At 62.1% G+C, this 54,741-nt stretch carries 59 protein-coding genes and 2 riboswitches (1 of these 61 only partly in view); of the genes, 38 read left to right on the top strand and 21 right to left on the bottom strand.

All coding sequences use genetic code 11. The features are described 5' to 3' along the window. From dgcB to etfB, 3 genes are all read left to right on the top strand, one after another. Positions 1 to 1,194, top strand: the 3' portion of a protein-coding gene (gene dgcB, locus ABWY06_RS13270; RefSeq protein WP_353926031.1) for a dimethylglycine demethylation protein DgcB. Its footprint begins 768 nt before the window's first position; 1,194 of the gene's 1,962 nt are visible here — the last part of the coding sequence; its start codon lies beyond the left edge, outside the window; it ends in the stop codon at positions 1,192 to 1,194. Next, a complete protein-coding gene (gene etfA, locus ABWY06_RS13265; protein WP_353926030.1) occupies positions 1,191 to 2,429 on the top strand; it encodes an electron transfer flavoprotein subunit alpha in 1,239 nt (412 codons plus the stop codon). Before dgcB ends, etfA begins: the two co-directional genes overlap by 4 nt. A gap of 89 nt (positions 2,430 to 2,518) precedes the next feature. After that, positions 2,519 to 3,292, top strand: a complete 774-nt coding sequence (gene etfB, locus ABWY06_RS13260) for an electron transfer flavoprotein subunit beta (protein ID WP_353926029.1) — start codon at positions 2,519 to 2,521, stop codon at positions 3,290 to 3,292. Positions 3,293 to 3,631: 339 nt separating this feature from the next. Here the strand turns inward: etfB and ABWY06_RS13255 are convergent, their stop codons facing one another. From ABWY06_RS13255 to ABWY06_RS13240, 4 genes are all read right to left on the bottom strand, one after another. Next, the gene (locus ABWY06_RS13255) at positions 3,632 to 4,156 is read right to left on the bottom strand and encodes a DUF3299 domain-containing protein (protein WP_353926028.1); all 525 of its coding nucleotides are present in this window, start codon (positions 4,154 to 4,156) and stop codon (positions 3,632 to 3,634) included. Positions 4,157 to 4,167: 11 nt separating this feature from the next. Further along, entirely contained in the window at positions 4,168 to 5,433 is a 1,266-nt protein-coding gene (locus ABWY06_RS13250; RefSeq protein WP_353926027.1) for an ABC transporter permease, read from the bottom strand. A 1-nt stretch (position 5,434) separates the two neighbouring features. Further along, positions 5,435 to 6,142 (bottom strand): ABC transporter ATP-binding protein, encoded by a 708-nt coding sequence (locus tag ABWY06_RS13245; RefSeq protein WP_353926026.1) that lies wholly within the window; start codon positions 6,140 to 6,142, stop codon positions 5,435 to 5,437. Between the two features lie 177 nt (positions 6,143 to 6,319). Further along, positions 6,320 to 6,940: a DUF2796 domain-containing protein gene (locus tag ABWY06_RS13240; protein WP_353926025.1), complete on the bottom strand. Its 621-nt coding sequence runs from the start codon at positions 6,938 to 6,940 to the stop codon at positions 6,320 to 6,322. Between the two features lie 127 nt (positions 6,941 to 7,067). On the opposite strand from ABWY06_RS13240, the gene ABWY06_RS13235 reads away from it, so the two are divergent. Then, on the top strand, positions 7,068 to 7,421 hold the full coding sequence (locus ABWY06_RS13235) for a hypothetical protein (RefSeq protein ID WP_353926024.1): 354 nt from the start codon (positions 7,068 to 7,070) through the stop codon (positions 7,419 to 7,421). A 28-nt stretch (positions 7,422 to 7,449) separates the two neighbouring features. On the opposite strand, the gene trxA is transcribed toward ABWY06_RS13235, so the two are convergent. The 3 genes from trxA to ABWY06_RS13220 form a co-directional block, all read right to left on the bottom strand. Further along, a complete protein-coding gene (trxA, locus tag ABWY06_RS13230; protein WP_353926023.1) occupies positions 7,450 to 8,322 on the bottom strand; it encodes a thioredoxin in 873 nt (290 codons plus the stop codon). Positions 8,323 to 8,418: 96 nt separating this feature from the next. Then, a complete protein-coding gene (locus ABWY06_RS13225) occupies positions 8,419 to 9,075 on the bottom strand; it encodes a class I SAM-dependent methyltransferase (RefSeq protein ID WP_353926022.1) in 657 nt (218 codons plus the stop codon). After that, entirely contained in the window at positions 9,072 to 9,509 is a 438-nt protein-coding gene (locus tag ABWY06_RS13220) for a YbaY family lipoprotein (RefSeq protein ID WP_353926021.1), read from the bottom strand. The genes ABWY06_RS13225 and ABWY06_RS13220 overlap by 4 nt, the downstream gene beginning before the upstream one ends. A 117-nt stretch (positions 9,510 to 9,626) precedes the next feature. On the opposite strand from ABWY06_RS13220, the gene nrdR reads away from it, so the two are divergent. From nrdR to ABWY06_RS13150, 14 genes are all read left to right on the top strand, one after another. After that, on the top strand, positions 9,627 to 10,091 hold the full coding sequence (gene nrdR / locus ABWY06_RS13215; RefSeq protein ID WP_353926068.1) for a transcriptional regulator NrdR: 465 nt from the start codon (positions 9,627 to 9,629) through the stop codon (positions 10,089 to 10,091). A 32-nt stretch (positions 10,092 to 10,123) separates the two neighbouring features. Then, complete coding sequence (gene ribD, locus ABWY06_RS13210; RefSeq protein WP_353926067.1) at positions 10,124 to 11,218, top strand: bifunctional diaminohydroxyphosphoribosylaminopyrimidine deaminase/5-amino-6-(5-phosphoribosylamino)uracil reductase RibD; 1,095 nt, start codon at positions 10,124 to 10,126, stop codon at positions 11,216 to 11,218. Between the two features lie 56 nt (positions 11,219 to 11,274). Further along, on the top strand, positions 11,275 to 11,652 hold the full coding sequence (locus ABWY06_RS13205) for a hypothetical protein (RefSeq protein WP_353926020.1): 378 nt from the start codon (positions 11,275 to 11,277) through the stop codon (positions 11,650 to 11,652). Between the two features lie 119 nt (positions 11,653 to 11,771). Beyond that, entirely contained in the window at positions 11,772 to 12,107 is a 336-nt protein-coding gene (locus tag ABWY06_RS13200) for a hypothetical protein (protein WP_353926019.1), read from the top strand. Positions 12,108 to 12,194: 87 nt separating this feature from the next. After that, positions 12,195 to 12,365, top strand: a riboswitch (FMN riboswitch). A gap of 165 nt (positions 12,366 to 12,530) precedes the next feature. After that, complete coding sequence (locus tag ABWY06_RS13195) at positions 12,531 to 13,196, top strand: riboflavin synthase (protein WP_353926018.1); 666 nt, start codon at positions 12,531 to 12,533, stop codon at positions 13,194 to 13,196. Between the two features lie 13 nt (positions 13,197 to 13,209). Then, positions 13,210 to 14,304 (top strand): bifunctional 3,4-dihydroxy-2-butanone-4-phosphate synthase/GTP cyclohydrolase II, encoded by a 1,095-nt coding sequence (ribBA, locus tag ABWY06_RS13190; protein WP_353926017.1) that lies wholly within the window; start codon positions 13,210 to 13,212, stop codon positions 14,302 to 14,304. Between the two features lie 184 nt (positions 14,305 to 14,488). After that, positions 14,489 to 14,965, top strand: coding sequence for a 6,7-dimethyl-8-ribityllumazine synthase (gene ribH, locus ABWY06_RS13185; protein WP_353926016.1), 477 nt, complete (start codon positions 14,489 to 14,491; stop codon positions 14,963 to 14,965). Beyond that, complete coding sequence (nusB, locus tag ABWY06_RS13180; protein WP_502948197.1) at positions 14,962 to 15,459, top strand: transcription antitermination factor NusB; 498 nt, start codon at positions 14,962 to 14,964, stop codon at positions 15,457 to 15,459. The genes ribH and nusB overlap by 4 nt, the downstream gene beginning before the upstream one ends. 5 nt (positions 15,460 to 15,464) lie before the next feature. Beyond that, complete coding sequence (gene thiL / locus ABWY06_RS13175; protein WP_353926015.1) at positions 15,465 to 16,463, top strand: thiamine-phosphate kinase; 999 nt, start codon at positions 15,465 to 15,467, stop codon at positions 16,461 to 16,463. 74 nt (positions 16,464 to 16,537) lie between these two features. Then, the gene (locus ABWY06_RS13170) at positions 16,538 to 17,269 is read left to right on the top strand and encodes a transporter substrate-binding domain-containing protein (RefSeq protein ID WP_353926014.1); all 732 of its coding nucleotides are present in this window, start codon (positions 16,538 to 16,540) and stop codon (positions 17,267 to 17,269) included. A gap of 15 nt (positions 17,270 to 17,284) precedes the next feature. Then, complete coding sequence (locus tag ABWY06_RS13165; protein WP_353926013.1) at positions 17,285 to 17,932, top strand: retropepsin-like aspartic protease family protein; 648 nt, start codon at positions 17,285 to 17,287, stop codon at positions 17,930 to 17,932. A gap of 123 nt (positions 17,933 to 18,055) precedes the next feature. Beyond that, a complete protein-coding gene (ribA, locus tag ABWY06_RS13160; protein WP_353926012.1) occupies positions 18,056 to 18,676 on the top strand; it encodes a GTP cyclohydrolase II in 621 nt (206 codons plus the stop codon). Then, the gene (locus tag ABWY06_RS13155) at positions 18,673 to 19,092 is read left to right on the top strand and encodes an MFS transporter (RefSeq protein ID WP_353926011.1); all 420 of its coding nucleotides are present in this window, start codon (positions 18,673 to 18,675) and stop codon (positions 19,090 to 19,092) included. Before ribA ends, ABWY06_RS13155 begins: the two co-directional genes overlap by 4 nt. Further along, entirely contained in the window at positions 19,092 to 19,898 is an 807-nt protein-coding gene (locus ABWY06_RS13150; RefSeq protein WP_353926010.1) for a helical backbone metal receptor, read from the top strand. Before ABWY06_RS13155 ends, ABWY06_RS13150 begins: the two co-directional genes overlap by 1 nt. A gap of 84 nt (positions 19,899 to 19,982) precedes the next feature. Here ABWY06_RS13150 and ABWY06_RS13145 read toward each other — a convergent pair whose 3' ends face one another. From ABWY06_RS13145 to serA, 5 genes are all read right to left on the bottom strand, one after another. After that, positions 19,983 to 21,881 carry a TonB-dependent receptor domain-containing protein gene (locus tag ABWY06_RS13145; protein WP_353926009.1) on the bottom strand — a complete coding sequence of 633 codons (1,899 nt, stop codon included), beginning with the start codon at positions 21,879 to 21,881 and terminating at the stop codon, positions 19,983 to 19,985. Positions 21,882 to 21,976: 95 nt separating this feature from the next. Further along, positions 21,977 to 22,193, bottom strand: a riboswitch (cobalamin riboswitch). A 69-nt stretch (positions 22,194 to 22,262) separates the two neighbouring features. Further along, the gene (gene dxs / locus ABWY06_RS13140) at positions 22,263 to 24,185 is read right to left on the bottom strand and encodes a 1-deoxy-D-xylulose-5-phosphate synthase (RefSeq protein ID WP_353926008.1); all 1,923 of its coding nucleotides are present in this window, start codon (positions 24,183 to 24,185) and stop codon (positions 22,263 to 22,265) included. 274 nt (positions 24,186 to 24,459) lie between these two features. Next, complete coding sequence (gene ispA / locus ABWY06_RS13135) at positions 24,460 to 25,341, bottom strand: (2E,6E)-farnesyl diphosphate synthase (protein WP_353926007.1); 882 nt, start codon at positions 25,339 to 25,341, stop codon at positions 24,460 to 24,462. Further along, complete coding sequence (locus tag ABWY06_RS13130) at positions 25,338 to 25,580, bottom strand: exodeoxyribonuclease VII small subunit (protein WP_353926006.1); 243 nt, start codon at positions 25,578 to 25,580, stop codon at positions 25,338 to 25,340. Before ABWY06_RS13130 ends, ispA begins: the two co-directional genes overlap by 4 nt. 130 nt (positions 25,581 to 25,710) lie before the next feature. Continuing rightward, positions 25,711 to 26,940 (bottom strand): phosphoglycerate dehydrogenase, encoded by a 1,230-nt coding sequence (gene serA / locus ABWY06_RS13125; RefSeq protein WP_353926005.1) that lies wholly within the window; start codon positions 26,938 to 26,940, stop codon positions 25,711 to 25,713. A gap of 200 nt (positions 26,941 to 27,140) precedes the next feature. Between serA and ABWY06_RS13120 the strand changes: the two genes are divergently transcribed. The 5 genes from ABWY06_RS13120 (at position 27,141) to ABWY06_RS13100 (ending at position 31,977) form a co-directional block, all read left to right on the top strand. After that, positions 27,141 to 28,535, top strand: a complete 1,395-nt coding sequence (locus tag ABWY06_RS13120) for a D-2-hydroxyglutarate dehydrogenase (protein WP_353926004.1) — start codon at positions 27,141 to 27,143, stop codon at positions 28,533 to 28,535. Between the two features lie 166 nt (positions 28,536 to 28,701). Further along, a complete protein-coding gene (locus ABWY06_RS13115) occupies positions 28,702 to 29,367 on the top strand; it encodes a fumarylacetoacetate hydrolase family protein (RefSeq protein ID WP_353926003.1) in 666 nt (221 codons plus the stop codon). A 126-nt stretch (positions 29,368 to 29,493) separates the two neighbouring features. After that, the gene (locus ABWY06_RS13110; RefSeq protein ID WP_353926002.1) at positions 29,494 to 30,453 is read left to right on the top strand and encodes an SdiA-regulated domain-containing protein; all 960 of its coding nucleotides are present in this window, start codon (positions 29,494 to 29,496) and stop codon (positions 30,451 to 30,453) included. A gap of 89 nt (positions 30,454 to 30,542) precedes the next feature. Further along, entirely contained in the window at positions 30,543 to 31,463 is a 921-nt protein-coding gene (locus ABWY06_RS13105; protein WP_353926001.1) for an SdiA-regulated domain-containing protein, read from the top strand. An 88-nt stretch (positions 31,464 to 31,551) separates the two neighbouring features. Continuing rightward, positions 31,552 to 31,977, top strand: a complete 426-nt coding sequence (locus ABWY06_RS13100) for a GNAT family N-acetyltransferase (RefSeq protein ID WP_353926000.1) — start codon at positions 31,552 to 31,554, stop codon at positions 31,975 to 31,977. 270 nt (positions 31,978 to 32,247) lie between these two features. On the opposite strand, the gene ABWY06_RS13095 is transcribed toward ABWY06_RS13100, so the two are convergent. The 4 genes from ABWY06_RS13095 to ampC form a co-directional block, all read right to left on the bottom strand. Continuing rightward, positions 32,248 to 34,203, bottom strand: a complete 1,956-nt coding sequence (locus ABWY06_RS13095) for an autotransporter domain-containing protein (protein ID WP_353925999.1) — start codon at positions 34,201 to 34,203, stop codon at positions 32,248 to 32,250. Between the two features lie 351 nt (positions 34,204 to 34,554). After that, positions 34,555 to 35,169: a hypothetical protein gene (locus ABWY06_RS13090; RefSeq protein ID WP_353925998.1), complete on the bottom strand. Its 615-nt coding sequence runs from the start codon at positions 35,167 to 35,169 to the stop codon at positions 34,555 to 34,557. 56 nt (positions 35,170 to 35,225) lie between these two features. After that, complete coding sequence (locus ABWY06_RS13085; protein WP_353925997.1) at positions 35,226 to 35,558, bottom strand: hypothetical protein; 333 nt, start codon at positions 35,556 to 35,558, stop codon at positions 35,226 to 35,228. A gap of 168 nt (positions 35,559 to 35,726) precedes the next feature. Then, positions 35,727 to 36,905, bottom strand: a complete 1,179-nt coding sequence (gene ampC, locus ABWY06_RS13080) for a class C beta-lactamase (RefSeq protein WP_502948198.1) — start codon at positions 36,903 to 36,905, stop codon at positions 35,727 to 35,729. A 203-nt stretch (positions 36,906 to 37,108) separates the two neighbouring features. On the opposite strand from ampC, the gene ABWY06_RS13075 reads away from it, so the two are divergent. The 6 genes from ABWY06_RS13075 (at position 37,109) to ABWY06_RS13050 (ending at position 44,029) form a co-directional block, all read left to right on the top strand. Continuing rightward, positions 37,109 to 37,984, top strand: coding sequence for a LysR family transcriptional regulator (locus ABWY06_RS13075; protein ID WP_353925995.1), 876 nt, complete (start codon positions 37,109 to 37,111; stop codon positions 37,982 to 37,984). 562 nt (positions 37,985 to 38,546) lie between these two features. Then, the gene (locus tag ABWY06_RS13070) at positions 38,547 to 40,736 is read left to right on the top strand and encodes a hypothetical protein (RefSeq protein WP_353925994.1); all 2,190 of its coding nucleotides are present in this window, start codon (positions 38,547 to 38,549) and stop codon (positions 40,734 to 40,736) included. A 1-nt stretch (position 40,737) separates the two neighbouring features. Continuing rightward, the gene (locus ABWY06_RS13065) at positions 40,738 to 41,673 is read left to right on the top strand and encodes an NAD-dependent epimerase/dehydratase family protein (protein WP_353925993.1); all 936 of its coding nucleotides are present in this window, start codon (positions 40,738 to 40,740) and stop codon (positions 41,671 to 41,673) included. Between the two features lie 2 nt (positions 41,674 to 41,675). Beyond that, positions 41,676 to 42,962, top strand: a complete 1,287-nt coding sequence (locus tag ABWY06_RS13060; protein ID WP_353925992.1) for an NAD(P)/FAD-dependent oxidoreductase — start codon at positions 41,676 to 41,678, stop codon at positions 42,960 to 42,962. Positions 42,963 to 42,973: 11 nt separating this feature from the next. After that, entirely contained in the window at positions 42,974 to 43,639 is a 666-nt protein-coding gene (locus ABWY06_RS13055) for a class I SAM-dependent methyltransferase (protein WP_353925991.1), read from the top strand. Beyond that, a complete protein-coding gene (locus ABWY06_RS13050) occupies positions 43,640 to 44,029 on the top strand; it encodes a GtrA family protein (RefSeq protein ID WP_353925990.1) in 390 nt (129 codons plus the stop codon). It abuts the gene before it with no gap. Positions 44,030 to 44,581: 552 nt separating this feature from the next. Here ABWY06_RS13050 and ABWY06_RS13045 read toward each other — a convergent pair. Further along, positions 44,582 to 44,983, bottom strand: a complete 402-nt coding sequence (locus ABWY06_RS13045) for an Imm1 family immunity protein (RefSeq protein WP_353925989.1) — start codon at positions 44,981 to 44,983, stop codon at positions 44,582 to 44,584. 363 nt (positions 44,984 to 45,346) lie between these two features. On the opposite strand from ABWY06_RS13045, the gene dapF reads away from it, so the two are divergent. Next, complete coding sequence (gene dapF, locus ABWY06_RS13040; RefSeq protein ID WP_353925988.1) at positions 45,347 to 46,177, top strand: diaminopimelate epimerase; 831 nt, start codon at positions 45,347 to 45,349, stop codon at positions 46,175 to 46,177. An 18-nt stretch (positions 46,178 to 46,195) separates the two neighbouring features. Here the strand turns inward: dapF and ABWY06_RS13035 are convergent, their stop codons facing one another. From ABWY06_RS13035 to ABWY06_RS13020, 4 genes are all read right to left on the bottom strand, one after another. Next, positions 46,196 to 46,672 (bottom strand): hypothetical protein, encoded by a 477-nt coding sequence (locus ABWY06_RS13035; RefSeq protein WP_353925987.1) that lies wholly within the window; start codon positions 46,670 to 46,672, stop codon positions 46,196 to 46,198. A gap of 233 nt (positions 46,673 to 46,905) precedes the next feature. Beyond that, the gene (locus ABWY06_RS13030) at positions 46,906 to 47,268 is read right to left on the bottom strand and encodes a hypothetical protein (RefSeq protein ID WP_353925986.1); all 363 of its coding nucleotides are present in this window, start codon (positions 47,266 to 47,268) and stop codon (positions 46,906 to 46,908) included. Positions 47,269 to 47,450: 182 nt separating this feature from the next. Then, positions 47,451 to 48,017 (bottom strand): SMI1/KNR4 family protein, encoded by a 567-nt coding sequence (locus ABWY06_RS13025; protein ID WP_353925985.1) that lies wholly within the window; start codon positions 48,015 to 48,017, stop codon positions 47,451 to 47,453. Between the two features lie 323 nt (positions 48,018 to 48,340). Then, positions 48,341 to 48,814: a phage integrase N-terminal SAM-like domain-containing protein gene (locus tag ABWY06_RS13020; RefSeq protein ID WP_353925984.1), complete on the bottom strand. Its 474-nt coding sequence runs from the start codon at positions 48,812 to 48,814 to the stop codon at positions 48,341 to 48,343. Positions 48,815 to 49,420: 606 nt separating this feature from the next. On the opposite strand from ABWY06_RS13020, the gene ABWY06_RS13015 reads away from it, so the two are divergent. The 8 genes from ABWY06_RS13015 (at position 49,421) to ABWY06_RS12980 (ending at position 54,505) form a co-directional block, all read left to right on the top strand. Continuing rightward, positions 49,421 to 49,855, top strand: a complete 435-nt coding sequence (locus ABWY06_RS13015; protein WP_353925983.1) for a hypothetical protein — start codon at positions 49,421 to 49,423, stop codon at positions 49,853 to 49,855. 617 nt (positions 49,856 to 50,472) lie between these two features. Further along, on the top strand, positions 50,473 to 50,829 hold the full coding sequence (locus ABWY06_RS13010; RefSeq protein WP_353925982.1) for a hypothetical protein: 357 nt from the start codon (positions 50,473 to 50,475) through the stop codon (positions 50,827 to 50,829). 368 nt (positions 50,830 to 51,197) lie between these two features. After that, positions 51,198 to 51,665 carry a hypothetical protein gene (locus ABWY06_RS13005; protein ID WP_353925981.1) on the top strand — a complete coding sequence of 156 codons (468 nt, stop codon included), beginning with the start codon at positions 51,198 to 51,200 and terminating at the stop codon, positions 51,663 to 51,665. Between the two features lie 72 nt (positions 51,666 to 51,737). Next, complete coding sequence (locus ABWY06_RS13000) at positions 51,738 to 52,148, top strand: hypothetical protein (protein WP_353925980.1); 411 nt, start codon at positions 51,738 to 51,740, stop codon at positions 52,146 to 52,148. Positions 52,149 to 52,177: 29 nt separating this feature from the next. Beyond that, on the top strand, positions 52,178 to 52,501 hold the full coding sequence (locus ABWY06_RS12995) for a hypothetical protein (protein ID WP_353925979.1): 324 nt from the start codon (positions 52,178 to 52,180) through the stop codon (positions 52,499 to 52,501). Between the two features lie 402 nt (positions 52,502 to 52,903). Beyond that, positions 52,904 to 53,341 carry a hypothetical protein gene (locus ABWY06_RS12990; RefSeq protein ID WP_353925978.1) on the top strand — a complete coding sequence of 146 codons (438 nt, stop codon included), beginning with the start codon at positions 52,904 to 52,906 and terminating at the stop codon, positions 53,339 to 53,341. Between the two features lie 482 nt (positions 53,342 to 53,823). Beyond that, positions 53,824 to 54,168 carry a DUF4288 domain-containing protein gene (locus tag ABWY06_RS12985; RefSeq protein WP_353925977.1) on the top strand — a complete coding sequence of 115 codons (345 nt, stop codon included), beginning with the start codon at positions 53,824 to 53,826 and terminating at the stop codon, positions 54,166 to 54,168. A 55-nt stretch (positions 54,169 to 54,223) separates the two neighbouring features. Continuing rightward, on the top strand, positions 54,224 to 54,505 hold the full coding sequence (locus tag ABWY06_RS12980) for a cytoplasmic protein (RefSeq protein WP_353925976.1): 282 nt from the start codon (positions 54,224 to 54,226) through the stop codon (positions 54,503 to 54,505). The last annotated feature ends 236 nt before the right edge of the window (positions 54,506 to 54,741 follow it).

Raw genomic sequence — 54,741 nt, 5'->3', positions numbered from 1 at the left:
GCCTTCGCCGCCGGCCAGCCGCTGAACCCGAAGAAGCTGATCCAGGACATGGTGGTCGGTCTGGCCGGTGGCAGCGACAAGGGTTATTTCGGCAGCCCCTACCCCGGTATCCCGGTCGGCGAGCATATTGGCGACCCGCACCAACCGATCGTCTTCCTCGAGGGCAAGGGCCTGCTGGAGCCCGAGACCCTGTGGTCCTGCACCACCTGCCGGGCCTGTGTCGAAGAGTGCCCGATGATGATCGAGCACGTCGACGCCATCGTCGACATGCGTCGCCACCTGACCCTGGAAAAAGGCGCGACACCGAACAAGGGTGCCGAGGTGCTGGACAACCTGATCGCCACCGACAACCCCGGCGGTTTCGCCCCGGGCGGGCGGATGAACTGGGCGGCGGACCTGAACCTGCCGCTGATGGCCGAACGCAAGGCGGTCGAGGTGTTGTTCTGGGTCGGCGACGGTGCCTTCGACATGCGCAACCAGCGGACCCTGCGCGCCTTCGTCAAGGTGCTCAACGCAGCCGGCGTCGACTTCGCCGTGCTGGGCCTGGAAGAGCGCGACAGCGGCGACCTGGCCCGGCGCCTGGGCGACGAGGCGACCTTTCAGCTGCTGGCCAAACGTAATATCGCCACCCTGGCGCAGTACCAGTTCCAACGCATCGTTAGCTGCGATCCGCACAGTTTCCATGTGCTGAAAAACGAATACGGCGCCCTGGGCGGCGACTACCAGGTGCTGCACCACAGCACCTTTATCGCCGAGCTGATCGCCAGCCAGCGGCTGGACCTCGACCGCCATCCGCTGGCGGGCCAGGCCGAGGGCATTACCTACCATGATCCCTGCTACCTGGGCCGCTACAACGGCGAATACGAGGCGCCGCGCGCGGTGTTGAAGGCGCTGGGCCTGGAGGTGAAGGAGATGGAACGCTCGGGCTTCCGGTCCCGCTGCTGCGGCGGTGGCGGCGGGGCACCGATCACCGACATTCCGGGCAAGCAACGGATTCCCGACATGCGCATGCTCGATATCAAGGAAACCGGCGCGGCCCTGGTGGCGGTCGGTTGCCCGCAGTGCACGGCGATGCTCGAGGGCGTGGTCGAACCCCGTCCGCAGATCAAGGACATCGCCGAACTGGTGGCCGAGGCCGTGCGCGAGGCGCCCGCGACCCGTGCCCCTGCCGCGCGTCAGGAGGTACCGACATGAGCGACTTGATCCGCCGTGACCCCCGTGCCGAATGGATCGCCCGTAACCGCCTGCACCCGCTGCACGCGGCCCTGCAGGAGTCGCCGAGCAGTTGGATGGGGCCCAATGGGGTGGTGCGCAAGAACCCCCATGGCCAGGGTTTTATCGGGCCCAGCGGGCTCAAGCGTATTGACCGCAGCGGCGCCAGCGGCGGCGCGCCGGGACGCGAAACCAGCCGGGGCCGCGCTCAGGCCGCGGCGGAGGTGGTGCTGCCCCTGTTCACCCTGGCCGAGCCGGCCTTTTATATCCTGGTGGTCCCCGATATGGTCGGCGGCCGCCTGAGCAGCCATGACCGTGACCTGCTCGGCCTGGCCCGCAGCCTGGCGGGCGAGAGCGGCGCGGTGCTGGCGGTGGTCTTCGGTGAGCACAAGGAAAGCGCCTTCGACCTCAATGGCGTCGATCGCCTGTTGCAACTGGACGGCGGCGAATACGCCGGGTACGCCCCCGAGCAACAGGTGCAAGCCCTGGCCGCGGTGGAGCGGGAATTCAACCCGCGGCACTGGTTGTTGCCCGACAGCCGCAGTGGCGGCGGCGAACTGGGCCGGCGCCTGGCGGCGCTGCTGGGCGAACGCCCGGCGACCCGGGTCTGGCAGGTCAAGGACGGTCAGTGCATCGGTCGCGCCGGGGCCGGTCGCCAGGACCTGGCCCGGCCGACGCCGCGGCTGATCCTGGCCGCCGCCGAATGCGCCGAGCCGGTCACCGATCGGCGCCATGAAGTGCGCGCCGTCACGCTGCAGCACGCGGTGCCGCGCGGCTTGCCGCGGATCGAGGACCTGGGCGCGGTGACGGTCGACCCGGCGGCGATTCCCATGGCCGAGGCCGAATTTATCCTTTCCGGCGGCAACGGGGTCAAGGACTGGGCATTGTTCCACCGTGCCGCCGCCGCCCTCGGTGCCACCGAGGGGGCCTCGCGGGTGGCGGTGGACGACGGTTTTATGGGCCGCGATCGTCAGGTCGGCGCCAGCGGCACCTGGGTTACCGCACGGGTGTACCTGGCGGTGGGGATTTCCGGGGCGATCCAGCACCTGCAGGGCATCGGTGCCTGCGACAAGGTGCTGGCGATCAACCTGGACCCGGGCTGCGACATGATCAAACGCGCCGATCTGGCGGTGATCGGCGATGGCGCCGCGATCCTCGAGGCGCTGATCGCGCGTATCGCCGCCCATCGTCAGGGCGGTGCACGGGATGTCGCCTAGGGCCTTACGGTGGGGGCCGTTTTTGGCCGCCACCGCGATCACACCACGCTGGATCGATAACGCGCGATCCAGCCTACGGGAGCCTCTCCATGGTTGAGCTGAATATCGTCGCCCTGGTCTCCATCGGCGCCCACCCGAGTTCCGGCCGCCCACGGCGCGCCGAGCAGGATGCGCGGGCGGTCGAACTGGGCTTGCGCCTGGGCGCCAAGCAACTGCGCGTGCTGCATGCCGGCAGCGCCGAGCAGGAGGCCTTGCGTGCCTACCTGGGTATGGGCCTGGACGAGCTGGTGGTGCTGGAGCAGCCGGCCGGCGCCGATGTGTTGCCGGCCCTGGCCGAGCACCTGGGCGGTTGCGGTGCGCAGCTGGTGCTGACCGGCAGCCAGGCGGAAACCGGCGAGGGCTCCGGCCTGCTGCCCTTTTTGCTGGCCCAGCGGCTGGGCTGGCCGATGGTAGTGGGCCTGGTCGAGGTGGAGCAGGTCGAAGGGGGTGTGGCGCAGGTGCTGCAGGCCTTGCCGCGCGGCCAGCGCCGGCGCCTGAAGGTGCGCCTGCCGTTTCTCGCCAGCGTCGACAATGCCGCGCCGATCGCCCGGCAAAGCGCCTTCGGCCCGGCCCGGCGCGGGCAATTGAATGCCGAGCCGGTACCGATCGCCGAGGACCCCTTGCTGCTCGGCGAGCCGTTCCAGGCGGCACGGCCACGGCCCAAGCGACTCAAGGTGATCAAGGCCAAGACCGGCGCCGAACGGATGAAGGCCGCCACCGCCAAGGCCGCGGGCGGCGGCGGGCAGGTGCTCAAGGACCTCAGCCCCGAGGCGGGTGCCGAGGCGATCTTTAAGCTGCTGCTGGAAGAAGGGGTGGTGCGCTAGCCATTCTGACGCGACACGGTGGTGGGGCTCGGCGCCTCTACAGGTGCATTCAGCCCATACCGTCTGCTTCGCAAGGCATAAATCCCGCGAAGCACTGTCGGACCCTCCTGGATACCCGCCTGCGCGGGTATGCCGGTTTAATGAGTGCGCGGAGGTATCCTCGAACTCGCGGGAACAGGTGCTGATCAAGGCAGGTGGCTCGCCCCGTGAGCAAGTCTCGCTGGGGCTGATCCCTGGCGGTTACTCAGGCACCAAGCTTCCCGTCATCGTCATTCCCGCGCAGGCGGGAATTCCGCCACGGGGTAGCAGAGGTCGACTCAGCCCGTGCCGGTCGAGGCCCTAGCCTTCCGGCGCCTCGTAGGCGTAGATCTTGTCGGCTGCCATGCGGTAACCCGCCTCGGCGATTTCGCTGCTGCTGGCCTCGACCTTCAGTGGCCCCTCGACCCAGAAGGGTTGGTAGAGGGCATCGAGCAGCACGCCCAGCTCGCTGGTCACGTGCACGATCTGGTTGGACGGCGGTGGCGGCACATGGATGCAGGCGCCGAAATAGGGCACCAGCAGGAATTCGACCACCCGCCCTTCCTCCGTCACGTTCAGCGGCACGATATAACCGGGCAGTTTCACCGCCTTGCCGTCCAGCGCCTTGACCACCGGCGCGGCCGGCGATTGCTGGACCATGCCGGGGCCGGTCTCGGCGGCCAGGGCGTCGGCCAGCTGGGACAGGTCATGCACCGTCGGCGGAGGGGCCGGCGGGGTGGCGTCGGCGGGCATCAGTTCGGACCAGGTCAGCTCGGTCACGGCATCCGCCCAGGCCGGTACGGCGGCCAGCAGCAGGGCGATCAGAAGGGCGCTAAAACGCGGCATCGGGCAAGTCCTTATAAACGGATCGACAGGCCATCGGCCAGGGACTGTCGGTAGGCGCGCCAAGCCGGCAAGGCGCCGATCAGCAGGGCGGCGAGCAGGATAACGCCCAACAGCGTCCACTCATAGGCGCTCGGTGCCACCAGCGGCAGGTACAGGCCATAGTGGGCCTGCACCGGTCCCTGGGCCAGGGCGATGCCCAGGTACAGCAGCGCCAGGCCGGACAGCACGCCGGCCAGGGCCAGGGCCAGTGCTTCCAGCAGCAGCAGGCTGGCGACGTGCCAGGGACGGGCACCCACCGATCGCAGAATCGCCATTTCCCGGCGCCGTTCGTTGAGGCTGGTCAGGATCGCGGTCAGCATGCCGATCAGGCCGGTCAGCACCACGAACAGCGAGACCACGAACAGCGCCTGTTCGGCGGTGCCCATCAGGCTCCACAGCTCCTGCAGGGCGACCCCGGGCAGAATCGCCAGCAGCGGTTCGCCGCGGAACTCATTGAGGCTGCGCTGCAGGGCAAAGGTGGCGATCTTGTTGTTCAGACCGAGCAGTACGGCAGTGATGGCGCTGGGCGTCAGGTCCAGTGCGCGTGCCTGCTCGGCACTGACCCGCGCCGCGCCGCGGGCCGGCACTCCGTTTTGCCAATCGACGTGCAGCGCCTCCATGCCGGCCAGGGAGATATGCAGGGTGCGGTCCACCGGCGTGCCGGTACGGGCCAGGATGCCGACCACGCGGAACGGCTTGTCGTCGTGTTTGACCAGGCTGAGGGTGGCCACGCCGTGGGCCAGTACCAGTTCCTGGTCCAGTCGATAGTCCAGCGCGTCCGCCACTTCGGCGCCGAGCACCACCTCGAAGGGGTCGTCGGCGAAGGCGCGCCCCTCCGCCAGCACCAGGGGCTGGCCGCGGCCGTAGCGATAGTGGGCGAAGTAGGCGCCGCTGGTGCCCATGACCCGGTAGCCGCGGTGGGAGTCGCCGAGGGAAATCGGGATGGCCCATTTCACCTGGGGTTGCTGGGCGATCTGCTGAAAACTGTCCCAGCGGATATTGTTGGTCGCGTTGCCGATGCGAAATACCGAGTACAGCAGCAGGTTCACCGAACCGGAGCGGGCACCGACGATCAGGTCGGTACCGCTGATGGTGCTGGCGAAGCTGGCGCGGGCTTCATGACGTACCCGCTCGACGGCCAGCAGCAGGGTCACGGACAGGGCGATGGCGAATACCGTTAGCAGCGCGGTGAAACGGCGGTTGGCCAGGCTGGCCAGGGCCAGGCGTATCAGGTACATGTCAAAGCTCCTGGAGCCGGGTGGCGCGGTTCAGATCGGCCAGCGACAGGCTGCGGTCGAACAGCGGTGCCAGGCTCTGGTCATGGCTGACGAACAGCAGGCTGGCGCTGGCGGCGCGGCACTCCTCGAACAGCAGTTGCAGGAATGCGGCGCGGGCGTCGCTGTCCAGGGCCGAAGTGGGTTCGTCGGCGATCACCAGTTCAGGTTGGCCGATCAGCGCACGAGCCGCGGCGACCCGCTGTTGCTGGCCGATCGACAGGCTGTCGGCGCGACGTTCCAGCAGGGTCCGCTCCTTGAGCCCCAACTGCGCCAGCAGTGCACTGGCCGCCTGGGTCACGCTGCCATGGCGTTGGCGGGCTCGCTCGCTGCGCAATTTGGAAAAGTGGCAGGGCAGCTCCACGTTCTCGCGCACCGAGAGGAAGGGCAGCAGGTTGAATTGCTGGAAGATATAGCCGGTGTGGTCCACGCGAAAATGGTCGCGGGCGCTGGCGCTCAGCTCGGACAACGCCACGCCCAACAGGCGTACGCTGCCACGGGCAGGCGTCTGCACCCCGCCCAGCAGGCCGAGCAAGGTGGTCTTGCCACTGCCGCTGGGCCCCTTGAGAAACAGCGTCTCGCCCGCCATCAGGTGGAAGCGCGGAATGTCCAGCAACTCGGCCTGGCCGGGCCAGGCGAAACCGAGGTCGGCAAGTTCGATCAGAGGGTTCATAGGTCTGCGTGGATTGAAATGGATAAAGGGCGCCAGGACCTGCCGAGCAGCGGCGTCGTACCCGCCTGCGACCTACGCCGCCGCGCTTCTGTAGGGCGGGTGAAACCCGCGAGTCGGTTGTGCATAGTCACGATGCGAAAGCGCCAAGCTCAGGCTGCGCGCAGCCCAACCGAAGCATCAGAACGCCAGGCGGCTATTGCCTGGGCTCAACTCGGTACCCTGCTGGCCGCTGGGGCCGATCAGTTGTACCTGAATTTTCTGGGTGGCGGGGAAGCGCGTGAACAGGTTGGTCAAGTCCAGCTGTTCCAGGGCTGCAGGCTCCTTGCAGGTGAACTGGTAGTGGGCGTGGACCTCGCTATGGTGCCCTTCATGTTTTTCATTGTCTTCGTGCTGTTCATGTTCCTTATGTTCGGCGGTTTGCGCCTCGTCATGGGCACTGTCGCCGAACAGCGGGCTTTCCAGGTCCTGCCGCGTCACGGTGCAGGTCGCCGCCTCCGCCAGGGCAAAGAGGGTCAGGGGTTGTGCGAGCAAGGCGCGAGCGGCACTCACCTTGGCCTTGTCGGCATCGCTGTGGGCGACATGTTCAAAACCCACCAGGTTTATCGCCGGGCTCTCCAGCTCCAGTTCCAGGGTCGTGCCGTCCAGCACGGCATTCAGGCGCGCCACGCCGTGCTCGTGGGCCTCCAGACTGCCGTTTGCTTCACCATGGGCGTGGTCATGGTCATGAACCGTTTCGGCGGCCTGGGCAACGGCCAGCGTCAGCAGGGCAAATGGCAGGGCAAGCAGCAAACGGCGCATGACAGGGCTCTCGTCGGTGAGTGGATTTAGTTATGTTATAACAGTTTTAATTGTGCTTTGGCCAGCCTGACTTGGCCTCATCGGCGCCGCGTGGGAGCATGCAGCGTGCAGAGGAGGATTTTCGAGCATGCGGATTCGCGGAACGATCGGCGCCTGGCCGGTGGATTTGACGCTTGAGCTGGACGGGCAGGACTGGGCTTCGCTGCGCGCGGCATTGGCTGCTGGCACACCTATGGCGCCGGGGCCCGAGGCGGTGCCGGAACAGGTGTCATCCGGCGAAAATACCGATGCACTGTGGCAGGGCTGTCTGCAGGTGCTACGCGAGGCCGGTCAGCTCGAAGGCACGGCACTGCTGGCGACACTGACGGCCTTGGCGGGCAGTGCCGCGGCCGGTAAACGCCTGCTGGTGCGGCTGCGGCATGACAGCCGGGTCAGGGTCCAGCACGCCGGCGATACGCCGGTCTTTCACTGGCTCGGTTGACACCGCTACCGACCCGGCATCGAAGGTCTCAGTAGATCGCCTGGTACAGCTTGCGCCGGTAGCCGGTGACCAGCGAATGGTCGTTGCCGAGCAGGTCGAATACCTGCAGCAGGGTCTTGTGCGCCAGGCCGTCGGCATAGCCGCGGTTGCGCATAAAGAGCTTGAGCAGCGCCTCCAGGGCCGGCTCATGGAGCTGGCGCGCCAGCTGCTGGACAGCCAGTTGATAGAGGGCTTCGTCGTCATCGGCGTTCTGCGCCAGGCGGGTTTTCAGCTCCGCCACCTCAGGCAGGTCTGCGGCCTGGCGCAGAAAGGTCAATTGCGCGCGCGCTGCCGCCAGCGCGGACTTGTGCTCGTCACCCTTGACCGCGTCCAGCGTGCGCTGGGCATCGTCCAGTGCGCCGCGCTCGGCCAGGCAGCGGGCATAGAGGATCAGTGCGGCGGGGGCCGGTTCGGCTTCCTCGGCGAACAGCTGGGCCAGCAGCGCTTCGGCTTCGCCGATACGCCCTTCGCTGAACAGCGCCTGAGCCGTTTCCAGGGGCGCGACCTCTTCGGCGGGCGGCGTCTGGACATGGGGCGCGAGCATGGCGCGAATCGCCGATTCCGGCTGGGCACCGGCGAAACCGTCAACCGGCTGGCCATCCTTGAACAGCACCACGGTGGGCAGGCTGCGAATGCCGAAACGGGCCACCACATCCGGCTCCAGGTCGCAGTTGACCTTGGCCAGCAGCAGCTCGCCGCGGTACTCCTCGGCGACCTTGGCCAGCAGCGGCATCAATGCCTTGCAGGGCGCGCACCAGTCGGCCCAGAAATCCACCAGCACCGGCTTGTGGAACGAGTTCTGGATCACCGACTGGTCGAAGTCGAGGGTGCTGGCATCGAAGATATAGGGCGTGGCGCTCATGGCAGGGCTCGGCAAGGCAAAAATAAAGGCGCTAGCTTCCCGCGTCGGCGGCAAAGCTTCAAGCCTGCGCCGTGTGCCGCACCGCCAGGGACGTTGTCAGCCGCGTTGCGCGTGGTACAGGCTGACATGGCGAAACTCCGCGGGTTCGGCCAGGTCCGGCCAGGTGCAGGCCTCGAACAAGCCCAGGCGCTGGTACAGCGGGTGCTGGAAGTCGCGGACCCGCGAGTCGGCCACCAGTGCCTGCTGGCCACGGCTGAGAAACTGGTCAAGCAGGGGCAGGTTGGCCCGGTCGTAAAGCACGTCGGCCACCAGGATCAGGTCGAAGCGGTCGGCCTCCTGGAAAAAATCGCTGGAGTAACTCAGTTCCACCCCATTCAGCCGGGCGTTGGCCCGACAGGCCTCGAGCGCCAGCGGATCCAGGTCGCAGGCCACCACTTCGGCCGCGCCCGCCTTGGCCGCGGCGATGGCCGCCACGCCGGAACCCGCGCCGAAATCCAGCACCGTCTTGCCATAAACCCATTCCGGCTGTTCGCTCAACCAGCGCGCCAGCACCAGGCCGCTGGCCCAGCAGAAACTCCAGTAGGGCGGTTCGGCGAGGATGCGCCGGGTTTCGTCCGGGTTGAAGGCGCGGTCCATATTGGCTGCACCGACCAGCCAGAGTTTCAGGTCGGTGCCGGGCAGGCTCTGTGCCAGCAGCTGGGCATCGCCGAGCAGCTCACCGAGGGCGGTCTGCAGCGCCGCGGGCTTGTTCACGGCGCAGGCTCCAGGTCCAGCTCGCCCAGCGCCTGGCTGTCGGCGCTGCGGATGGGCAGGGAGGGCAGTCGCAGGATCAACGCGCCGGCCTGGGTGACCCGGCCGCGCAGTTCGACCCGGCCCTGGGGCGGGAAGGCCTCGGGGTTGAAGGTCAGGCGAAAGGGCAGCAGCGCGCCGTTACCCTTGAGGGTCGCGCTGGTCAACAGACGACCGGGATGGTCCTGGCCATCGAGCAACAGCAGGGCCAATTCGACTTCGGCCCCGGCGGGCACGCCCCGCAGGGCGCCGCTCAGTTCGCGCTCCAGCATCGGAGGGGCGGCGTTGGGGATCGCACTTTCCACCTTGGCAGGCGGCGCGGGGGGAGGAGGGGGCGTGCTGGCGCAGGCGGTCAGCAGGCTGATGGCGGCGAGCAGGGCGGCGGAGCGCAGCGACATGGACATTCCCTGGCAATAACAAAGTGTGCGGCGGCCTGTATACCGCAAAGCCTGCAGCTTGTCTTGCCAGTCGGATGCGCTACCATGGACCTCCTTTCCCCGCTGGCCTGGCTTTGTATGCACTGTCCCTTTTGCGGCGCCAATGACACCAAGGTGATCGACTCGCGTCTGGTCGCCGAAGGCGAGCAGGTGCGTCGTCGGCGCGAGTGCCTGGCCTGCGAGGAGCGTTTCACCACCTTCGAGACCGCCGAGCTGGTGATGCCGCGCCTGATCAAACAGGATGGCAGCCGCCAGCCGTTTGACGAAGACAAGCTGCGGGCCGGTATGCAGCGGGCGCTGGAAAAGCGTCCGGTGAGCATCGAGCGCCTGGAAGCGGCCATTGCCCACATCAAGCACAAGCTGCGCGCCACCGGTGAGCGCGAGATCAAGTCGCGGGTACTGGGCGAGCTGGTGATGGTCGAGCTGCAAAAGCTCGACGAGGTCGCCTATATCCGCTTCGCCTCGGTGTACCGGCGCTTCCAGGACCTCAACGAGTTTCGCGAGGAAATCGACCGGCTGTCCCGGGAGCCCTCCAAAGAGTGAGTGGCGACAGTGCGGTGTTCGACGCCCGGTTTATGGCCCGTGCCCTGGAGCTGGCGCGCAAGGGGCTGTATTCCACCCATCCCAATCCACGGGTCGGCTGCGTCATCGTGCGCGATGGGCGGATTGTTGGCGAAGGCTGGCACGCCCGCGCCGGCGAGCCCCACGCGGAAGTGCACGCCCTGCGCCAGGCCGGCGACAAGGCGGCTGGCGCGACGGCCTACGTGACGCTGGAGCCCTGCAGCCACCACGGGCGCACACCGCCCTGCGCCGATGCCCTGATCGCCGCGCGCGTTTCCCGGGTGGTGGTGGCGATGCAGGACCCCAACCCCCAGGTGGCCGGTCGCGGCCTGCTGCGGTTGATGGAGAATGGCATCGCCGTGCACTGCGGGGTGCTGGAGGGCGAGGCGCGTAGCCTGAATGCCGGTTTTATCAAACGCATGGAGCTGGGCCTGCCCTTTGTCCGGGTCAAGCTGGCCATGAGCCTGGACGGGCGCACGGCCATGGCCAGTGGCGAGAGCCAGTGGATCACCGGGCCCGCCGCGCGCGCGGCGGTGCAACGCCTGCGGGCGCGGGCCAGCGTGGTACTGACTGGCGCCGATACTGTGCTGGCCGACGGTGCCCGCCTGACCGTGCGGCCCGACGAGCTGGGCCTGAACGCCGAATTGACCGCCCTGGCCATGACCCGCCCGCCGGTGCGTGTGCTGGTCGATGGCCGCTTGCGGGTGCCCTTGTCCGCACCCTTCTATCAGGCCGGCGCCGCCTTGGTGGCGACCTGCGCCGCCGCCTCGGCCCGTGACCGTTTTCTCGAGGAAGGCCACGAGTTGCTGGCGGTGCCTGGCAGCAAGGGCCATGTCGACCTGCGCAAGCTGCTCGCTGAGCTGGCCGGCCGCGGCTGCAACGAGGTGCTGGTCGAGGCCGGCCCGCGCCTGGCGGGTGCCTTCGCCAGGGCCGGGCTGGTGGACGAGTACCAGTTGTTTATGGCCGCCAAGTTTCTCGGCTCCAGTGCCCGGCCTCTGCTGGACTGGCCATTGGCGCGCATGGCCGAGGCACCGGCGCTGAAGATCGTCGACATGCGCGCGGTCGGTGACGACTGGCGCATCACTGCGGTGCCGGTGCCCAACGCTTAAGGGCGCCGCCCCGCGGGTCGGCGACACCTTGGCTCTTCCCTAGGAGAACGAATCGGATGCAATGCTTCGAACACCGCGCAAATGCGGCGGTTGGCCTGTGCAGGGCCTGTGGTCGTGGTGTTTGCCCGGAATGCGCGATTGCCTTTCCCAAGGGGCTGGCGTGCTGTTCGGCTTGTGAGGCGGATGCCAAGGAGCTCATTGAAATGAATGAGCGTGCCAAAAAGCTGTATGGCATTGGCCAGTACCACAGCAACAAACTGGCAAGCGGCGTTATCGTCTGGCTGCTGCTCTCGGCGGTAATGTGCTCGACCGCGGGGTATGTCTATGTTGCCAAGGGTCGCTTGGACTATGTCACCACGGCCATGGCCGTAGTCTTTTTAATCATCACCTTCATCGTCTATCGAGCGAGCAAGAAAACCGGCATACAGTGCTGAGCGCCAGTCCAGGGCCTCAAGTGGCGCGTTGTATGCCTCGGCACCTCCTGCCGGCGGCCGTTCGCTCCGTCCCCAGGCGTCCTGCCCCGTCCCTTCGCCACGCCCGCGTACTGTTTGCGTTGACCCTGTGGAGTGCGCCGCTGCTCGCCTCCGATGTGCCTGGCGCCGGCGTCGAGCAATTCTTGCGGCTGGTAGCGCTGGTATTTGGAGGGCTTGGCCTGGCGGGGCTGGTCACGGGTGTGGCCAGTGTTTATACCCGCAGCAGCATTTTTTTATTCGTCGTGCCACCTTTGCTCGCCCTGGTGTGGATGTACCTTGCCAGCCATGAATATGCCAGGCACGGCAATCTGGGCTTGGTGCTGCTGGGCATGCTGCCCTATGGGCTGTGTTACGGGCTGGCACGCGTAGTGGTCAAGGTGATTCGCCGGAACATGCAGTCGGGCCGAGGCGGGTAACGTACCGTGCGCGGGCTCCACGCGGGCCCTAACCCATGCAAAACCGCTGCGGATGTGATAAAAACCTCGCCAGCCATGCAGATGGCGAAACGTTCTCAGGGCGGGGTGCAACTCCCCACCGGCGGTAATGGCGCGCAATGCGCCTAGCCCGCGAGCGCTTGTTTGCACCCAGCGGCCATCCGTTGGACCGAACGAGGTCAGCAGACCCGGTGTGATTCCGGGGCCGACGGTCATAGTCCGGATAAAGAGAGAGCGGGATTGCCTGTCCGGGTGCGTGGCAACGCGCGCCCGCACCATCCCTTTCGATCCGTGCGCCCTGTTTTTCATAAACAGGAGTCTTACCATGTCATTGTTTTTTACCTTTCGTCTGAATCCGCCCAGCTGTCCGTGGCGGACCGGGTCGCGCGTTGCGCGGGAGGCCGCATGTTCACCGGCATAATCGAAGCGATAGGCACCATCCGCGCCTTGAGCCCCAAGGGCGGCGATGTGCGGGTCTATGTCGGCACCGGCAAGCTGGACCTGGGCGACGTCAAGCTGGGCGACAGTATCGCCGTCAACGGTGTGTGCCTGACCGCCGTGGCCCTGCCGGGTGACGGGTTCTGGGCCGATGTCAGCCGGGAAACCCTGGCCTGCAGTGCCTTTATCGATCTCAAGGTCGGCAGCCCGGTCAACCTGGAAAAGGCCCTGACCCCCAGCAGTCGCCTGGGTGGCCATCTGGTCAGCGGCCACGTCGACGGCGTCGGCGAGGTGCTGCACCGCCAGGACAATGCCCGTGCTGTGCAGTTTCGCATCCGCGCCCCGCGTGAACTGGCCAAGTACATCGCCCTGAAGGGCTCAATCACGGTGGATGGCACCAGCCTGACGGTCAATGCGGTGGACGGCGCCGAATTCGAGTTGACCATAGTGCCGCACACCCTGGGCGAAACCATCATGGCCGGCTACCAGGCCGGTCGCCAGGTCAATCTCGAAGTGGACCTGTTGGCGCGTTACCTGGAGCGTCTGCTGCTGGGTGACAAGGCCGCCGAACCGCAAAAGGCTTCCGGGCTGAGCGCAAGTTTTTTGGCCGAACACGGCTACCTGAACAATTGAAGGAATCGCCCGCATGGCACTGAACAGCATCGAAGAACTGGTCGAGGACATCCGCCAAGGCAAGATGGTCATCCTGATGGATGACGAGGACCGCGAGAACGAGGGCGACCTGATCATCGCGTCCGAGTGCGTGACCGCCGAACATATCAATTTCATGGCCAAGCATGCCCGCGGCCTGATCTGCATGCCCATGACCCGCGAGCGCTGCGAGTTGCTCAAGCTGCCGCTGATGGCGCCGCGCAACGGTTCGGGTTTTGGCACCAAGTTCACCGTCTCCATCGAGGCGGCCGAAGGGGTCACCACCGGCATCTCCGCCGCTGACCGGGCGCGCACCGTGCAAGCCGCGGCCGCCCGTGGCGCCAAGGCCGACGATATCGTCAGCCCCGGGCATATCTTTCCGCTGATGGCCCAGCCCGGCGGCGTGCTGGCGCGGGCCGGCCACACCGAGGCGGCCTGCGACCTGGCGCGTATGGGCGGCTTCGAGGCCTCCGGGGTGATCTGCGAGATCATGAACGACGACGGCAGCATGTCGCGACGGGCGGAGCTGGAAACCTTCGCCGCCCTGCACGGCCTGAAAATCGGCACCATCGCCGATCTGATCCACTACCGGCTGATCCACGAGCACACGGTCGAGCGCATCGCCGAGCAGCCGCTGGACACCGAACTGGGGCACTTCACACTGGTGACCTACCGGGATTCGGTGGAAAGCGACGTCCATATGGCGCTGACCCTGGGCAAGATCTGCCCGGAGGAGCCGACCCTGGTGCGGGTGCACAACATGGAGCCGCTGCGCGACCTGTTGATGGTCAACCAACCCGGGCGTTGGAGCCTGCGCGCGGCCATGGCCCAGGTGGCCCAGGCCGGCAGCGGCGTGGTGCTGCTGTTGGGCAATCCGCTGACCGGCCCGGACCTGCTGGCCCACCTGGAACGGCAACTGGGCAGCGAGGGCAAGGTCGCCAGCCCCGCCACCTACAGCACCGTCGGCGCCGGTTCGCAGATCCTGCGCGACCTCGGGGTGCGCAAGATGCGCCTGATGAGTTCGCCGATGAAGTTCAATGCGATATCCGGGTTCGACCTGGAGGTTGTAGAATACCTGCCCGCTGAATAACGACCGCCGTGCGATTGCGCGTGGACGTACGGCGTTGGAAACAGGCACGGCGTGCTTACTTACCCCGGTAAACGCCACCGCTTTGCTTGTTTTCGCCTGGTCTGTCCTGCGCGCACGACGTGCTGTCCCGTTGGGCCATCATTTTTTGCCCCCTGGCTCTTTAACGCTATATGAGAATTGTTCCATGACCCTGAAGACCATCGAAGGTACCTTCATCGCCCCCAAAGGCCGCTTCGCCCTGGTGGTCGGCCGTTTCAACAGCTTTGTCGTGGAAAGCCTGGTCAGCGGCGCGGTCGACGCCCTGGTTCGCCACGGTGTGAGCGAAAGCGACATCACCCTGATTCGTGCCCCCGGTGCGTTCGAAATTCCCCTGGTGGCGCAAAAAGTCGCGCAGCGCAGCGAATACGCGGCCATCATTGCCCTGGGCGCCGTGATTCGTGGTGGCACCCCGCATTTTGAATACGTCGCCGGCGAATGCACCAAGGGTCTGGCCCAGGTGTCCATGGAGTTCGGCGTGCCGGTGGCCTTTGGCGTGCTGACTGTCGACTCCATTGAACAGGCCATCGAACGCTCGGGCACCAAGGCCGGCAACAAGGGCGCCGAAGCGGCGCTGTCCGCCCTGGAAATGGTCAGTCTGCTGGCGCAGTTGGAGGCCAAGTGATTAGCGACGAGCACGATACGTTCAACACCCCGCCGGAGCAGGGGCCGAACGCCCCCACCGGACGAATCGCCGCACGCCGTCAGGCGCGTACCCTGGCCATGCAGGCGCTGTATCAATGGCAGCTGGCGGCCCAGCCGATCAATGAAATCGAGGCGCAGTTTCGCGTCGACAACGATTTCAGTACCGTGGATTCCGCCTACTTCCGCGAGATCCTGCACGGCGTTCCGGCCAACAAGAGCGAAATCGACGACGCTTTCGCTGGCTTGCTCGATCGTCCCCTGGACGAATTGGATCCGGTGGAGTTGTCGATCCTGCGCCTGTCGACCTTCGAGCTGCTCAAGCGGGTCGATGTGCCGTACCGCGTGGTGATCAACGAAGGTATCGAGCTGGCCAAGGTGTTCGGCGCCACTGATGGACACAAGTTCGTCAACGGTGTGCTGGACAAGCTGGCGCCCCTGCTGCGTGCGGCTGAAGTTCAAGCCAACAAGCGTTAAGCCCGGTGGGTGAGTTCGAGCTGATTCGCCAGTACTTCGCCGCGGCGCCCTGTGCCCAGGGCGGCGCGGGGGTGGTGCTGGGGATCGGCGACGACTGCGCCCTGCTCGAAGTGGCGGCCGACGAGCACTTGGCCGTTTCCACCGACACCTTGGTGGCGGGTGTGCATTTCCCCGATCCCTGCGATGCCTTTCTGCTCGGCCAGCGCGCCCTGGCCGTGGCGGCCAGCGACCTGGCGGCCATGGGGGCCGCGCCCCTGGGGTTTACCCTGGCGTTGACCCTGCCCCAGGCCGATCCGCTCTGGCTGCAGGCCTTTGCCCACGGCCTGGGTGTCATGGCGCAGGCCTGTCGTCTGGTGCTGGTCGGCGGCGATACCACCCGGGGGCCCCTCAGTTTGACCCTGACGGTGTTTGGCCGGGTGCCGCGTGGCCAGGCGCTGCGCCGCTGCGGCGCGCGCCCCGGAGACGTGCTCTGCGTGGGCGGTGCCCTGGGCGATGCGGCGGCGGCCTTGCCGCTGGTGCTGGGGCAGCGGCCAGTGGCGGCTACACTGGCCGATCCGCTGCTGGCGCGCTACTGGTCGCCGCAGCCGCAACTGGACCTGGGTATCGCCCTGCGTGGACGCGCCACGGCGGCCCTGGATATCTCCGATGGCCTGCTCGGCGATTGCGGCCATATCGCCGCGGCGTCGGCTGTGGCCCTGTATATCGAACAGGAACGAGTGCCGCTGTCGGCCGCCCTGCGCGCGCTGCTGCCGATGCCGGAGGCAAGGCAGTGCGCATTGAGTGGCGGCGACGATTATGTGCTGGCATTCACCCTCCCCGCGGGGCATGTGCCCGCGTTGCAGGCGGCGGGCTGGCCGGTGGCGGTGATCGGCCGGGTCGAGGCCGGGCAGGGCGTTCATCTGCTGGATGCCGAAGGGCGAGTGCTGAATGTGCCGGCCCAGGGCTACCAGCATTTTCCGGCGACTGCGCCGGTCTCGGAGCGGTCGTCTGGCCCACAGGATTGAGCGAGGCCCGCAGCTGCTAGGCTTCAGCCTGACGAGGCACTGCCGTAGCCCCGCGCGGCTGGAGAGGGGATCGAATGCGCATCTCTGGGTGGGTACTGCTGGGGTGGCTGGCTGGGTGTTCTGCGAGTGCGGCCGAGCCGCCCCTGCCGGCTGAAATCCATGTGGTCAGCGAGGCGTGGGAAGGGCACAGCGAGGCCAATGGTCGTGGTCTGGCCTGGGACCTCCTGCGTCAGGTGTTCGAGCCCGTGGGCGTCACCTTGCGCCTGTCCAGCATGCCGTACACGCGTTCCGTCGGGCTGGTCAAACGTGGCGCGGCGGATGCTTGGGTCGGTTCCTACCTCAACGAGGTCAAGGTCGGGGTGGTCTATCCGCGCTGGCATTACGATACCGACCAGATCAGTGCGTTGGGCCTGGCCAGCCAGGCCGCTCCTAGCCTGGCTTCGCTGGGCGAGTATCGGCTGGTCTGGATGCGCGGCTACCAATATCAGCTGTATCTGCCGAACTTGATCCATTACCGGGAAATCGAGCGCAGAAGCGGTATTCTGTCGATGCTGGCCCAGGGACATGCCGACCTCTACCTGGATGCCCGTACCGAGATCGACCAGCTGGCCGGTGACGTGCTGCAAGGGTCGGTGTACCGCGTGACCGATCTGCTGCGGTTGCCGTTGTACTTCGGTTTTTCCGCTTCGGCCACGGGTCGCTCGTTGGCCCAGTTATACGATCGGCGCATGGACATCCTGATCAAAAACGGTAGCCTGCGGCCCATCTTCACCCGCTGGCAGCAGCCTTATCCCTTCGACAAGTGATCGAGTAATTATCTGATGCGTCGTTTAAATCTATATTGTCTGGGGCTTTTGCTGATCGGTGCCGTTCACGCGCAAGCGGCCTCTTCCGTTCAGGTGGTCGGTTTGTTCCCGGGGGCGGCGGTACTCAACGTCGATGGCCAGCGCAAGCTGGTAAAAGTCGGCCAGACCGGGCCTGGCGGTGTGCAAGTGCTCAGCGTGGACAAGCAGGGTGCGCTGCTGAGGGTCGACGGCGCGGAGCGCAACTATCCCATGAGCCGTGAATACAGCGACGGATTCGCCACGCCGGAAAAACTCCAGCTGAGTATCGCCAAAGGTGTTGGCGGTCACTACTGGGTGGCCGGTTCGGTCAATGGCAGCTCCGTTCAATTCCTGGTGGACACCGGGGCGACCGCCATTGCCATGAATGAGAGCCAGGCCGCGCGCTTGAATATCGACTATCGGGTCAGTGGCGTGCCCACCTCCGTGAGCACCGCCAGTGGCACGGCCAGGGCTTGGCAGATCAGGCTCGACCGGGTGAAGGTGGGGGCTATCCAGGTGCTGGGGGTCGATGCTGTTGTGCTGGAAGGCGAGTCGCCGACCGAGGCGTTGCTGGGCATGAGTTTTCTCAACCGTGTCGGTTGGCGCCAGGACCAAGGCATGTTGATTATCGAGTCCAAGCTCTAGCCGTAGCATTCCCCCTGAGCGGGCTCGTTTCGATCTTTATCATCGGTTATTCAGCCTGACCTGCCGGGCGGCGCTGCTGGTACAATGCTGGCCTGATAAATTTCCCCTATTCAGGAGCACCCGGTGCCCGTCGTCTTTGTCGCCGCCTCCCAACTGCCCACTCCCTTCGCGGTGTTTACCATGCACGGCTTTCGTGAGGAGGCTACGGGGCGTGAGCATGTCGCCCTGACCCTGGGCGATTTCAGCGATGGCGCGCCTGTGCTGGGCCGCCTGCATTCCGAGTGCCTGACCGGTGATGCGCTGTTCAGCTTGCGCTGCGATTGTGGCTTCCAGCTGGAGGCCGCCTTGCGGGCGATCGCCCTTGAGGGCCGTGGCGTGCTGCTGTACTTGCGGCAGGAAGGCCGCGGCATTGGCTTGCTCAATAAGATCCGTGCCTATGAACTGCAGGATGGCGGCGCCGATACGGTGGAGGCCAATGAGCGTCTGGGTTTTGGCGCCGATCAGCGCGAGTACGATATCTGCCTGCCGATGCTCGATCACCTGGGTATCAGTTCGCTGAACCTGATGACCAATAATCCGCGCAAGGTCAAGGCGCTGGTCGAGATGGGCATTCCCGTGGCTCGGCGCATGCCGCTGCAAATCCAGCACAATCCTCATAACCAGCACTACCTGGCGACCAAGGCCGGCAAGCTCGGTCACCTGCTGGGCAACCAGCACCAGGGCGAGGTCGAGGAGCCGGTGTGACCCGCCTGGCGCTGCGCCGCCGCCTGGCGCTGGCCTGGTGGGCGCAGCTGGGCCTGACGTTGGCGCCGCTTTTTTTAATCAACCTTTTGCTGGGGACTGCGCCGCCGTTGCTGCCCGTGCTGGCGATGCCGCTGTTTATCGCTGCGCTGACCTCGATGTTTGTCAGCCTGCCGTTGTTTCGCCGATTCAAGCAGGCGTTGATCGCCACCGAAAAGGCGCTGGACAGCGCAGACGAACCGGCCGCCTGGATGCAGCTTGCGCGTGTTCGGCGCCAGGCGTTTCTCGCTGCTGGCTTGCCGGCCTGGATCGCGGCGGGAGCGGTACTGGTGGGTTTGAATGCCATTGCCCAGGTGCTGCTGGCGCTGTCCAGCCTGGTGTTGCTGACTCTCTACCGCATTCCACGTCAGCTCGGCTGATGCGCTGCCTGCTGCTGGTTGGGCTGCTGTGGATAAGCGGGTTGGCCGCGGCAGGCGAGCCGGCGCGCCGGGTGGTCAGTCTGGCGCCCTCGCTCAGCGAGATTATGCTGGAGCTGGGGGCCGCGGCCTTACTGGTCGGGGTCCTGGACGGCGGCGAGCGTCCGGCGGCCTTGGCGCACCTGCCCTCGGTGGGGCGGTATGCTCAGCTCGAGCTGGAGCGCCTGCTGGCCCTGCGCCCGGACCTGGTATTGCTCTGGCCCGACAGCATCAGCGCCGGCCAACAGCAACAGCTGCGTCAGCTGGGGCTCACCCTGCAGGTCGTCGAGCCACGGGATCTCGCGCAGCTGGCCGGGGTATTCACCGAGATCGGCGAACGGGTCGGTCGGGGCGAGGCGGGGCGTCGTCTCAGCCGCGATTTCGTGCAGGGCATGGCGGCGCTGCGCCGCGACTACCATCGTGAGCCACCGCTGCGGGTCTTTTACCAGGTCTGGGATGTACCGCTCTATACCTTGGGCGGAGCGCAGATCGTCAGCGACGCGCTGCGGGTGTGCGGCGCGCGCAATGTCTTCGATGAATTGGCCCAACCCGCGCCGCAGGTCAGCCTGGAGGCGGTGCTGCACGCCGACCCGGCGGTGATCCTGGTCAGCGCCCCGGGCCTGCTGGCCGGCTGGCAAGCCTGGCCAACGTTGCAGGCGGTGCGCCGCAAGCAAGTCTGGGTGGTCCCGGACACCGGCCTGGAGCGTCCCAGCTTTCAAATGCTGGCGGCCACCGAAAAGCTCTGCCAACTGCTGGCCCAGGCGCGTTAGCGCCGTTCTATGGCGGACTGTTCGCTGCGCTCCTGAGTCCGTCCTACGTTTGCCGTGCCGATAATGCCTGCGTCGAGCCTGGGGTTACAGCGCCGGCGTCCAGGTCAGGCCCAGCATCAGGCTGCGCGGGGTTTCCTCGTAGCCGAAATAGGCGTAATTGTCCGGGGTCGAGCTGTACAGGGCGCGGCTGTAGTCCTTGTCCAACGCATTGGTCAGGGTCAGGTCCAGGGCCAGCGTCGGGCTGGCCTGCCAGCTGCCGCGCAGGTCCAGCAGGCCATAGCCGCCCAGGGTGCGGCGATTGCCGGCGTCGTCGAAGCTGGCACTGACCAGTTGCCAGCTGGCGCCGGCACCCCAGGCGCCGAATTGGCGGTCCAGGTCCAAGTTCAGGGTGCGCTTGGCCCGACGGGCCAGGGTGTGGCCGCTGTCGCGATCCCGCGGATTGATCAGGCTCAGTCCCAGGTTGGCTTGCCAGCCGAACAGCTGCTGCTCGAGGCTGGCTTCGAAGCCATCGATACGCGCGCTGCTGACGTTCTGGTTGGTATTGGCATTGGCGTCGTAGACGATCAGGTCGCGAATCTCGGTGCGGTAGAGCGAGGCCTCGAAGCGTGTGAGTTCGCCAAGACGGCTGCGCCATTGCAACTCGTAGCTGTCCGATTGCTCGGGTGCCAGGTCGGGGTTACTGCTGTCGCCGAAAACCGGGCTGGCCGGGTAGTAGAGCTGATTGAAGGTCGGCGCGCGAAACCCCTCGGCATAGGACAGCACCAGGCTGTTGTCCGGGTTCAGCGGCAGGGTCAGGGCCGCATTCCAGGTGTTGCTGCTGCCGTACTGCTGATTGCGGTCGTGGCGCAGGCCAATCTCGCTGCTGAACTGCTCGCCGCGGTAGTGGTGCTGAATAAAGGCCGCCTGGTTCCAGCGTTCGGTCTGGTCGTAGGCCGTGCTGCTGCGCAGATTGTCCTCCAGGTAATCGGCGCCCAGCAACAGTTCGTGCCGCTCGTCGAGCTGCACGCGGTTGAGCCAGGCCAGCGAATCGCGGTAGCTGTTGAACGTCTCGCGGCCGGCGAACAGCTTGTCGTAGCTGTCCACCTTGTCCTCGGCATGGCCCAGTTCCAGGCGGCTGTTCCAGCGCTCGTTGAACTGGGCATCGAGGTAGCCGGCGACGCTGCTCTGGACGAAATCGCTGGAGGGGATTTGTGGAAAGCTGTTGAAGGCCTCGTCGTCGCGACCAAAGGGGTTGTCGAACTCACTTTTACCCTTTTGTTCGAGGGCACTGAGTCCCACCTCCAGGCGCTCGTCGAAGCGATGGCTGGCACTGAGGCTCAGGGCGCGATTGCGGTAAGCATCATGGTCCTGGTCGGAGGCGAAGGAACGGTCGGTGCGGTCGATGCCCTGGGTGTCCTCGAGGCTGCCAGCCAGGCTGAAACGGCTCCGCTCATCGCCGCCGGACAGCCCCAGGCTGCGCTCCCAGGTACCCTGGCTACCGCCGGCCAGACGCAGGCGCGGCTGCAAGCCCTCGCCACTGCTGCGGCGGGTGAATATCTGCACCACCCCGCCAATGGCGTCCGCGCCATAGAGCGCCGAGCGCGAGCCGCGCAGCACTTCGACCCGTTCGATCTGCTCGATGCTGAGGGCCTGCAGGCTGGCGTAGCCAGCGGATACCGAGCCGATGCGCTGGCCGTCGATCAGCACCAGGGTCTGGCCATTGTTGGTGCCGCGCAGGAACAGCCCGGTGTTGCTGCCGCGTCCGCCGTTCTGCACCACCTGCACACCGGGCACCCGTTCGAGCAACTCCGCCACGCTGCTCGGGCGCAGCCGCTCGATGTCGGCGCGGGTGAACAGGCTGACCGCCGCTGTGCTCTCGTCGCGTGGTTGGGCACCGCGATTGGCGGTGATCAGGGTGTCGGTCAGGGTCAGCGGCTCGGCATTGCCGGCATGGGCTGCGGCCGGCAGCAGTACGGCGGCCAGGGTCAGGGTGGACAGTTTCATCGGGTTTCCTCAAAAGATCGGACTGCTTTCGAGAAGGGCAAGGACAGGCGGCGCCTGGATGCCAGGCGGCACGTGCCGGTGCTGCCCTCCGCAACACCAGTGGATCCGTTCTGGCCGGTCTCCGGACTCTCGAGCCAGGGCGTCGCGCCTTCCCGGGTCGACCCAGTGGCGTGTGCGGCGGCCTGCAGCCGGCGGGCTGCGCTCGATTACCGTTGCGGGGGCAGTGCCGGGCTGGCGTGCGGAGCACGCTCACCGGCTTCCCGTTTAATGCCGCTCGTGACAAGACGGCACACCTGGACGGATACAGCAGCGGGTAAAGATTTAAGCCGCCGCGCACCTTACGGGCGCGGGCGGGCGCATTCAAGCGACCTGTCGGCGGGTTCAGCCTGAACGCTGTTCATCCAGGGCCAGACGGCAGCGCACGGCGCGCTCGATGCCCGCGGCGTCCAGGCCGCACTCGGCGAGCATCTGTGCCGGTTTGGCGTGCTCGACATAGGCATCGGGCAGGCCCAGGTGAAGAATCGGCACTTGGCGATTCTCCTCGGCCAGAAACTCGCTGACCGCGCTGCCGGCGCCGCCCATGATGCTGTTTTCCTCGATCGTGACCAGCAGTCGGTGGCTGGCGGCGACCTGTCGCAGCAGGGCTTCGTCCAGCGGCTTGACGAAGCGCATGTCGACCACGGTCGCATCCAGGCGCTCGGCCACTTCCAGGGCCTCGGTCAGCTGCACGCCGAACACCAGCAGGGCGACGTCGCGGCCCTCGCGGCGCAACTGGGCCTTGCCGATTTCCAGGGGCAACAGGCCCTTGTCGATCGGCGCGTTCGGGCCGCTGCCACGGGGGTAACGGACCGCCGCGGGGCCGTCGAACAGGTAGCCGGTGGTGAGCATCCGGCGCAGTTCGTTCTCGTCGCTCGGCGCCATGATCAGCATGCCGGGGATGCAGCGCAGGTAGGACAGGTCGAAGCTGCCGGCATGGGTCGGCCCGTCCTCGCCGACCAGGCCGGCGCGGTCGATGGCGAACAGCACGTCCAGGTGTTGCACCGCCACATCGTGGATCAACTGGTCGTAGGCGCGTTGCAGAAAGGTCGAGTAGATTGCCACCACGGGCTTGGCGCCTTCGCACGCCATCCCGGCCGCCAGCGTCACCGCATGTTGCTCGGCGATCGCCACGTCGAAATAACGCTGGGGGAAACGCTCGCTGAAGGCCACCAGGTCGGAGCCTTCCTTCATCGCCGGGGTGATGCCGGCCAGGCGCGGATCGGCCTCGGCCATGTCGCACAGCCACTGGCCGAACACGCTGGAATATTTGGGGCCGCTAGGTTTTTTCGCCTGGGGCAGGTTTGCCAGGTCGCTGGCGCTGGCCAGGGGTTCGAGCTTGGTGATGGCGTGGTAGCCGATCGGGTCCAGCTCGGCGGGTGCGAATCCCTTGCCCTTGGTGGTGATGACGTGCAGGAACTGCGGTCCTTCCAGGTCGCGCATATTGCGCAGCGTGGTGATCAGGGTCGGCAGGTCGTGGCCGTCGATCGGGCCAATGTAGTTCCAGCCCAGCTCTTCGAACAGGGTGCCCGGCACCAGCATGCCCTTGGCGTGCTCCTCGGTCTTGCGCGCAATTTCCCAGGCGCCGGGCAGGCGCGACAGCACCTTCTTGCTGCCCTCGCGCATGCTCGCGTAGGTGCGGCTGGAGAGAATCTTGGCCAGGTAGTTGGACAGGCCGCCGACATTGCGCGAGATCGACATGTCGTTGTCGTTGAGCACCACCAGCATATTGGCGCCGACATCGGAGGCATGGTTCAGCGCTTCGAAGGCCATGCCAGCGGTCAGTGCACCATCGCCGATCACCGCCACCGATTTGCGCTTGCTGCCCTGCATGCGGGCGGCGATCGCCATGCCTAGCGCCGCGCTGATCGAGGTGCTGGAATGGCCGACGCCAAAGGTGTCGTATTCACTTTCGCTGCGCCGTGGAAAGGCGGCGATGCCGTCCTTCTGCCGCAGGCTGGCCATGCGCTGGCGGCGGCCGGTGAGGATCTTGTGCGGGTAGGCCTGGTGACCCACGTCCCACACCAGGCGGTCGTCCGGGGTGTCGAAGACATAGTGCAGGGCAATGGTCAGCTCGACCACGCCGAGGCCCGCGCCAAAGTGCCCGCCGGTCTGCCCCACGGTGTACAGCAGGTCCTGGCGCAGTTCGTCGGCCAGGGTTTCCAGCTCCGCTTCGCCCAGCCGACGCAAGCCGGCCGGCGTTTCGGCGCGGTCGAGCAGGGGCGTGGCGGGGCGCTGGCGGGGAATCTCGTGGAAGGTCGTCGGCATCAGGCAGATCGTTATAGGTATAAAAGATGCGGCAGTTTACCCGAGTCCGGGCCGAATCAATAAGCTTGATAGGGGACCGCTTGCCGCAGGGCCTGCGGGCAGGGGATTCGCATCGAGTGGTAGGTCGGCAGGGGGGGATTGGTGGTGTATGGGCGTTGGATGGGTGGCGGACTGTTCGCTGCGCTCCTGAGTCCGCCCTACCGCTGCGCTTCTTAAAACTGCCCTACCGCTGCGTTCCTGAACCTGCCCGCTGCTGCGCGCCCCGTGGCGTGGACTAGTTGCGTCGTTCGACGATATAGCGGGTCAAGGCGCGCAACGGCTCAGCGGCCGGGCCAAGTCCCTCTACCGCCTGCAGGGCCTGGTCGCGCAGTTCCAAGGCATAGGCCTTGGCCGGTTCCAGGCCGAGCAGCGCCGGGTAGGTGGGTTTGTCGCGGGCGATATCGGCGCCCTGGCGTTTGCCCAGGGTCTGGGTATCGCTTACCACGTCGAGGATATCGTCCTGCACCTGGAAGGCCAGGCCCACGGCTTGCGCATACCGCTGCAGCGCCTCCAGGCTGGCATTGTTGGCACGTCCGCTGGCCAGAGCGCCGAGGCGCACGCTGGCTTCGATCAGGGCGCCGGTCTTGTGCCGGTGCATGACTTCCAGCGCCCGGCGGTCGAGTTTCAGGCCCACCGAACCGAGGTCGATGGCCTGGCCGCCGACCATGCCGGCCGGGCCGGCGGCGCGGCCCAGGCACTGGATCATTTGCAGGCGCAGTTCGGCATCCTGGCCCGGGGAATCGGCCAGCACCTCGAAGGCCAGGCTCTGCAGGCCATCGCCGGCGAGGATTGCGCTGGCTTCGTCGAAGGCTTTGTGGGTGGTGGGTTGGCCGCGGCGCAGGTCGTCATCGTCCATGGCCGGCAGGTCGTCGTGCACCAATGAATAAGCGTGGATCAGTTCCACCGCGCACGCGGCAGCATCGGCCCGCGCCGGCTCGCCACCCAGCGCTTCACAGGCGGCATAGACCAGCAGCGGGCGGATGCGTTTGCCGCCATTGACCACGCTGTAGCCCATGGCGTGGTACAGGCGCGTCAGTTCGTCGCGGGGCGCCTGGAACAGCGGTGCCAGGGCGGCATCGACGCGCTGTTGGCACTGGCGCTGATAGGCCGCGATCATGCTTCGTTGTCCGTTTCGAAAGGTGCCTCTTGCAGTTCGCCGTCGCGCTCGAGCAGGACCTGCACCTTCTGTTCGGCCTGGGCCAGGGCCGCCTGGCAGTCACGGGTCAGGCGGATGCCTTGTTCGAACGCGGTCAAGGAATCCTCCAGCGACAGCTCGCCATTTTCCAGGCGTTCGACCAGCACTTGCAGGTCGGTGAGCGATTGTTCGAAGTCTAAGGCGGCTTTCTTGCGGGCCATGGCGGCTATCTCGGCGGTCTGGAACGGGCGCGACACTAGCAGAGCCAGGTGGTCCGGGCAAACCCGGGGGGAACGGACGGGCATAAAAAAGGGAGGCCGCAGCCTCCCTCGCAACCCCACCGAGCGTGTCCTAGAACAGCACGCGGCTACGGATGGTGCCGTGCACCTGCTGGAGTTTTTCCAGGGCCAGGTCGGAGTAATCGGCGTCGACGTCGATCACCACATAGCCGACCTTGTCGTTGGTCTGCAGGAACTGCCCGGAGATGTTGATGCCGTTGTCGGCGAACACCTTGTTGATCTCACTCATCACGCCCGGAATGTTCTGGTGGATGTGCAGCAGGCGATGCTTGCCCGGGTGGGCTGGCAGCGCCACTTCGGGGAAGTTGACCGAGGACACCGAGGTGCCGTTGTCGCTGTACTTGACCAGCTTCTCCGCCACTTCCAGGCCGATATTGGCCTGGGCTTCGGCGGTCGAACCCCCGATGTGCGGGGTCAGGATCACGTTGTCCAGGCCGCGCAGCGGGCTGGCGAACTCTTCGTCGTTGGAGCGGGGCTCGACGGGGAAGACGTCGATGGCGGCACCGATCAGGTGCTGGTCCTTGATCGCAGCGGCCAGATGGTCCAGTTCGACCACGGTGCCACGGGCGGCGTTGATCAGGATGCTACCCTTTTTCATGGCGCGGATTTCCTTCTCGCCCATCATCCACTGGGTGGACGGCAATTCCGGCACGTGCAGGGTGACGATGTCGGCCAGGCCGAGCAGGTCATGCAGCTTGCCGACCTGGGTAGCGTTACCCAGTGGCAGCTTGGTCACCACGTCGTAGAAGAACACCTGCATGCCCAGGCCTTCGGCCAGCACCGACAATTGGGTGCCGATCGAGCCGTAGCCGACGATGCCGAGTTTCTTGCCGCGGATCTCGAACGAGTTGGCGGCGCTCTTGATCCAGCCACCGCGGTGGCAGGAGGCGTTTTTTTCCGGAATGCCGCGCAACAGCAGGATGGCTTCGGCCAAGACCAGTTCCGCCACCGAACGGGTGTTGGAGTAGGGCGCATTGAACACGGCGATGCCGCGCTCACGGGCAGCGTCCAGGTCGACCTGATTGGTGCCGATGCAGAAGCAACCGACGGCGACCAGCCTCTTCGCGCAGTCGAAGATTTCCTCGGTCAACTGGGTACGTGAGCGGATACCGATAAAGTGGGCATCGGCGATCTTTTCCTTCAATTCGGCTTCCGGCAGGGAACCCGTCAGGTATTCGATATTGGTGTAGCCGGCCGCCTTCAGGGTATCCACGGCATTTTGGTGGACACCTTCGAGAAGAAGGAACTTGATCTTGCTCTTGTCGAGAGAGGTCTTGCTCATCTGCGTACCTGTAATCCCAGTAAAATGTCAGGGAAGCGGACAGCGCGGGCTGGCCGGACCGGCACGGCGCCGGCCGCCTGGATCGGTCGAAACGCACGATTCAGGGGGGGCGTATGCTAGCATACGAGCCCCGCGAAACGCCCACCCCTGGCCGATGAAGCGTGCTCAGGGTGACCATGAATCGTTTGAGAGTTCCCGAGATGACCCAGTCTGCCTTGATCGAAGAACTGAAGTCCCTGGTTGAGCCCGGCAAGGTGCTGACCGATGCCGACGCGCTGGCCACCTACGGCAAGGACTGGACCAAGCACTTCGCCCCGGCACCCCTGGCCATCGCCTTTCCCAAGAGCATCGAGCAGGTCCAGGCCATCGTCCGCTGGGCCAATACCCGGCAGGTGGCCCTGGTGCCCTCCGGTGGCCGTACGGGTCTGTCGGCCGCGGCCGTGGCCGCCCATGGTGAAGTGGTGGTGGCCTTCGACTACATGAACCAGATCCTCGACTTCAACGCGTTCGACCGCTGCGTGGTTTGCCAGCCCGGTGTGGTCACCGGGCAGCTGCAGGCCTATGCCGCCGAGCAGGGCTTGTATTACCCGGTGGACTTCGCCTCGGCCGGCTCCAGCCAGCTGGGCGGCAATATCGGCACCAATGCCGGTGGCATCAAGGTGATCCGCTACGGCATGACCCGCAACTGGGTGGCCGGATTGAAAGTGGTGACCGGCACCGGCGAACTGCTGGAACTGAACAAGGGCTTGATCAAGAACGCCACCGGCTACGACCTGCGCCAGCTGTTTATCGGTGCCGAGGGCACCCTGGGTTTTGTCGTGGAAGCGACCATGCGCCTGGACCGGGCGCCGAAGAACCTCACCGCCATGGTCCTGGGCACGCCGGACTTCGATTCGATCATGCCGGTGCTGCATGCTTTCCAGGGCAAACTCGACCTGACCGCCTTCGAGTTCTTCTCCGACAAGGCGCTGGCCAAGGTCCTGGCCCGGGGCGACGTGCCGGCACCCTTCGACAGCGATTGTGCTTTCTACGCCCTGCTGGAGTTCGAAGCGACCACCGAGGAGGTGGCGAACGAGGCGCTGGCCACCTTCGAACACTGCGTGGAGCAGGGCTGGGTGGTGGACGGAGTGATGAGCCAGAGCGAGCAGCAACTGCAGAACCTGTGGAAACTGCGCGAATACATCTCCGAGACCATTTCCCACTGGACGCCCTACAAGAACGATATCTCGGTGACCGTGGCCCAGGTGCCGGCCTTTTTGCACGATATCGATCGTATCGTCGGCGAGCGTTATCCGGACTTCGAGATCATCTGGTTCGGCCATATCGGCGACGGCAACCTGCACCTGAATATCCTCAAGCCCGAGCACCTGACCAAGGACGCGTTCTTCGCCATCTGCGCCGGGGTCAACACCCAGGTGTTCGAAACGGTGCAGAAATACAACGGCTCGATTTCCGCCGAGCACGGCGTGGGCATGACCAAACGCGATTACCTGACCTACAGCCGCTCGCCCGAGGAGATCGCCTGTATGCGGGCGATCAAGGCGGTGTTTGACCCGAACGGCATCATGAATCCCGGCAAGATTTTCCCGGTTTAAATCTGCTGCGGGCTTCGCGCGTCAGGCGTTGTTGGCGCAACCGTATACCCCGGCCACGCCGCCTAGCCTGGCCTTCGCTCGCGAGGCTTTAAACCGCACTTCTTAAGTGTTGTAGGGTGGAGAACCGCACAGCATTTTCCATCATTGAGCTACCCAGGAGTTCCGAATGAGCTACCAGCACCAGTACAGCGACGGTACCCATATCCACTTTCCCCTGGGCAAGGTGGTGTGCATCGGGCGTAATTACGCCGAGCATGCCAAGGAATTGAACAATCCGCTGCCCAGCGAGCCCCTGCTGTTTATCAAGCCGGGCAGTTGCGTGGTGCCCCTGGACGGTGGCTTCTGCATTCCCCAGGACCGCGGCGTGGTGCATTACGAGGCGGAGATCGCGGTACTGATCGGCAAGCCGTTGTCGCGCAACCCGAGCCCGGAGGAAATCCGCGATGCGATCTCCGGTTTTGCCCCTGCGCTGGACTTGACCTTGCGCGACGTGCAGGCGCGGCTCAAGGAGAAGGGCCTGCCCTGGGAAATCGCCAAGGCCTTCGACGGTGCCTGTGTGCTGGCGCCCTTTGTTCCGGGTGATGCGGTCGAGGACGTGACGGACCTGGGAATCCGCCTGACGATCAATGGCGAGGTGCGCCAGGACGGCAATAGCCGTGACATGCTGCATCCCATACTGCTGATGATCCAGCACGTGTGCGGTCATTTCAGCTTGCAGGCCGGCGACGTGTTGCTGACCGGCACCCCAGCGGGGGTCGGGCCACTGAACAGTGGCGATGAGCTGGTGCTGGAGTTGCTCGGGCACACGCGGTTCGACACTCGGGTGGTTTGATCGGGCACTTGCCGCGACATGAGTGGTCTTACCCGCTCCGGTGGGCGCATGATGGCCGATCTTGTTCCCTTTGCGTCTGGCGTCCTGCAGCCGTAAGGCCCCTCGTCTTCTCGAGTCATCACATCCATGACCTTGTCGATTGCCTTCCTGCTCCGTCCGTTGGCCCTGCTCGGTGTTGTGCTGCTGATCGGTGCGGGCGTGTTGATTCACTACCTGCATTGGGAAGATCGGGTCTCCTTCTGGTTCAAGGAACAAGGCGCAACCGCCGACCAGCGCGACGCCAGCATCTGGCTGCCGGGTTACCGCGCGGTGCTGCAGGGCAAGCCCCTGGTTGGGTTGGAAGACGATGAGACCTCCGGGCTGACCTTCAATCCGGTCACCGGCACCCTGTTCACGGTCACCGGAAAACACCCGTTGCTGGTCGAGTTATCCGTGCAAGGCGATGTGTTGCGGCGTATCGAACTGCTGGGCTTCGCCGACCCCGAGGGGGTCGAAGTCATGGGCGATGGGCGGATTTCCATCATCGACGAGCGTAGCCGGCAGCTCACCACCTTCGAGCTGGCGGATGACGACACGCGAATCGACGCCCGCGGGCTGCCGCGCTTCGACCTGGGCTTTGCCGAGGCGGGCAACAAGGGCTTCGAAGGCATCGGCTGGGACGAGCGCAACCAGCGCCTGATCCTGGCCCGTGAGCGCAGTCCCATGGGCCTGTTCAGCGTGCCGTTCCCCGACGCGGGCGGTGCGGCCGGCGTGATGACGCCACTGCCGTCCGCGCACCTGTTTATTCGCGACATGTCATCCCTGACGGTGGACCCGCGCACGGGACATACCCTGGTGCTGTCGGACGAATCGCGACTGCTGCTGGAGTTGGACGAACAAGGCGAACCGGTGAGCTTTATCAGCCTGATCGGTGGCCTCAATGGCCTCGAGCAGGCGATCAAGCAGGCCGAGGGGGTGACCATGGACACGGCCGGCAATATCTACGTGGTGGGCGAGCCTAACCTCTTCTATGTCTTTCACAAGGATTCCCAGGCGCCGTTGAGTGTACCGCTGGCCAAGGTTAGCGCGCCGCTCGAGGTGCGCTGAACGCTGCGCCTGCCACGGCGTTCAGTTTGGATTCAGTCCCCTTCGCTAACCTGCCCGTTCCTTGCCCTTGAACCTGTGAGTCCTTCGTAATGCGTGTCGTGCTGACCGTTAAACACCTGGTGGTGCTGCTGTTGCTGCTGGTCCTGGGGGCCTTGGCACTGGCGGGCCAGGAATTCCGCCTGTTCGAGCGGGTCTGGTTCGGCCTGCAGGAGGGCCGCTACGCCGTGCAATGGCGCGAGCGGTCGATCTGGTTGCCGGACTACGAGGTGCAGCGTGAAGCGCAGCCTATCGCCGGCCTCGACGCCGACCTGTCGGCGCTGACCTATGATCCGGACCGCAAGAGCCTGTTCAGCGTGACCAACAAGCTGCCGCATCTGGTCGAGCTGTCGCTGGAAGGACAGGTCCTGCGCAAGATTCCCCTGGTCGGCTTCGGCGACCCGGAAGCCATCGAATACATCAGCCCGGGTGTCTATGTGATTGCCGACGAGCGGCTGCAACGGTTGATCAAGATCCGCGTGGACGCCAGCACCACGACGATCGACGCGGCTGCCGCCGAGCAACTGACCCTGGGGATCGGCATGAACGGCAACAAGGGTTTCGAAGGCCTGGCCTACGACAGCCTGGGCAAGCGCCTGTTCGTGGCCAAGGAGCGCGACCCGGTGCGCATCTACGAGATCCACGGCTTTCCCGACAGCAACCCGGACACCCCCTTTGCCGTGCACGTGGTCGATAATCCCAAGCGTGATGCCGCGTTGTTCGTGCGCGACCTGTCCAGCCTGCAGTTCGACGAAGGCAGTGGACACCTGCTGGCACTGTCCGACGAGTCGCGGCTGGTCATCGAGATGAACGCCAAGGGCAAGCCGATCAGCAGCCTGTCGCTGCTCGCCGGCCAACAGGGCCTGCGTAAAGGCGTGCCCCAGGCCGAAGGCCTGGCCATGGACGAGGCCGGTACCCTGTACCTGGTCAGCGAACCCAATCTGTTCTACGTCTTCACCAAAAAAGCCGACTGAGACACGGGGCGGCCCCGGTGCGCGGCTGCCCTGGCGCGCGACCTCTTGGTACCCTTGGCGTCCATCCAACTGTCTACAGGGAAAGGGAATGAGCGCTCGTATCGAACTGACGGTTAACCCCGGCGACGAGGAACGCCTGGCGATCCTCCGGCCCTTGCGGGCGCATAACGTGGCCCGGGCGGGCGAGGCAAAACCGGAAACCTTGGCCCTGCTGGTCCGCGACGAGCACAGCGACGAAATCATCGGCGGCCTGTACGGCGATATCTTTTACCGCTGGTTATTTATCGAGTTGCTCGCCATACCCGAACAGACACGTGGGCAGGGGATAGGCTCGCGGTTGATGACGAAGGCCGAAGCGCTGGCCCGTGAAAAAGGCTGCGTCGGCATCTGGCTCGATACCTTCGACTTTCAGGCGCCTGGGTTTTACGAAAAACACGGATTCAGCGCATTTGGGCAGCTCGATGATTTCCCACCGACGCATACGCGTTTCTTTTATCAGAAACGGTTGGTCTGAAACGCCGTGGTCGAGGGGCCTGAGTGTCGGGGGTAGGAGCAGGCGGGCGCGCCGAGCCATGCCCGCGACGCCTGCGGGCATCCGGCGCACCCGATAAGTAGGCTGTACTCGCCGAAGGCCGTACACCGAAGGCGTCAGGACGCCGGATGACGGGCTGTCGGGCTGGCGCTGAACAGCGCGCCGAGGCCGCCCTACGGCCTTGCTTGCGCAGCCGTAGGGCGGTGTTGCGAAGCACCCGCCGGCGCGTTCAAGCGCTGGCGGTCCGCCCCGTCAGAACAACCACTGGGCGCCCAGGGAATAGCCGGTCTGCTCGCCCTCGTCATGGGCAAAGCGGCTGTTCACTTCCGCGAACACCCCCAGTTGCGGGGTGATCGCCCATTGCGCGCCGAGTTGTGCGCGGCCGAAGTCCTTGTCCACCGAACCCAGTTGCGCCACCCGCAGCCGGCCATCGCCTTGGCTGATCAGGTCCAGCTCGTCCAGGCGTCCATCGCCCAGCTCCTTGACCCAACGCAGGTTGCCGTACGGCTGCAGGCTCATGCCGCCGGGCAATGCCAGGGTACCGCGCAGGCGCCAGCCGAGGCTGGCTTCCAGCGAATCGAAGCGCTGCTCGTCGTACTCCAGGGCGGTGCGCCGCGGCGATGCTTCGTCGAATCCGTCGATACGCGAATGGCTGTAGTCCAATCCCACCAGTGGGCCGCTGCGCAGGGCACCGAAATCGAAGTCGTAGCCGGTTTCCACCCGGGCGCTGAGGGTCAGGGCCTCGGTATCGCTGGACAGGCGCTCGTCGAGCAGCACCGGGCCGCCGTTGGCTTGCAGGTACAGCGCGCGTTCGTTGTCGAAGTCGCTGTAGCCAGCCGCCAGCTCACCGGCCGCCCAGAGGGGCCCGCCATCATTGAGCAGGGCGTAAACGCCCAGCTGCCAGCTGTCGTTCTCGACCTTGCCGCCGTGTTCGAGTTTGTCGCGCCCGTTGCGGTAGCTCAGGCTGGCGCCGAGGTTCAGTTCCCGGCTCAGCTGGTAGTCGGCCAGGGCATGCAGGCCAAAGTTGCGCGCTTCGGGGTGGGGCGTCTGATCGAAGCCGCTGTCCGGGGCGAATTCGCCCTCGGCGCCCAGTTCGCCGTCGAAACTGCCGACCTCGCGGCTGGCCGCTTGCAGGGTCAGCCAACGGCGGTCGTGCAGGCGGGTCAGGGCCAGGTGCTGGCGTTGCAGGTTGTCCTGCAGGTTGCGCGCGAGCGCGCCGCCGGAGCGGGCCGAGGCCAGCAGGTCGGCATTGGTCACCTCCAGCGCCAGGCGGGTGAGCAGGCGCGAATAGTCGCGCAAGCGCTGGTCGATGCGCGCCTGGCCCAGTGCGGCGGTGAGCACCGCTTCATTGTCTTCCGCCGGATCGTGCCAGGTGGAGCCGCCGGGGATGGCGGGGTTGTCGGTCTGCTGGTAGCCGTCCAGGTCGCCCAGTTCCCAGTTGGTGGCCTCGACATAAATGATCGGCACCTCCAGCGCCTCGAAGCTTTCACCGTCGCTGCAGCAGCCGGTGCCCGCCGGGTACTCGGGGTCGAGGCCGGGGTTGGTCTGCAGCTCGATGCCCAATTCCTTGGCAATGCTCAGCGTGCGTTCGCGCAGCACGGCCAGGGCCGGGTTGGCCGTGCTGTTCTGGCCGGCATGGACGTACATCAGGTCGCCGGTAATCAAACTGTCGAGGTTAATCATGCCCAGCAGGTTGGCGCGTTGTTGTGCGTCCAGGGACTCGACATAGGCACGAGAGCCGCGCAGGCCTTCTTCCTCGGCGCCAAAGCCGACCAGCGACAGGCCGTGTTCCAGCTCGATGCCGCTCAGGTTGCGGGCGATTTCGGTCAGCACCGCCGCACCCGAGGCGTTGTCATCCAGGCCCTGCAAGGTGGGCCGGCCGTAGTAGGTGTCGAAGTGGGCGCCGACCACCAGAAATTGCTCGCTGCTGCCCGGTGCATAGGCCAGCACGTTCTGCGACGCGGCCTGAGTACCATCGGTGCGGGTCCAGCTGAAATCCTGGCGGCTTAACTGGTAACCGCTGCCCATCTGCGCTTGCATCAGGTTGGCGGCGCCCACAAAGTTCTGGGTGTCACGGTAGCGGCCCGGAAAGTCGTGGATCAGGCTGTCCAGGGTTTGATCGGCGTGTTCGCCATACTGATAGGCGAGGCCCGGGGTCGAGAGCAGGGCGCTCGCCAGGCTGACGGCGACGGCTAGGGGCTTGATCACAGCACACTCCTTTGCAGGTTGAACGAAGAGAAGAACGACGCTGCCCGCTTGCAGAAACCAGGCCGGCCACGCGCAGCGACCCTTAAGTGGCGCCTGGGTTAAAGCGCTTGTCGCGCTGTTGTAAGTTGGGGCAGTTTTTTAACCGATAGTTATCCAGTCCGCCACGGCCTTTGGTTGGGCGTGGATGGGTCTGTGACTTTCGGTAGCACCGCCGCAGCGCAGTCATTCCAGGCGTGCCACTTTATGAGGCCTGCGTTGGATTGGGTACCGAAAAAGGAAACATGGTTATATATCGGTGTGAAAAGCTGTCACCCGGGGTGACGTCGAGGCGCCGTGTCGGCGGGCAGTGGCTTAGCGTTTGGCCATAACTTCGCGGGTTTTCTCGTGTTGCTCGCCCAGTTCCTGCTCCAGCTGTTCCCAGGAGCCGGTGTGCCGCGCGCCATAGCGCAGGGTTGCGCCGAACGCCCAGCCCAGTACGGAAAAGATGATCAGCATGATCCAAGCGATGATCGCCTCCAACGGCTTGAAATCACCGTGCTTCATCGTCAGGGCGCCCGCATACCACAAAAAGCCGCCTAACCAGACCGGGGTCAAGCACAACCCCCAACCCAGCACCAGACCCAGGCGTGGCCAGAGTTTACCGACGATGGTTGCGGCTATCGCCAGCGCCACGCACACCGTGATGGCCAAGTGCTGCGGGTCCAGAAGGTAGGTCAAGCCCACTGCGACCAGGCTGCTGGCAATCAGCGAGCCGATGATAGTGGCTGTATGTTTACGGCGAGGGGCCGGCCTCTCCCGGGCAACCACTGGCGTGGCGACCTCGGCAGTGGCCCGGGCCTGCAGCACCTGTTGGGCGATGACCTGGGCCTGGGGTGTCAACTGGCCGACTTCCACGCGGCGTTCGATGTCCGCAGTGGGCATGGCCTGGTACAGCTTGAGCAGGGAGCGTTGTTTAGAGTCGGGCATGGACTTTAGGGCGGTAGCGTTGAATAGTTGGCGAATATCTGACGATCAGGACAGCGTTATTCGTGCTCCAGCTGTTGCACCAGTACATAGGTGCATTTGGCTTCGGCATAGGCGTTCATTCGGTCTTCCACGGCCTTGCCGCGCTGGTCTTTTTTCGCGGCCTGCGCCAGTACGTCGGCGCTGTAGCGTTGGCGGCAGGTGCAATAGGCTTGCACGGTCGCATGGCTGTAAAGCGCACGCAGGTCGGGTACCGCCTCGACGCCGGTCACGCAGGATGCGGTGTACTCGTCGATTCGCTGCGCGCGCTGTTCGGCGCTGGCCGCCGGATACTCGGTGGCTGCGGCGACGGCGCTCCACAGTAGTGCGAATACCAGCAAGGTACGCTGCATCGTGGTGATCTCAACTGGGCGGTGGCGCGATCTACGCGCCGAATCGCGTAGTGATATCACTTTCCGGGGCAACTCGGAAGGCGGTGCAACCGATTTGGCGATGGCTCCGCCAGCGTCGCTGCACCGCGCCGAGAGCGGCAACCGGGCGTGCTCGCGCCTCTGCTCATCTCAGGGGGTAGCACCCGCCGACGTCGGCTCCAGCACCGCCAGGATGGCATGGGCGGCTGTCACCCGCGCGGCATTGGGGTAGTTTTTATTGGCCAGTATGACGATGCCGATGCGTCGGGCTGGCACAAAGGCGGCGTAGGCGCCAAACCCATTGGTCGAGCCGGTCTTGTTGATCCACACCTGCGCTGGCGGCGACTGCGGCGGTTGCAGCCGATGGATCGGCTGTGGCTGCAGTGCCATTTCCGCGGAGTTGCCCGCCACCAACTGGTCCAGGCTGACCGGATAGGGGTAGCGTTCCCAGCCCAGCCCCTGGGTCATCTTGCCTACTTGGTAATAGCCCGTCTGCGTGGTCGCGATCGCCTGTTGCAGCGGTTGTTCCAACGCCGTCGGGTCGAGGTTGGCCTCGACAAACCGCAGCAGGTCGACAGCGCTGGCTTTTACCCCATAGGCCTCGGCATCCAGTAGCCCGGGGTTGACCCGGGTGGGTTGATCCTGCCTGTCGTAGCCTTGCGCATAGTGGCCCATCCGCTCGGTGGGAACCTGAATGAAAGTATTGGTCAGGCCCAATCGCGGGAATAGGGTTTGTTCCATCAGCGTAGTGAAGGGTTCGTTAAGACTTTTCGCGGCCAGATACCCGAACAAGCCGATGCTGGGGTTCGAGTAGAGTCGCTGCGTGCTACCTGGGTAGGTGGGCTGCCAGTGGCGGTAGTAATCGAGCATGTGCTGCGGATCGGCCACCGCCGCGGGGAACTGCAAGGGCAGGCCTCCAGCGGTGTAGGTGCCCAGGTCGAGCAGGCTGATGCGGTCGAAATGGCTGCCGCGCAGCGCTGGCCAGTACTGGCTGGCCGGGGCTGACAACGACAGCCTACCCGTTGCCTGGGCGTAGGCGGCGAGGGTCGCGGTAAAGGTTTTGCTGATCGAGCCCAGCTCGAACAAAGTGTCGCGGGTGACTGCCTGGCCGCTCTGGCGAGAAGCGACACCGTAGTCGAAATAGTACGGTTGCCCTTCGACGGTCACCGCCACCGCCATACCCGCGATGGCGTATTCGCGCATCACCGGGCGAATTGCCGCATCCACTGCTGCCCCCAATTTGTTTGGGGGCTCGGCGGCGAATAGGCCTCCGCTCGCGACGAGGGTCAGGGCGAGCGCGGCAATTCGCTGCGGGCGGGGCTGGGCCATTTTTGCCATGGTGAACATTCCTTTTTCAGCGGCCGATTCGAGCGGCGCGCCGTCGGAGCCTCTAGAGTAGACCGTCAGCCGGGCGCTGCCGGGTTTAGTCAGGCGTTGGCTGGGGTCACGCCGGAGCGAACTCTAGGCGGTCCGGGGCTGAGCGACAACGCATCAATTCTCGAACGAGCCACTAGAATAATTAGGGGGTCAGCATGCTTCGCTCGCATTTACCGCTTAACGCCCTGCGGGCTTTCGAAGCGTCGGCGCGGCACCTGAGTTTCACCCGCGCGGCCATCGAACTCTGTGTCACCCAGGCCGCGGTGAGCCATCAGGTCAAGGGCCTCGAAGCCCAATTGCAGGTCCAGTTGTTCCGGCGTCTGCCCCGTGGCCTGATGCTGACTCATGAAGGCGAAACCCTGCTGCCCGTGCTGCGTGACAGCTTCGACCGCATCGCCCTGACCCTGGCGCGCTTCGAGGGCGGGCATTCCCGGGAGGTGCTGAGCGTGGGGGCGGTGGGCACCTTTGCCGTAGGGTGGTTGATGCCGCGCCTGCCGGACTTTCAGGCCAAACATCCCTTTATCGACTTGCGCCTGTCGACCCACAACAATCGGGTGGACGTCGCCGCCGAAGGCCTGGACTACGCAATTCGGTTCGGCGCGGGCGCCTGGCATGGCACCGAGGCCCTGCACGTGCTCGAGGCCCCGCTGACGGCGCTCTGTGTGCCGGAACTGGCCACGCAGTTGCGCACGCCCGAGGCGCTGCTAAGTCAGACCTTGCTGCGCTCCTACCGGACCGAGGAGTGGCCTCAGTGGTTGCAGGCGGCGGGTTTGCCGGCCGATACCCGGTTGCCGCGCAGCATCGTCTTCGATTCGTCGCTGGCCATGATGGAAGCGGCGCTACAAGGGGCCGGCGTGGCCTTGGCGCCCCCCCTGATGTTCAGACGTCAACTGGACGCCGACTTGATCCGGCAACCCTTCGCCCTCGAGCTCAACACCGGCAGCTATTGGCTGACACGATTGCAATCGAGGCCCGAGACGGGCGCCATGAATGCATTCAAGGAATGGTTGCTGGGCACATCAGGAGCCTAGGTGTCCCGCAGACCCAGGCCTATGGAAAATAATCGCCCAGCCGTGGTGGATGTCGTTCTGCCATAGCGCCAGGCGCAGGCTTGCAACTGGGTGGTTCCCTAACGGCCAGGTTGAATCAAGGTTCCATAAGCGCTGGCGGCGTATGCCGGACGGTCATTCGCCCACGGTTATCCTCCAGGAGCCAGGCGCAGGCCGCCTGGTCGACTGCAGGACCGCCTTGACCGCTGAGGCCACGCCAGCCATTGTCATGGGCTTACCTAAATCGGGCACAACCGAACAGTGCCAGCGAGCGGCGGTCGATTTAAACGCGCGGGGCCAGGAGCATCGTGTAGCGGCGTAAGCAGACTGCTCAAGGGTTACCTGGAAAAATGAGCATGGACACGTAAGTCAGCAACCAATTTCTCAGTGAATTTGAATGGAGTTAGGGACGCGTATGAGGGTATGGGGGAAGCTCGCTGACGTAGGCTGTGTAGTTGCGACGTTGCTGACATGTATGTCGATATTTGTTCCCTTCGCTCCCAAGATGCCCAGTGTTGGACTCGACCCCTCGTGGGAGTTGGGCATGAATCAGGCGATGTCCCAAGGTCTGGCGATTGGCGATGAGGTGATCTTTACGTTCGGACCTTATGCGTCTGTATACACCAGAGCCTATCACCCTGATACCGACACCTTGATGCTGCTTGGCGGGGCCTGTCTGGGTTTTTTTTATTGGATTTATTTGATCCTGCTGGCGCAGGGCAGGCGATTGCATTGGCCCCTCCTGGTGGCGGTGGCCAGTTTGGTGCTGGTTCGTTCTTTCGATGTGCTGCTCTACGCCATCCCTTTTTTTCTGGGGCTGTTGATTTTTAAAGTCTACTGCCTCGAGGGCGAAGGAGGGGCGAGGAGGAAATGGAGCGCATACGGGGTGGGATTGCTTTTTGTGCCCCTCGGGCTCTTGCCGGTGGTCAAGGGCAGTATATTGGTCATGTGCTGCGCGATAGCCGGTTTGTGTGTGCTGTGTTTTCTATTCCATCGCCTGTACCGGCATGCCCTGGCCGTGGCAGTCGTTCCGGTCATTTCCATGGGGTTATTCTGGATGCTTGCTGGGCAGGATATCTTTGGCTTGCCTCGGTACCTGTGGAATATGTTGCCCATTCTCGCAGGTTATACGGAGGCCATGGCAATAGAAGGGAAGGGCAAGGAGGTTGTGGTATATATCGCCGCAGCGCTGGTACTGTTCTCCAGTATTGCGGCGCATGGGCGCCTGGTTCTTTCGCAAAAATTGCTTTTGCAGGGCCTGTTTTTCGTGTTTCTTTTCCTCGCCTTCAAGGCCGGTTTCGTCAGGCATGACGGGCATGCACTGGCCGCAGCCGGAGCTATAGTATTTTCCGCGATTTCCTCCTACTGGCTACTGGGCGGTAGACTTTTGCTGTTTACGGCACTGCTGTGCGCTTGTACGGGCTGGCATATCGACCAAGGCTATACGGCGCGAGACCCTCAGCCGGTTTTTAGCCGGGCGGCCACGCTGTATGCGCTGGCCTGGAACGGCTTGGCGAGCAGAGTGATGGATCCTGGCCGGTTAAAGCAGAGCTTTGACCGACAGATGATGGTTCTGCGAGACGGGGGCGCGTTGCCCCGCCTGCCGGGAACATCGGATATCTATTCATACGATCAGGCGATCCTTATTGCCTCCGGCAATGAATGGTCGCCTCGGCCGGTATTTCAGAGCTATGCCGCCTATGCACCCGCTTTGCTCGAAAAGAACCGAGAGCATTTGCAGGGAGCCACGGCGGCAGACAATATTTTCTTCAGGCTGCAGTCGATCGACGGTCGGCTGCCCTCATTGGAAGAGGGCAGCGGTTGGCTGTCGCTGCTCTCCCGCTATCGTCCGGTGCGCACATTGAAAAGCCATCTTCTATTGGAAAAAAGAGTGGCAGCGGGGGCCATTGCACAGACGGTCATTTACTCCCAGACCCATGGATTCGGTGAGGAAATTCAGCTGCCGGAGGCCGACCAACCGCTGTTTGCGCGTTTGACCATCAAAAAAAGCCTGCTGGGGAGCCTTGTTTCGCTGCTCTATAAACCGTCGCAACTCGATATGAGGGTAACGCTCGAGGGTGGACGGGTCAGGACCTATCGCATTATTTCAGGCATGAGCAACTCGGTATTTCTCCTCTCTCCCTTGATCGAAGTAGAGGGCGAATTTGGCATGCTCTATGGGCCGGCTGTGTTGCTGGACGGAAAAAAGGTCAAGTCGTTTTCCGTGGCGGCGCGGGGTGCAGGGGCTGACTGGCAGTCGGAGTTCAATGTCGAATTGACCTCGGTAACCATAGAAAAACCCACCCGTCTGTCGGAGTTCTATGGCCTGCAATCTGTCGACTATTCAGTGGCGTCCACCGGGGTAAGAGCCAGTTGCTCCGGCGGCATAGACCGGATTGCTGGGGGAAGCGTGGATCGCGAGATAAAGGCCCGTGGCATTTTGAATGTGGATGGGTGGCTGGCCTCCTCGATTCCGGACTATTCCCCGCTGGAGACCGTTTATCTCGTGGTTCATGGGGCTGATGCCTCGCCCGGCTTTGTTCGTGCAAATGCCGTCCAGCGCCGCGATGTGGCGAATTACTTCAATAGTTCGAAAATTGAAAGTGCAGGATTCGGTGTCAAGGTGGATCTTGCCGGGCTGTCGGGCGACTATAAAATCGGGTTGGCCATCAAGAAGGACGGTGAATTGAAACTGTGTCCAAATCCGGGCGTTGTGGTACATGTGGAGAACTGAGATGCACAAGAAAATTATTCTCCCAGGCGGTGCCGGGTTGGTCGGTCAAAATTTGCTGGCCCGATTGAGGGCAAAGGGTTACAGCAATATTGTCGTGCTCGACAAACATCGAGGCAATATTGAAGTTTTGAAAAAAAATCATCCCGGCGTTACCGTGGAATATGCCGACTTGGCCGAGCCCGGTGACTGGCAACGTCATTTCGTGGGCGCTGAGGTGGTGGTGATGCTGCAGGCGCAAATAGGCGGAAACGACTACCAGGAATTCGTGCGTAACAATGTGGATGCGACGCGTCTGTTGCTGGAGCAGATAAAAGTCAACCAGGTGCCTTGCCTGGTGCATATTAGTTCGTCGGTGGTAGTCTCGGTGGTCGATGATTTTTACACCCAAAGCAAAAGAGAGCAGGAACAAATGGTCTTGGCAAGTGGCATCGCCTGCCCGATTTTGCGCCCGACCCTGATGTTTGGCTGGTTTGATCGAAAACACCTCGGTTGGCTTTCCAGATTTATGGGGAAAGTTCCGGTGTTTCCCATCCCTGGCCATGGGCGCTATATGCGCCAGCCCCTCTACGTGGGGGATTTTTGCAATATTATTATCAGCTGCATCGAGCAGCGCAGACTGGCGGGTGTGTTTAATATTTCCGGGCATGAAAAAATTGATTACATCGATATCATCCGGGAGATCAAACGTGCGACGGGTGTTGGAACATTGATCGCGCACATTCCGTATGGAGTGTTTTATGTGTTGTTGTGGATCTGGGGGCTGTTCGACAAAAATCCGCCCTTCACCACGCAACAACTTGCTGCGCTCACGGCGAAAGATGAGTTTGAGGTCATTGACTGGCCTGGAATATTTGGTGTGCCCAGCACGCCGTTCACTGCCGCTATCGATGAAACCTTCAATCATCCCACTTACAGTCAGGTCGTACTGGAGTTTTGAGCATGGGACAGCGTATTGCCGTGCTGGGGGCGGGGCCGATGGGGTTGGCTGTGGCCTATCAACTGGCCAGAGACGGCCATCATCCCGTCCTGTTCGAGGCAGATGACCGAGTCGGAGGGATGACCGCCGCGTTTGACTTCTCGGGCCTGAGCATCGAGCGCTATTACCATTTCCATTGCACCTCCGATCAAGCCTTCCTCACGATACTGGAGGAGTTGGGGCTCAGTGAAAAAATGCACTGGGTCGAGACAAGAATGGGTTACTGGTACCAAAATCGCTTGCAGGCTTGGGGCAACCCTGTCGCGTTGCTAAAATTTCGCGGGCTCAGCCTGGCTGCCAAGGTTCGTTATGGTCTGCATGCTTTTCTGTGCACCAAACGCAAGGACTGGAGGCCGCTGGACAGTATTGAAGCAGCCGGGTGGATCCGTCGCTGGGTGGGCGCAGAGGCTTGGGAAGTGCTTTGGCGTCGCCTGTTTGATTACAAATTCTATGAGTATGGCGATAACCTTTCGGCGGCGTGGATTTGGAGCCGTATTCGCCGTATCGGCCGCTCGCGTTACAACCTGTTTCGGGAAAAGCTCGGCTATCTCGACGGTGGCTCCAGTACTTTGCTAAAGGCGTTGCATGCCGATATCGAACGGCATGGTGGGGTCATTCGCTTGAAGTCGCCTATCAGTCGTGTAGTGATCGAACAGGGCCAGGTACGGGGCGTTGAAGTCAATGGCCAAGTGGAGGGTTTCGATAAGGTGGTCAGCACCGTGCCACTGCCCTATGTGCCTCGGTTGATACCGGATTTGCCGTCCGAGATACGGCAGTATTTTGAGTCCGTTAAGAGCATTGCGGTGGTCTGCGTGATCGTCAAGCTGCGTAAAGCGTTGACCGGGTATTTTTGGTTGAATACCAGTGACCCGGAGATGGATATCCCGGGGTTGGTGGAATATACCAACTTGCGGCCCTTGGATCAGCACTTGGTGTATGTGCCATTCTATGTGCCCGGCGAGCATCCGCTGTTCGCCGAGCCGGATGATTTTTTTATAAAAAAAGTGCGCGGCTACCTGAAAAAAATCAATCCGCAACTGAGCGATGCTGATTTTATCGATATTCGTGCCAGCCGCTACCGTTACGCCCAGCCGATCTGTGAGCCGGGGCATTTGGACAAATTGCCACCCGTGGCGCTGCCGGTGAAAGGCTTGTGGGTGGCCGACACATCCTATTACTATCCAGAGGACAGGGGGATTTCCGAAAGTATCGGTTTTGGCCGGCGGATGGCGAAGAGTGCTGTTTCTTAAAGGTAGGGACGATGGACACGCGTGCAACGGTTTTGCAGGAAGAATACCAGCAACGCTTTCAAGGGGCGGACCGCTATCGGGATGCTGTCTGGAAAATACTTTGCGATGATTTTTTTTCGCGGCACATCTCCAAGGAAAGCGCATTGCTTGATTTGGGGGCCGGTTGGGGTGAGTTTTCGCGAAATGTCCGTGCCGCTAAAAAATACGCCATGGACTTGAATCCGGAGTGTGGCAGTAGAGTGGCAGGCCATTCGACCTTTCTGCACCAGGACTGCTCATCACCTTGGCCCCTGCAGGACGGCAGCTTGGATATTGTTTTTACCAGTAATTTTCTTGAGCATTTACCGAGCAAGGCACTGATTGACAAGGCCCTGCAGGAGGCTTTTCGCTGTTTAAAAGTCGGCGGCAAAATTATTTGCCTTGGCCCTAATATAAAATATGTGCCAGGTGCGTATTGGGATTATTGGGATCACTATATCCCGATTACCGATGCGTCGATGGCAGAAGCGCTTTCCCTTGCCGGATTCAATGTTGTGCAAAAACTTGATCGATTTCTTCCGTACACGATGTCCGGTGGCAAGAATCCGCCGCTGGTTTCTGTTCGCCTCTACCTGAAAATGAAGTTCGTCTGGAGATTTCTCGGCAAGCAGTTTTTAGTGATCGCCGAGAAAGTCTAGGTGGTTATTAAACAAGTTATCTGCTTTTTGATAAGTGGGGGCATCGCTGCCGGGTTGAATTGGGGGACCCGCTTCCTCTTCTCGATGGTATTTCAGTTCGAGGTGGCCGTCGTCCTGGCATTTGTCATCGGTCTGCTTGCCGGTTTTACGCTGATGCGCTTGTTCGTTTTCCAGGGGGCTGGAAAGCCGCTTAAGCCGCAGGCCGGGAAATACTTGCTGGTCAACCTCCTGGCGCTGGCCCAGACCCTGATCATCAGCGTGCTGTGTGTGCACTGGTTGTTGCCATTATTAGGTGTCGTTGAACACGTCGAGGCACTGGCTCACCTGTTCGGTGTGCTCGTACCTATAGTGACCAGCTATTTTGGCCATAAATTCCTGACCTTTCGTTAAGCGCTGCCTTGCGAGCCTCCTGCCGGTAGCTCTGGCATGAATCGCCAGGCCCCATGCTGCCCAGGTGCGCGGCCGTGGCCTCATCGCCTTGTGAAGGGCAGCAGGGAGAGTGTGAGCACTCTGGATCGAGTCGGCGCTCCAGTGCATCGTTGTTTCTGGGCCTGATCTTACCCAGCAACCGTGGACATGCCACCTAGCGGCTCACAGCAGCGGATGGAAACGAAACCGCCGTGCAGTTTCAGGCACGCTTTAGCGGCAGCATCGCCCTTCTGCCGCGCACTATCCTGCTACCCGACCTGCACGCCGGCTTACTGGTCCCGGTGTTGCCAGGCTACAACCGCATGGGGCAGGGGTTGAGTGTGTTGTACCCCAGCCGTCGTCATCTGCCACCCGGCCGTGGCGGCTTTTATCGAGCGGGTGATCCAGCAGTTGAGGGCGCGAGAAGCGCTATCGACCCCCGTTGCGCAGTGATACTCGAGCAGCGGGTTGCGAGGGGTGACGCTGGGCGAGCCAGGTGAGCATCAGCCAGCGGCCTGTTCAGGCGCCGACCGGCTATTCGCGTAACCAGGTTAAACCAGGCGAGGCCGCGCCCTCGCGGTGAAAATGTTCGATCGCCGCCAATACCCTGTCCTGCGCGACGATCTGGTTCGCCGGAAAACAGCCGAGCTGTCCGCCAATCAACAGGTCCTCGGTAACGGTGTCCGCCTTGGCAGGGTCCACCAAGGTGTAAAGTTCACGGTCGACGTCGAAGCAGATACTGACCGAGAAGCGGTTACCACCACCGCCGATCAGCATCAAACGATCCTCGCCAACCGTCAGCAGCAACTGCGTCAGGCGCTGGCCGTCCAGTCGTTCCAGCGCGGCTTTCGCACCGTCGGGTGTCCAGGCGGGGTGTTCGAAGGGCCTGAGTCCCACGCCATCCCAGTGGTCCTCACAGAGCGTTCTTTGGATCATCTTAAGGCCTGGTTGTGAAAGGGGTAATCTGCCTGCGGGTGCACCTTCCGTCGAGGATGGAGTCAATGATTCTGCTCTGTTTTGTGTTTCTGGATGGTGGAAGTCCGGGTGGTGGCAACACCGGGCGCCATGGGGGCATCCAAGGTGGTTGCTGGGGTGCAAGTGGGTGCAGACCTGCGGATCAACCCAAACGGCAAGTGGCAGGTGGAGTGTAAGGAAACCCTTGGTTGGCGTGGCTGCACGCGGCCTTTATCGCGGCGGTCGGGCCCTTTAGGATGGGTCTACAGCCAGTCTGTTGCGTCTAGGCATCACGCTTGGGGGGCGCCCGCCTGATCGGCCTTATCTTTTTGCCGGGGTCCATGTATGCCGCTGAGCTTTCACAAGATGCACGCCAATGGCGATGATTTCGTTATCGTGGATGTGCGAAATGCCGCCAATCCGGTGACCAGCAGCATGGCTCGACGCATGGGGGATCGCAACCGAGGCATTGGCTTCAATCAGCTGGTGGTGGTGCTCGATTGCGATGATGCGGCAGCGCGCTTGCTGTTCTGGAATGCAGATGGCTCGCCGCTGGACACCTGTGGCAGTGCCACGCGAGGTACCGCAGATAGGCTGATGCGCGAATCCAGTATTACTTCCATAGTACTGCGAACCAATCGAGGCCTACTGGTGTGCGAGCGAACCTGCAGCGGCGAGATTGCGGTCGGCATGGGAAAACCCCGGTTCGATTGGTCGGATATTCCCTTGAGTCGGAAGATGGAAACGGCTTTTTTGCCATTGGCAGGTGGTCCAGCCGCCTGCAGCATGGGCAATCCGCACTGCACCTACTTTGTGGAGGACCTGATGGCCATCGATATCGCGACGCTGGGTCCCGCGATTGAAACGAACCCCCTGTTTCCCGTGAAGAGCAACGTGCATTTTGTCCAGGTGATTGACCGGGCGCACATACGGTTGCGCATCTGGGAGCGCGGGGGCGCGATTGCCCTGGGCTCCGGATCCTGTTCCTGCGGTGCCGTGGTTAACGGGATTCGTCGTGGCTTACTGGACAATAGCGTTGAGGTTGAATGTGATGGTGGGACGGTGAGGGTGCAATGGGATGGCGAGGGGCCGGTTCTTCTCATTGGTCGGGTCGAGGCCGTTTTTTCGGGGGTGATCGCGGACGAGCTGTTACAGGATCTGCAGGGGAATTATTAAAGCCTCTTGAGGAATGGCTTAGGCCGCAGGGTGGACGGACAGCGCCTTGAAACCTTCCACGACATAGGTCTCGAACACACCTCGAAGCATCGACTGAAAGACACCCTGGTTCAGCGCGGCTCCCCCTTGGGTGACTGTTCGCACGATCTCGGCCACCTCGGGAATCGAAGTTATAGTTTCGGCACCCAGGGCCGCGAGGATCTTCTGCGTATAAGACTGGGCAAGGTAGTCCGCCTCGTGGTCGCAGATCATGTCGTTCAGCTCGCACAGTAAATAAACAACCGCGCCTTGTCGAAGCAACAGCTGGTCAATCTCTTGCCGATGCTGAAGTGTAATCTCGACCGCCACATAGGCAAAGGCATTGAATTCTTCGGCATCGATATACACCGTTTGGTCGTGAGTGAAACCATTTTCACGGAGCAGGTGATAGTACAGCAGTAGCACCCAGGCAAGGGCTCGGTTACCCTGAGCGTAGTTGCTGTCGTCTATCAGCATAAACAAAACCTGGTGATTAAATTAGAATATAATTGCTGTAGGCTATACCCCTCGAGCGGTCAAATCGAGTGATACTCAGTGATACGCTACGTATTTGTCAATCCCGCGCCTAGCTTCGACACGGCCAGAGTGTTAGCGTGTCATCGCTGTGGACGGAAATAAATATCAATATATGTTAGGTTGGCTGTATTGGACTGTCCGGACTCCGCGTAATGATCGGCTCGATCGCCCTATTAAAAAACCGAGTCGCGGTACTCGGGATTGGCGTAATAAGCAATCCAGCCGCATAGGTAAGGCACTAAGGACAAAAACAGGAAAGCTAGAAATACCAGCCAACCTCGCCAGCCCCGTGTGCGAACCAGATACGCGGGTAATACAATAATCCATGTAAAGAAAATAAAAGCGCCGAATTCATAGGGGCGGTGAAATTTTTGCTTCTTCGCGTCATCTTGGCACCACATCGCAACCATCAGGGCGAATGACCAGGCCATTAATGCTTCGGATTCTGGCGCCGGATCCTGGCCGAAATAGCCCATGATTGAGTAGTGGATGATCGAAAGGGTTATTACGATCGCGATGCTGATGGAGTGGCGCATGTCGTCCTTGTAGCTTCTGATGTTTGGCTGGCAAAGGGCGTGGCCCTCCTCAAGCGAATGGTCTGGAAAATTGTAAGGAGCTGCCCCGGCGCGATCTGTACTCACCCCTGACCATGCGGGGCATGATACCAAGAAACGCTGAGTGGCCGATTTTGAGCAGTTGTAAAGCCAAAACACTCCAATCAACCGATGGGGATATGAACATAGGGGCAGCCCTGCTCCAGCTCGTAGGTTTTGCTTTCGTACAGGGCAGCCAGCCTGGCCAGAAAGCCCGAAAACGAATCCGCCCAGGTTTGCGTCTGGTTTTCTGAGTTGGGTCGAAAGAATATTTGGCCTACGATGCCTTGTTCCGTAGGGTCCAGGTCGAGGACAAACCCATCATTTTGAAAATCGGAGAACCGCAGCCACCCTGTGTTCCACGTAAGGTTCTTGATTCGCTTGGGTTGTAGCCATTCTATTTCACCAAAACCTTCGAAGAGCTCAGCGCACTGTTTCCAGTCGTGAATCATTTCATCCACGGTTAAAAGACGGTTGAAATTCAGCAGCTCGGAGCCCTCCAGGTCAGATTGGCGCTGGCCATCATGGCGCATCAGCGAGGCCACGAAGTCCTTTGGCAGGGGTTGGCCAATGACATGCTCAAGCGTTTTGATTTTTTCCATTGAGGCGCCAGCGTTCAGTGTGGCGGCGGCGGCCGGAAACTCGCTGGCGAGACGCTGTTCAATAATTGTCCAGCTATGTTCAATCGTCATGATGCTCAACTGTCGATAGGCGCCAAGTGCATAACGCGTTGGTCGGGAGTGGGGTGGTTAAGGTCTCGGGTTGGCGCCGCGCCCTCTCGGAAAGTGCCGGCGCTGTGCACTCTCTCGGAACGTCGCTGGCGTGTGATACCGCAGAGGTTCTGAGGGTAACGCGAGGCACCGGCGAAAGACAGCTGGGGCGCAGTGCTCGTTACGATGCTGCAACGACCGGCAAATGCCTGACCCTGGCGAGGCGGCATCGGGCGGCCATGGTCAGTGTCGGGTATGAACCGGCCTGGTGCGGTCCTTGCTTCCTTTGCCGTCACGCACGGTGATCACCTGCCGGTCGAAGTCGAGTCCTTGACCCGCAGGCGGGCTGCCTCGACCACCCGGAGCCGGGCGCCGTACATCAGGGAGGCCAGTAAGCCGTAGGGCGGTGCGAGCAAGGCGATGATTTCGCTGGCTTGGGTATGGGTGAACACCGTGGGAATACGCCTGGGCCGACTGGCGCTGACCGTCTCACCGATATCGCCCAAAGGGTTTTCCAGCACCCCGCTATACAGAAAGACCAGGGCATTCAAGGCCAGGTTCTGCGTAGCCGCCGCGACCTGCCGCTCCACCGCCAGCCAGCTAAGAAAGGTCCTGACCTCAGCCGCACCCAACTCGAGGGGATGGCGCAACTGATGGAAGCGGATAACGTAGCGAATCCAGTACCAGTAGGACTTCTCCGTCCGTATGCTGTAGTGGTGCAAACGCATCACCGCACGTAACTGCTCGCGCAGCCGAGGCTTGGGAAGTAGACCGTCCATGTCGATCTCCAGGCTGGTTATATGCACAGTGGTAATGGTAGAGAAAAAAGCGGAAGTCAAGCGAATAGGGGCTGGAAGGCTGGCGGGGCGGGTAAGTTTATGATTTTATTGGTGTTTGATGAACGTTGGGCAGCCGGTTTAGGCCGAATTATCTAGAATTCACGGTTATCCAGTAGTATGGAGTTCCGTCTAATCACTGTTAGGCACCGCAAGAAAAATCATGACTGGCCAACCAAAAAATTGTCGTCGCTGTGATCGACCCGTTGAGGTGTACGCGAACGACTACGACACGTTTGAAGGAATGCACTGGCTTTGCTTCCATCTTGAATTCGAACATGAGGGAGATCCAGACCGAGCTTGTGCTGACCCTGGCTGCCCGTGGTCGGAGATCGAGATATATCGGACCAGACTAATCGAGCTCGGCGTTGACCCCGAACTAGTGATGGCAGAAGCCATTGACGCAAAGTGGAGCCGCTCGCAAGGCGGTGCCTAACAATTCGTTCAAGCCGAGACCGCTTCGCGGCCTCGTGCGAGCTTTGCTCATTTTCACTCGCCCAAGGCCGCAAATCGGGCCGGCTTAACTCAGGCGTTAGCCATACGTGAGGCATGATGTTTACCTTCGGAAGAGTGAAAGAGGTAGAAGTCGCAATCCGTCGGCATGGTGGCCCGGAGAAGGCAGCCATGGTCGTAGATATTGTGTCTGCCGTGCACGATTTCATTGAGAATAAAGCAGATCTTTCGGATGTTGAATTAACGATAAAAGCAGCGCTAATTGAAGGCAGAAGGGATGTTTGGGATGCTGCAGGGACTTGGCTCCTCAAACTGCAGAAGGACTATCCAGCGGTTGAACACGTATGGTTTGAGCTTGTAAAAGATCCCAAGGCCGAGGTCCGGTATCGTGTTGCTTCGCACATAATTGACTTGCCTGTAGGGGCAAGAGAGAAAATTTACGAGCTTTTAAAAGATGATCCTAGTAAGCGAGTTCGTGAGCACGTAGAAGGTAAATGGAGCTTTGCACAACACCCCGAAAAATACGGCTAACAATGCAAGCCAGTCTGACGGCTTTTTCGTTCCTTGTTTTTCGGTTTAACGCCACGCTACCGCAAAACAATCCACTACAAATCCGCAGCTGTTTGCGGAGTTAGGCCACTTTTGGGGGGCGGAACTTTGGGACATTTTTACGGCTATGTTGTGCTCCCGGAGACCTTTATTCCATTAGACGAAACGGCGGTTATTGAATTCGTTCGATCGATCTTGGCACCGTATGAACCCGAGCAGGACGAATGCTTCCCCTTCGCTTTTTATTCCGTAGTTGATAAAAACTGGTACTCCCGCGTCGGAGACCTTGCTGCTGATTTTCCGCAGGCTATTTCTGACAGTGGTCTCGTCATCATTCCAGTTCACGTACTCCTATCTAACGATGAGCCGTACGTTTTCATTGCGCCGGATGGCGAATGGCATCAGTCTGGCTCTACCTATGCATCTACAGATGAGTGTTGGCCGCAGAGATTTCGTGAGCTGGCCGAGCCCTATAAGGGCTGCCTGTCGGCAGCTGTCTACTTCAAGTGCTAGGCAAGGGCCTAACAAGTGGTTCAAATCGCTCGCTTCGCTCACTGGGACGGCGTTCCGCCGCGCCTTAACCAGACGTTAGGCCTTACATGGAAATGTTCGAGTCTGAAAGTTCGTTACTAGACGCAATAGCCGCTCACGATGAGCTTGTTCGCCGTTGCGTCCGCGGCGACATCTCGTTCGACGATTTCTGCCGTGAGTACAACGATTTTTATGCCTACTACGCCCTAGATGGTCACGAGTCCGATGACGAGGAGCGAGAGTTGCTGCTCAAGCACGATGCCATTATTGAGCCGCACCGGGTCATTGCCTATGACATTCTCGGTCGCGTCTGCTCTGATGAGGATGCTCAGTTAGAGCCGTACAAACAGGCCGGTCGCTTCGGGTCCATCGAGGCCCTGAGGCTTCTGGGTCACGTCAGGCTCGGCTGCTCGGGCAAGGCCTAACAATTCATTCAAGCCGAAGCCGCTTCGCGGCTCGGCTTAATTCAGGCGTTAGGCCTCAGTCACTTTTAATATCGGTGTCAACATGGAAGTTGCGTCAGCTGGCCACAACATCAAATCTACTTCCGGCGCATTGTGCTGCCGGTTGGCACCCAATCCGCATCCTCTTCCTGGCTCTCGCCGCCACACCGTACAAGGGTGTTCCGCAGGCCGCATTGCTCGCGCTTGCAAGTCCCGCCCAGCTTCGCCATCTTGCGGTACCCAACAGCAGCGTTCGGCTCAACTTCTCTGCCTAACAAATGGCTCAAGTCGTTCGCTTCGCTCACTCGGGACCGGCGAAGCCGGCCCCTTAGCCAAACGTTAGGCCCCACATGAAGCTTGCCAAGTACTTCAAGACTGATGACGGCTCGCTTCCTGAGATCGAGGTCTCGTTCAACACTCACGCGCAGGTTGCGGCAGCTTTCCAGCACCTCTATGACCGCGGGGCCGTCAATGTCACCCTCGGCCCCAACAACGTCTGGTCAAGGTTCAACCACTCCGAGCGTCCCTACTCTGGCCCAAGTGATGCGGCCTTGGTTGGCTCCAGGGAGATCGACCCCTTCCACGTTGTCCTGCGCAGCGTTTGCGGCTCGGATATTCCAGTGCCGGATCTAGGCGTGTTCGTTTTTCCGGACTCTCTGACAATTGACTACCGCATGGGTGACGGTTGGGGTGAGCCGCAGATAGACTCTCTGCTTAAGCTTCTGGGCCAACTACGTCTGTTGGGCGGATCAGTCTCGGTCCCATGGTGGGGCGTTGAGGGCGAGAGCGATTTCCTCAATGCACTAGGTGGGGCCTAACAATTCATTCAAGCCGAACGCCACTTCGTCGCGTCGGCTTAACTCAGGCGTTAGGCGCGAGGAAGATCATTTATGGCTGTCCAAGACAAAATCATCGCCGGCATTCTGCTGGTGCATAGCACACTTGGCGTCCTGTGGACCTTTTTGGTTGCTTCACAGAATGGTTTCCCCGCAGCGTTCATGGCCACTAACTTGGCGCTCGCAGCTGCTGGGCTAGTTGCTGGTATCGGTCTGCTTCGGCGGCGCCGCTGGAGCGTGTACTTGGCTATCCTGTTCTTTGTTGTGCAGCTAGTTCACGTACTTACCCAGAACTTCCAGTGGTCCTTTACCCTCGGTTTCAACTTCAACGTTTCGCTGGGCTGGCTCAGCACCGGCGAACTCGGCATCAACCTGTTCGCGCTTGTCATGCTGGTCTGGGTGGGCGCGCGGGCCTTCGCGCCTAACAATTCATTCAAGCCGAAGCCGCTTCGCGGCTCGGCTTAATTCAGGCGTTAGGTCTCATGGAGAGTTACGTGCCAGTCATCGAGTGGAAAGAGCCTTGGCGTGCAATTCAATTTGCTGCTGAAATTCCATGGGTACAGAAGCAGTTCGAGCAGGAAATTACCAGTGCGCACCCCTTGCATGGAAAAGGCGGGGAAGTAATTGGTCGCCGAATTGACTGCGATGACGTGGTGGTAATTCTTAATGACGGGACCTATGTAAGCGTTCACTTGGTTTGGGGTTCAGGCCCGGGAGCCTTTCCAGATAAATGGCCAGCTTGGTTTACCTATGGAACTCAAGAATTATTTGTAAAAACCATGAACGAAGATGCCTTGGAATTCAGCAGTGAGACCTAACAACTGGTTCAAGTCGCTCGCTTCGCTCACTCGGGACCGGCTAAAGCCGGCCCCTTAACCAAACGTTAGGCACACATAAAATGACCGAGCTGGAAATGGAAATTCTGCGATACATCGGCAGCAACAAAACAACTAGTTTCTTCCAGATCGTACGCAGATTTGGCCATACCGCTGAAGATCTGCCCTGCGTCGTTAAAAGCCTATTGAGCTCAGGCCTCGTCTGCTCAGAACAGGGCGGTGAAAGCCTCTGTCTGTCCCACAACGGAAGCTTGCTTATAAGCAAGGAGAGATAGTATGCCTAACAATACGCTCAACACCGTTCGCTTCGCTCTCTGGACTCGCAAAAGCTACGCTTTTGCTCGCCTGTTAGCTTAACCGTTAGGTTGCAATGGAAATTCATGCATGATACGTAAGCATTCATTAGCTGCTGCTATGTTAGTTTGGTCTATGATGTACTTTGGTATTCTCTTTGTGATGCTTAGGTATGTCGGAGCGGACGAACTAGTCCACGCGTTTTTTGACAACCCACAAATTCGTTCGATTATTTTACAAATGGCCGGGCTAGGGGCGATATATATGTTGTTCGGCGTCACTGTGCTCCGCTATAACGCCACTCACGCCCAGCGTATTTTGCTGCTCAGTGGGCCCACTCTTATTGCCATTGCGTTTTTTGTTGAACTGGCTTGGTTTATAGTGCATCCGGCAGCGCCGTCAGGCATGCGCGACCTTTTAGCTCAAGGGTACTACCTGCGCACAATGATGGCCGCAATACCTTTGTTTCTGGCAGTCTGGGTCTGGCGGTTTGTTAGGAAACGAGAGTTTTCGGTGCAACCTAACTAGTGGTTCAAACCGTTAGCTCCGCTCATTGGGACGGGCTAAAACCCGCCCCTTAACCAAACGTTAGGTACCGCAAATGGCCAAGGAGTGGTATTCAGTCAAAGGGCTTTTCCGCTAGTATATGAAGGCGGACGGCGCCACAGACCGCATAGAAGAAAGAGTGGTGCTTTTCGAAGCCAATAGCTTCGATCATGCTTTAAGTCTTACAGAGGTGGAGGCGGCTCAGTACTGCTTAAACGATGAGCTAGCCAACTGTTGCATAGAACCGACTGGTTGGTGGCACGCTTATTGGCTTGGTGCTACTTCTGCAAATGGCCTTGAGGTTTTTTCTCGTGGCGCCCATACTCAGCTCGGCAAGCAAGCGTTTATTCGCCGCTATTATCCAAAATCGCACAGTACCGGTACCTAACAATGCGCTTAAATCGTTCGCTTCGCTCACTGGGACGGCGTTCCGCCGCCCCTTAACCAGACGTTAGGTATCACCCATGCCTCTTTACTGCGCCCGACTCTTAGTTGTCTGCATCGTCGGCAAATCAAGAGCACGTAAACGCAATACCTGTGATTATCCATTCGTCCTGATTCAGGCCGAGGATAGTGAGCAAGCATTTCGACGTGCCCTCGATCTAGGAAAGGAGCAGGAAACCCTGTATGCAAACGAAAAAGGGCAGCCTGTACGCTGGGCTTTTGTTAGGGTTGAGGAAATAAAGGAACTGCCAGAGAGTCTTGATGGGCAAGAGGTAGGTTCTTTACTCGATGTCTGGCATACCGAAAAAGCGCTCCCATATACCAAGCGATTTCAGCCTAGTCGCTTTCGGCCTTTGCTTACATGACATCTAACGACTGGTTCAAGTCGTTCGCTTCGCTCACTGGGGCGGGCTAAACGTTATGCTTAAACCCAACGAAATTATGCCAAACATGTTTGACTCAGCAGATATAAAAGAAGCCCACAAGCATTCCATCCGGCATCGTGGCGAGCTCAGAGACAGCGAGGTTTGCGGCTGCTTTTATTGCCTTGATATCTTCGACTACAAAAATATCGAGGACTGGATCGATGATGGTGATACGGCGTTATGCCCTAGCTGTGGAATTGACTCGGTAATCGGGTCTGTTTCTGGCTTTCAGATTAGCCGCGAATTTCTTTCTGCCATGAAGAAAAATTGGTTCTAGCTATGGCGCAAAGCATAACAACTGGTTCAAATCTTTCGCTTCGCTCACTGGGACGGGATAAATCCCGCCCCTTAACCAAACGTTAGGTACCGCAAATGGCCAGGGAGTGGTATTCAGTCAAAGGGCTTTTCCGCTGGTATATGAAGGCGGACGGCGTCACAGACCGCATAGAAGAAAGAGTGGTGCTTTTCGAAGCAAATAGCTTCGATCATGCTTTAAATCTTGCAGAAGTGGAG

It is taken from the genome of Pseudomonas sp., from assembly GCF_040514055.1.
Classification (GTDB): Bacteria; Pseudomonadota; Gammaproteobacteria; order Pseudomonadales; family Pseudomonadaceae; genus Aquipseudomonas.
The sequence above is the reverse complement of the archived record's forward strand: the minus strand, read 5'-3'. Positions and strand labels throughout refer to the sequence as shown.

Bases quoted from the DNA above. Each gene is read 5' to 3' on its own strand.
- etfA (WP_353926030.1), top strand. From the start codon at position 1,191: ATGAGCGACTTGATCCGCCGTGACCCCCGTGCCGAATGGATCGCCCGT.
- etfB (WP_353926029.1), top strand. From the start codon at position 2,519: ATGGTTGAGCTGAATATCGTCGCCCTGGTCTCCATCGGCGCCCACCCG.
- ABWY06_RS13255 (WP_353926028.1), bottom strand. From the start codon at position 4,156: ATGCCGCGTTTTAGCGCCCTTCTGATCGCCCTGCTGCTGGCCGCCGTA.
- ABWY06_RS13250 (WP_353926027.1), bottom strand. From the start codon at position 5,433: ATGTACCTGATACGCCTGGCCCTGGCCAGCCTGGCCAACCGCCGTTTC.
- ABWY06_RS13245 (WP_353926026.1), bottom strand. From the start codon at position 6,142: ATGAACCCTCTGATCGAACTTGCCGACCTCGGTTTCGCCTGGCCCGGC.
- ABWY06_RS13240 (WP_353926025.1), bottom strand. From the start codon at position 6,940: ATGCGCCGTTTGCTGCTTGCCCTGCCATTTGCCCTGCTGACGCTGGCC.
- ABWY06_RS13235 (WP_353926024.1), top strand. From the start codon at position 7,068: ATGCGGATTCGCGGAACGATCGGCGCCTGGCCGGTGGATTTGACGCTT.
- trxA (WP_353926023.1), bottom strand. From the start codon at position 8,322: ATGAGCGCCACGCCCTATATCTTCGATGCCAGCACCCTCGACTTCGAC.
- ABWY06_RS13220 (WP_353926021.1), bottom strand. From the start codon at position 9,509: ATGTCGCTGCGCTCCGCCGCCCTGCTCGCCGCCATCAGCCTGCTGACC.
- nrdR (WP_353926068.1), top strand. From the start codon at position 9,627: ATGCACTGTCCCTTTTGCGGCGCCAATGACACCAAGGTGATCGACTCG.
- ribD (WP_353926067.1), top strand. From the start codon at position 10,124: ATGGCCCGTGCCCTGGAGCTGGCGCGCAAGGGGCTGTATTCCACCCAT.
- ABWY06_RS13205 (WP_353926020.1), top strand. From the start codon at position 11,275: ATGCAATGCTTCGAACACCGCGCAAATGCGGCGGTTGGCCTGTGCAGG.
- ABWY06_RS13195 (WP_353926018.1), top strand. From the start codon at position 12,531: ATGTTCACCGGCATAATCGAAGCGATAGGCACCATCCGCGCCTTGAGC.
- ribBA (WP_353926017.1), top strand. From the start codon at position 13,210: ATGGCACTGAACAGCATCGAAGAACTGGTCGAGGACATCCGCCAAGGC.
- ribH (WP_353926016.1), top strand. From the start codon at position 14,489: ATGACCCTGAAGACCATCGAAGGTACCTTCATCGCCCCCAAAGGCCGC.
- ABWY06_RS13170 (WP_353926014.1), top strand. From the start codon at position 16,538: ATGCGCATCTCTGGGTGGGTACTGCTGGGGTGGCTGGCTGGGTGTTCT.
- ABWY06_RS13165 (WP_353926013.1), top strand. From the start codon at position 17,285: ATGCGTCGTTTAAATCTATATTGTCTGGGGCTTTTGCTGATCGGTGCC.
- ABWY06_RS13150 (WP_353926010.1), top strand. From the start codon at position 19,092: ATGCGCTGCCTGCTGCTGGTTGGGCTGCTGTGGATAAGCGGGTTGGCC.
- ABWY06_RS13145 (WP_353926009.1), bottom strand. From the start codon at position 21,881: ATGAAACTGTCCACCCTGACCCTGGCCGCCGTACTGCTGCCGGCCGCA.
- dxs (WP_353926008.1), bottom strand. From the start codon at position 24,185: ATGCCGACGACCTTCCACGAGATTCCCCGCCAGCGCCCCGCCACGCCC.
- ispA (WP_353926007.1), bottom strand. From the start codon at position 25,341: ATGATCGCGGCCTATCAGCGCCAGTGCCAACAGCGCGTCGATGCCGCC.
- ABWY06_RS13130 (WP_353926006.1), bottom strand. From the start codon at position 25,580: ATGGCCCGCAAGAAAGCCGCCTTAGACTTCGAACAATCGCTCACCGAC.
- serA (WP_353926005.1), bottom strand. From the start codon at position 26,940: ATGAGCAAGACCTCTCTCGACAAGAGCAAGATCAAGTTCCTTCTTCTC.
- ABWY06_RS13120 (WP_353926004.1), top strand. From the start codon at position 27,141: ATGACCCAGTCTGCCTTGATCGAAGAACTGAAGTCCCTGGTTGAGCCC.
- ABWY06_RS13115 (WP_353926003.1), top strand. From the start codon at position 28,702: ATGAGCTACCAGCACCAGTACAGCGACGGTACCCATATCCACTTTCCC.
- ABWY06_RS13110 (WP_353926002.1), top strand. From the start codon at position 29,494: ATGACCTTGTCGATTGCCTTCCTGCTCCGTCCGTTGGCCCTGCTCGGT.
- ABWY06_RS13105 (WP_353926001.1), top strand. From the start codon at position 30,543: ATGCGTGTCGTGCTGACCGTTAAACACCTGGTGGTGCTGCTGTTGCTG.
- ABWY06_RS13100 (WP_353926000.1), top strand. From the start codon at position 31,552: ATGAGCGCTCGTATCGAACTGACGGTTAACCCCGGCGACGAGGAACGC.
- ABWY06_RS13090 (WP_353925998.1), bottom strand. From the start codon at position 35,169: ATGCCCGACTCTAAACAACGCTCCCTGCTCAAGCTGTACCAGGCCATG.
- ABWY06_RS13085 (WP_353925997.1), bottom strand. From the start codon at position 35,558: ATGCAGCGTACCTTGCTGGTATTCGCACTACTGTGGAGCGCCGTCGCC.
- ampC (WP_502948198.1), bottom strand. From the start codon at position 36,905: ATGGCCCAGCCCCGCCCGCAGCGAATTGCCGCGCTCGCCCTGACCCTC.
- ABWY06_RS13075 (WP_353925995.1), top strand. From the start codon at position 37,109: ATGCTTCGCTCGCATTTACCGCTTAACGCCCTGCGGGCTTTCGAAGCG.
- ABWY06_RS13070 (WP_353925994.1), top strand. From the start codon at position 38,547: ATGAATCAGGCGATGTCCCAAGGTCTGGCGATTGGCGATGAGGTGATC.
- ABWY06_RS13065 (WP_353925993.1), top strand. From the start codon at position 40,738: ATGCACAAGAAAATTATTCTCCCAGGCGGTGCCGGGTTGGTCGGTCAA.
- ABWY06_RS13060 (WP_353925992.1), top strand. From the start codon at position 41,676: ATGGGACAGCGTATTGCCGTGCTGGGGGCGGGGCCGATGGGGTTGGCT.
- ABWY06_RS13055 (WP_353925991.1), top strand. From the start codon at position 42,974: ATGGACACGCGTGCAACGGTTTTGCAGGAAGAATACCAGCAACGCTTT.
- ABWY06_RS13045 (WP_353925989.1), bottom strand. From the start codon at position 44,983: ATGATCCAAAGAACGCTCTGTGAGGACCACTGGGATGGCGTGGGACTC.
- dapF (WP_353925988.1), top strand. From the start codon at position 45,347: ATGCCGCTGAGCTTTCACAAGATGCACGCCAATGGCGATGATTTCGTT.
- ABWY06_RS13035 (WP_353925987.1), bottom strand. From the start codon at position 46,672: ATGCTGATAGACGACAGCAACTACGCTCAGGGTAACCGAGCCCTTGCC.
- ABWY06_RS13030 (WP_353925986.1), bottom strand. From the start codon at position 47,268: ATGCGCCACTCCATCAGCATCGCGATCGTAATAACCCTTTCGATCATC.
- ABWY06_RS13025 (WP_353925985.1), bottom strand. From the start codon at position 48,017: ATGACGATTGAACATAGCTGGACAATTATTGAACAGCGTCTCGCCAGC.
- ABWY06_RS13020 (WP_353925984.1), bottom strand. From the start codon at position 48,814: ATGGACGGTCTACTTCCCAAGCCTCGGCTGCGCGAGCAGTTACGTGCG.
- ABWY06_RS13015 (WP_353925983.1), top strand. From the start codon at position 49,421: ATGATGTTTACCTTCGGAAGAGTGAAAGAGGTAGAAGTCGCAATCCGT.
- ABWY06_RS13010 (WP_353925982.1), top strand. From the start codon at position 50,473: ATGGAAATGTTCGAGTCTGAAAGTTCGTTACTAGACGCAATAGCCGCT.
- ABWY06_RS13005 (WP_353925981.1), top strand. From the start codon at position 51,198: ATGAAGCTTGCCAAGTACTTCAAGACTGATGACGGCTCGCTTCCTGAG.
- ABWY06_RS13000 (WP_353925980.1), top strand. From the start codon at position 51,738: ATGGCTGTCCAAGACAAAATCATCGCCGGCATTCTGCTGGTGCATAGC.
- ABWY06_RS12990 (WP_353925978.1), top strand. From the start codon at position 52,904: ATGATACGTAAGCATTCATTAGCTGCTGCTATGTTAGTTTGGTCTATG.
- ABWY06_RS12985 (WP_353925977.1), top strand. From the start codon at position 53,824: ATGCCTCTTTACTGCGCCCGACTCTTAGTTGTCTGCATCGTCGGCAAA.
- ABWY06_RS12980 (WP_353925976.1), top strand. From the start codon at position 54,224: ATGCTTAAACCCAACGAAATTATGCCAAACATGTTTGACTCAGCAGAT.